The following is a 56,776-nucleotide window of genomic DNA, read 5'->3' on the forward strand; positions in this document are numbered from 1 at the left end:
ACGGCCCCAGCAGGCCCCGCACACAGGCAGCCGCCCGCCGCCGCAAATCAGCCCGAGGGAAGATCGACCCCACCTCTACCAGGAGGTCCTCCAGCTGATCTGCCCACTCGTCCGCGCGTTCCCGGTCAGTAACGACCGGCGAGATGTCCAACACCGGGACCTGCATGCACGGCGGCTACCCACCGCGGACACCACTGAACTGCCACGGAAAAGAGGATCTACGACTGAAGGGCTAGGTGCAGGCGGCGAATGGATCGACCAGAATGGAGACACCAAGCGCCAGCGGGTATGGAAGAAGTGCACCGCATGCAACGGAACCGGACGTAAATGACCGACCCCATCACATGCCCCGAGTGCCAAGGCCGCCGAGGAACCCGCTTCAGCGGCGGCCTCTTCCTACGATGCCGCTTCTGCCAAGGACGCGGATGGGTCGGCGGAGAACACGAACCAGCCGAACGCGGCGACCATCCCCCACCAACACCCCCGCCAGCCTGGAAACACCCCTCACTGCACGGCACAGGACTCTGTGGCTACTGCCTAGGCACCGGAGAAGTCATCCAACTCGGCGGCGGCGACGAACGCGCCACATCCATCGGAACAGCACCCTGCCCACTCGGCTGCAAGAAGCCAGACCAAGCCCTTTAAAGACCTTTTGGGAACCCCCACGGGCTGGCCCCCACACTGCGTGCCGTTGGCCCGCTGGACTCGCCGTAGACCGCCATGGGACAACCGCCGCAGAACACGGCGGGGGCTACCGAATCGTTTCGGAGCCAACTTCATGGGGACCCCTCCAAGATCACAAAAGGGGGGCGGGGAGGAGAGTACGGGGGCAGGGGCGCGGCCCCTCCCCAATTGGCGGACGATTGTAATGCCCCCTTTTGTGATCTTGCCCCATGAAGTCAGCACCACCGCAACGATTCCTCCACCCCCACACCTCCGCGCCCCAGATCACGTAATCTCGCAGGTGAGAACCTCCTAGCAGGTCCACGCATCGTTACCAAACCGAGAGCGCCCCAGACCGCTAATGGGCTTGCCGGTACCGTTGGGGCCGAGAAGGCCGAAGATCTCGCCTTCTTCGACGGAGAACGAGATGCCGTTCAGTACGGTGTGGTCCGCGTACCTCTTGGTGAGGTCGGTGACGTCGATGACTGCCATGGATCAATCATGATTTTCCAGCTCACGGCGGGGATCGCCCCGTTGGCCGTGATTCGCGGTGGATGTGGTTGATCTGGAAATCCACCGAATGGTGGATGGCGCAGGGGGTCATGCCTGCGACGCGTCCCATCAGGACGCAGGCATGAGCGGTCGGCAGGGGTCAGCGTGCCGGCCCGATGGATACCACAACTTTCAATATCATACTCATTTTTGAAAGAAGTATTGATATGATAGACGCCATGGCCGTACATGATGAGCAGGCTCGGCTCGTAGTCGAGGATCTCGCCGACCTCATGTCCCTCGCACAGCGACGGACTACCGATCGAGCTCTTCACTTGGCGATCTGCCGCATGGCTCGACGGCACGACCGTGGGCCGAGGCCGAGTGCTGTGCGCTTGTCCACAGCGGCCTCTGTCCTCGGTGTGACAGTTCCCACCGTTCGCTCATGGATGAGCCACGGAGTGGTCGAAGCGGTTCCCGGCGAAGGCATAACTCGCGTGTCGGCGACCTCACTGGCGCGGGTCCTGGTGGTCCTCCGCGAGATCGGCGAAGATGATCCCGGACGGAGGCTCACCAAGGTGATCGCCGCGCTCCGAGACCGGGATCTGCTGCAGCAGGCACAGGACACGCTGTCTGAGACCACCGACTTCGTAGAGTACGGCGAGGACGATCTGGAGGGTTTGCTCCGCTGATGAGCCGACGCGCGCGCCGTTCTGGCGAATCCCCCCGCGCACCCCGTTTTCACGTCATCGTAGCCAAGCAGGTCGATGCCATCGTGCGCGATTCCGGCACACCACGAAGGGTGAAGGAGGATCGACACCGTCGCCTTCTTGATCCTCGAGAGGCATGACAACCGCACCGACCCCCACACCTTCCTTGAAAGGGCCTTCAACCTGCCCGATCGGTCTGGCCACGGCGCAGGCCGTGGCCAACCCAAACCTGCCTGTTGCGGCGACGAGAACAGCCCGCCTCTTGCCGACGATGCTGAACTCATGAGTGCGATCCACGAGATTGTGCGAAGCCGCCGGTAAACCTCCACCAGAGGCCTGGCCGGAGTGGAGGCAGCGTTCCCGGGCAGGCCGCCGCGTCAGGGAGGCCCTGAGAAATACCCAGCCCCCCGCCGGCGAACGTTGAAAGTTTCACGTGTCCTCGCAGCTAGCCAGATCGCGCCGGGCACGCAGATTGAGATCCGACCCTTCGCATGCATGACCTGGCGCTGGACCTCGCGAGCCAGGCGCTGACCCGCAGCCGCGGCATGGAAGACAGACTCGCCGGGTCATTCGCGCTCAATGCCCTGGGAAGAGTCCATGAAGGCACCGGCCATCCCGAGCAGGCCATCGAATACTTCCATCAGGCGGTGAAGGCGGTCGGCGACGCCCATCCCTACACCAAGGCCGCCTGCCTGATCAGGCTGGCGAACGCGGCGTGCGCCCTCGCCCTCGGCGAGGCCGAGGCCGGGTCATGGAGCTGTTCCACGAGATCGGCGCAGGACCGCCAGCACCACCCCAACGCCTCGATCACGTCGGTCCGGTCACCTCGGGGGATACCGCTTGCGCAGGGTGAGCACGGTGGCTGGATCGATGACGAGCAGAACGGCCACGTTGGCCGCCCGATCAGCGCGCGTCTTATCGATCAGATCGGCGGCTCCGGCGTACCCGTGCTGCCGAGCCCGCCGATCAAGACGCTCGCGCTTGCTACGCACGTTGGCCTCGGCTGCGTTGGGCGCCATCAGAGGCCCATCGTTGGCCAGCCCGTGACGCGCCCGATAATCGGCGCTGGTTAACGAGTGCTTGACGGTCAGATGCCGGGCCAGCCCCTTCAACCAGTGGCCGCACTCGCGGCACAGCACCCAGTCCGGCTCTGTCGGCTGCTCACCGGGGACCAGAGCGGCAAGCTCCTCTGGAGTGAGCGGCTCGGGCGGTTTCGGATGGTGCTCCAGGTTGAAGTCGGCAGCATGGTACCGACGCAGCCACTTGGCCGCGGACACCGAGATGCCCAGCAGTTCGGCCAGCACCACCCCGGGCTGCTCCTGGGTCTGCTCGATGAAGTCGTCGATCCCCGCGTACCCAGCCGCCTTGGCCAATTCTTCGTATTTCTGCCGGGTCCGCTCGCGTTGCAGGGCGCTGCGCTGCTCGATGAACTCCCGCTTGCGCAGCTGCGTCCCTGCGCGCCGCGCGGACTCCCGCTGGGCCTCCAGGGCGCGCTCACGTTCTTCGGGGGTGCCGCGGAGCTGGGTCTCAATTGCCTTGGGATACTTCCCGGCACGCGCCTTGGACCGCCGACCCGCGCCTTCCCGGGCGTCCGCGGCCCATAGGCCGCGGGTGCGGGGCAGTTCGAACTGCTGTCGGTACTCATCGGCGCTGTAGCCGTGGCGGACGACGTGGCCGCCCAGTCCGCGATACCACCGGCCACACTCCAGACACACCAGCAGGCCATCCTCCTCCGGTTGTTCCCCCTTGGGAACCTGGGCCAGTTCCGCTTCCGACAACGGTTTCCGCAGATGCCCGGCCTTGCCCACAATCTCTCCTTCGGCGCGATCTGTCACGCAGGGTACTCAAGGAGGGTGATGATCCGGTTCAGGAAGGGGAAACCGGTGGCCGACGCGCTCCCCGACCTGTCGCGGCTGCCCCGCGCCCGGTGCTCGCCTCGACGCCGATAAGGACCCCGGCAACCGCCCAGCTCGGGCGAGTTACTGATGCGTCTGCTCGGTGGCGAGGACCGGCAGCGGGTACGACTGGCGGTGCCCAGCCGGGTCGACGCCATACCGGGAAGCGGGGCTACGGCCCCATGCCGGCTACAGCTGGGGCCTGACCAGACATGTCCTGTGCGCTGTGCGTCCTGGCCTCGCTCGAAGACCTGATGCTGGCAGCCGCGCTGCGGCCGACGCTGGCGGCCGACTACCGGTGGGCCGAACTCGAACTCGGGCAGCCTTTCACCGAACGCCTGTCCATGGCGATGATCCTCACCGGGCTCGACGCCGCCCGCGCAGAGGCCGTAGGCGACACCGCGGCAGCGGGCGACGCTGCGGTGGACCTGTACGAGATGGTCCGCGACTACCTCGCCTCCACGCCGGCCGCCCGGGGCGAAGGAGAGACCAAGTCGGGCAGGCCACGGAAGCCGTGGACCCCGAAGCAACTCGCCGACCGGGCCAGCGCCCGCACCGTCGAGATCCTGGCCGCCGGGCGGCGCGCGGTCGCCCTGGCGGCCGAGGCGGACACGAGCACGCTGCTGTTGGAGCCGCTGGACGAGCAGGCGGCGGCGGTCCTCGCGGGAGCGGCACGCTGACAGTGGGTCGCGAGCCTTCCGCGTGCTACGGCTTCCTCACGTTGCGAGGATCGGGCGTCCATGATCATTAAGGACGTTCACAGGGATTCTCAGCCCGGTTCGCTCGCGCCCGGTAATCATTTCCGGTCACAGCACCGGGTGTATCGCTGAGGGCCAGGCGCGGCCCACCAGTTCGGCCGGCCGCGTCTGGCCCGTGTTCAGTTGCCGCCGTCGAGGAAGTTGGTGCAGTCGCCCTGCGTCACCCACTTGTGGGAGGAGATCGCGTCGTTGGCGCTGAAGGTCTTGCCCGTGTGCGCACCGGCGGTGCGCTTGGTGAACCTGTCGTCCTCCAGGCTGTCGGCATAGAACTGGCCCGGCTTCAAGCAGGTGTAGCCGTAGCGCCAGTCGTAGCCGGTGTAGTCGTAGAAGGCTACGACGTCGTACCCGCCGATATTTCCGTTATTCATCACCGAGGAGACGGTGTTGGTGGCAGATTTGATCTCGCCCGTGCCGTCGCCCCAGTCCCAGTCGTCGCCTGACGCGTAGCCGAGCATGTTGGTGCAGTGGATATCCCGCCAGATACGGACCCGGCCGTCGCGATGATCGCCGGGCACTGCGTCCCACTCCTGGTCACAGCGGGTGCTGGCCTGCACGGCTGAGGGGACGGTCAGGCCCACGGTGATGAGCGCCGCGCTCAGGCCGAGCGCGGTCAGGGTTTTGCGCATGTTGTTCTCCTCAGTGTCGGGTTTCGTTGATCTGCTTGGCTTGTTCGAAAGCGGCGCGTCCCAGCCGCCGGTAGGTGTCCAGTTCGCGGGAGTAGGGCCTTGCGGCGCGCTCGCGGTAGTCGTCTTCCAGCGAACGCGCGATCTCGGGGTAGGAGGCCGACCGGGCGCAGGTGGCCTCGGCCACCGCCAGTTCGACCTCGACCGCGTGGGCCGCGGCCGGATCCAGGCCCTTGGTGAGTCTTGGCAGGCTGGAGCGGATCGCCACGGGGTTGGGGTATGGATGACCGCGCCCGGCCATGCACTGCGACCAGTTCCGCAGCACGGCCACGAACCGCCGGTCGTCGACGAGATCCGGCATGTAGAGCGGCTGGAGGTTGGTCGCGATCGTGCTGACCCTGAGCCAGGTGGACCGGTCGCCATAGAGTCGCTCGTACGCTTCGGCTGTGCAGCCTCCCGTCCGGCTGGTGACGCTGCCCCCAGCGGGGAGCCGTACGGTCATCGTGGACGCGGCATCGCCGCCGTCAAGGGCCCGGTTGTATCGGGCCAGTTCGCCGGCGGGGAGCCCGGTGGCATAGACATGGTTCTGGTTCCCTGCCTTGGCGGCCATGACCCGGTTGCGCAGTTGCCCGCCGTATCCGTTCCTCCGTGCCCAGTTGACGTCGGTCAGCATGAACTTCGAGCCTTTGCGTTCCTCCGCGCTCAGCTGGGCCGGCGGCCAGTAGCGGAACCCGTGGCGGGTCATGCACTCTTGGATCAGCGCCTGCTCGGCCCGCTCAACCTGGAGGAGTTCGGCCTCCGTCAGCGGCTGGACGGGCTGGGCGGCGCACCCCACGGTCACACCCGCCAGTACGACCGCTCCCAGCGTTCGCCTCGCGACATCCCTGATTTGGCACACGCCATAAATCCGGGCGAGCGCACCCGTCCGCAGGATCCTTGGCTTCCCTGCCAACACGGCGGCTGCCGGCGTCAGAGCGGCGTGCAGTGGTCTGCGCATGAATCTCCTGAGTCGCAAATGTCCGGGAGCGGAAAAACGACCAGTCGTGATCCGCCAGCGCGCGGGGCCTGCCCTGGAGCGGGGGCGCACGCAGGAACGCCCACCGGCCGCCGAAAAAGGGGGACGGCCAGGGCGTTCCCACACCCACCAGACCCGTCTGCTACCCGGTGCCCTTGGGCCAGAACTCGTCGCCCATTGGCGCGACCCCGCTGCCCTTGGGCCAGAACTCGTCGCCGGCGGCGGCGGGGCCTGCGGCCAGGGCGAGCCCGGCCAGCGCCGCGGCGGCGGTGACGGCTGCGGCGGCGGCGATCCGCCTCACGTGTTCGATCATCGAAAGGATGCCTCTTCCCTTGCTGTCGGCGACCGGTCCCAGACAGTTCACACTGCGCCGCCCCCGCCCGTCACCCTGTTCCAGCCTGAGCCGGAACACCCAGGTCACCGCTCTGCGCCCGTCCGCCGTCGACACAGCGTTGATCGCTTTGCGATCCGCGCGAGCCAGCATCAGGGGCATGGCCGGGGGAATCTTGAGGATCGTTTTCACCGGGGAGGACCTGGCCCGGCTGCGCATCGCCTCGGGCATCGATGAGCTGTGGGAATTGGCGATGAGCCTGCACGTGTTGCAAAAACCCGGCGGCGGTGCGGACATGACCGCCTGGCGACGGCAGGCCCGCGCCGACCTCGCCGAGACCGGCCTGCTGCAGCCGGTACGGCGGACCCTGCTGCCGCTGATGCCGATCAAGGCCTACTTTCCCGACTTCCTGACCCCACACCAAGCCCAGACCGGGCCGCAGAACGGCATCGACGCGCTGGCAGACACCCCGCCCTCCCGCGTCCGCCGCGAACTCGACCAGCTACGCCGGCACACCGCCCTGCCCGCCACCCTCGACGACCTGGCCCGCGGCAACCAGCGCGCCATCACCGGCCTGGCCGACCTGACCGCCCGCTACTGCCAGACCGCCTTCGCCCCACACCGCACCACCATGGAGCACGCGCTGGGCCGCGAACGCGCCCGCCTCACCCGCCTGCTCACCGACCACGGCGTGGAAGCCATGCTCGCCGCCCTGGGACCCGCCATGCGCTGGCGACCCCCCATCCTGGAGACCGACTACGCCACCGGCCGCTACCAGATCGCGCTGCGCGGCCGCGGCCTGACCCTCATCCCCTCCTACTTCTGCCGCTACACCCCGGTCGCACTGGCCGACCCCAGCCTGCCACCCGTCCTGATCTACCCCGCCCCTCGCCGCACCCCAACCCACGGCCCCGGTGACGCGCTGCCCGACCTGCTCGGCGCCACCAGAGCCCGCATCCTGCGCTGCGTCGCCGCCACCGCCGGCTGCACCACCAGCGAACTCGCCCGCCGGACCGGCACCTCACTGTCCTCGGCCAGCGCCCACGCCCAAGTACTCCACCGCACCGGGCTGATCACCAGCACCCGCCACGCCAACATGGTCATCCACCAGCTCACCCGCCTCGGTACCGACCTGATCCGCCACCAGACCCCGTCCTGACCCCGGACGCGGAGGGACGTCTCACGCGAGCGCCGCCCGTCCGGTAGAGATTCCCGGCCTGAACGTCGTCGTCGACCTGGTGACCGAGCTTGCCTTACGTGGCTAAACGACCTTAGCAAGCGGCTGACCACTGGCTGGGGCGCTCCTGGTGGAGCAGCATGCCACCACCGCCGGCGATCACGCAGACCGCGGCGGCGGCCACCGCCAGGCGGGTCGCGCGACGCCTGCGCGGACGCCGCACCGCACGAGCCGCCAGATCGCCGGCAGGTGCCTGCTCGGCCAGTGCGTGGAGATCCTCGCGTACCGTGTTCACCGGTACACCTCCTGAGGGGTGAGCGCGCGCAGCTTCGACAGCGCGTAGTTCGTCTGGCTCTTGACGGTGCCGAGAGACGCCCATGAGCTGCGCGGTCTCGTGCTCCGTGCGGTGCTCGTAGAAGCGCAGCACGATCATCGCCCGCTGCTTCGGCGTGAGCTGCGCCAGCGCGTGCCGCAGGGCGAGGCGGCGCACGGTCGCGTCGTCGTGCCCAGGCCCGGGCTCGGCGGGTTCCGGCAACTCGGCCCCGGGCAGCTCGAGCCGCTTGCGCCTGCGAGATGGTCTGGTTCACCAGGGCTTTGCGCGTACGCCTCGGGGTTGCCGTTTCAGCGTAGTGGGATGCCTTCTTCGCAACCGTATGATCACCTTTGGTTTCCCGGGCATGACCGCCGGCTGGAGGACAGGCGAGCATGTGCGTTGTGAACGAGCGCAGATTGAGGTGGCCGCTCCTGGTGGCCGGAGTGGCGGTAGTCGCGCTGATCATCGCGGTTAGCCTGGTGGTCCGCGCGGTGAACCTCGGCGAACAGGTCAACATCGCCGATCTCTTCGCTGTCGCCCTGGCCGCTGTCGCGCTCGCGGTCTCGGTGACCGTGTGGGCCCGACGGCGTTCCGCCGAAATTCCCGCCGTGGTCGGCGACGAGGTCGTCCTCGCGGCCAAGAAGATCCTGATCACCCTGGTCACGGAGCAGTGGCGGACCGAGACGACAATACGGGCCCTGGGCGATCCTGAACCGATCGGCGTCGCCTGGCACATGACCGACGATGCCGGTCTCATGGACCACCCGCACCTGATCGGAGACGCCGCGGAGCACTTTGCCGGCTCCAGCGATCGGACGCCGGAGTTCGCCGCGCAATTCCGGGCGTTGCGGCGTCGGAGGCTGGTCATCGCCGGCGGGCCAGGCAGCGGGAAGACCACCCTGGCCGTGCAGCTCCTGCTGGAACTCGCCGGCCCCGGCCGCCAGGACGAGGACCCCGCACCGGTGCTGCTGCCGATCGCCGACTGGGACATCGACGCTCACCCGCGGCTTCAAGAGTGGCTGGCCGTCCGGCTCGCCCAGAACTACCCCGCACTGACCGCTCCGGCCTTCGGAGCAGGTGCTGCCAAGGCGCTCGTCGACCGCGGTCACATCCTGCCCATCTTGGACGGCCTCGACGAACTCCCCGACCAGGCGCGTGCCCGCGTCGTCAGCGCATTGAACGGCTCTCTGGCCGACCGCGACCAACTCATCCTCACCAGCCGCGCCGAAGAACTGTCGGCAGCTGTGGAAGAGGCCGGAGACGTGCTCAACGCGGCCGCCGTCATCGTCCCGCGCCCGCTGACCCGGCAGACGGCAGCCGCCTACCTCCGCACCTGCCTGCCACCCCGCCCCCGCCACGACTGGGGTTCTGTCCTGGCCGCACTCGAAAGCGGCACCTCGTCGGGCCTCGCCGACGTCGCCTCCAGCCCGCTGGGGTTATGGCTGATCCGTACCGTCTACATTTCCACCGCCGCCGATCCGGCACCTCTCATCGAGCCTTCGGCCGATCGGCTGGAATCGCTTCAGGATCACCTCCTGGACCAGCTCATCCCCGCCGTAATCTCCGCCAGGCCGCCCACCCGCGACCCCGCCGAACACTTCCGCCCTCGCAACGCCTGGAACCCCGACCAGGCTCGCCACTACCTCACCTACCTCGCCGGTCTCCTGACCGCTCACAACACCCGCGATCTCATCTGGTGGCACCTCGTCCGCCAGGCCACCACCCCATCCCAGCGACGACGCATGTGGAACGTGGCCGGCCTCGTGATCGGGATCACGACGGGGCTTCTGGTCTGGCCGGTGATCGGGTTCACGGGACCGGTGAAGCCAGGGCTTGTGCTGGGGGCCGGATTCGTGGCCTGGTTCGTGACCACACTCGCACCCCGGGAGTGGATCCATGAGACGCCCGGCTTTGCCGATCTCCGCTTCCGCAGGACAATACCCTTCCCGCGGCCCTCCGTCCGCTTCATGCTCGGGATCACGAGCGCGCTCGTGGTGGGATTCGGGCTGGCGTGCTTCTCGGTCGCGTTCATGGGCCTCAGGCCCGTGAGCTGGCTTCAGGTCGGGCTGGCCGGCGGGCTCGGCTTGGGGCTCATGCCCGTGCTCGCCGCCATCTTGGAGCGGGTCGAACAGCCCACAACCGCGACAGCCCCGATCACGCCTCTGTCCAGTTGGAGAGCCGACAGGAGGCTCACCCTTCTCCGCGCCTGCATGTTCGGGCTCTTGGGCGCGGTCGTGGGCGGGCTCGTGTTCAGGCCGGTGGGCGGACTCGCCTGCGGACTCGTGAGCGGGCTTCTGGTTGGGCTGTGGGTCGGGGATCATCATGCCTGGCTGCTCGGCAAAATCAGCATGTGGCGGCTGGCCTGGCGTGGAGACGCGCCCTCACGGCTTATAACGTTCCTCGACGACGCCCACCGCCTCGGGCTGCTGCGATCGGTCGGCCCCGTCTATCAGTTCCGCCACGCGCAACTACAGGACCATCTCACAGGCCGTCAGAATGTGTAACGTAAGCGATCACAAGATCGGAGATCACCTCGAACGGTCTCGCGGAACGTCTCTTGTCCTCGACGACATCACCGGCGTGCTGTGGTCACCCGCCGATGCCGCCGGTAACCGCCCCTCGTGCTGCTGGGGCCATGGCGGCGGCCAGCACAAGAAGGCCCTGGCCTGGTGGCCCGCGCCCACCGCTACGTGACCGCACCACAGCACCATGTCCATGGCGGGTAACGTGTGCCGTCGGCAGGGAGGGTAGCGGACGGATCAATGATCAGCGCCGGGCTGCCTGCGGCACCCGCTCGTCGATGAGGCCGGTCGCGGCCAGGTCGGTCCACAGGCGTTCAGGCACCTGCCTGATGAACGCGGCCAGGTTGCGCCGTACCTCCTCGGCGGAGCGCATGCCGACCACGATGCCGGCGACCGCCGGGTGTCGGAGGGGGAAGGCCATGGCGGCGTCGGGCAGTGTCACGCCGTGGGCCTCGCAGACATCGGCGATGCGGTGCGCGCGCTGTATCACCTCCTCGGAGGCGGGCCGGTGGTCGAATCGCGCATCTGGCCCGGGGCGCGATGGGACAACATGACGGTGTCGACGTCAGCCTCCCGGACGAGCCGGGTGAGCATGCCGGTGTCGTGCATGCCCGCCCCGATGGCGCCGGCCATGCCCTCTGCCCGTAGCTCGGCCAGCGCGGGGTAACCGTCGCGCAGAGCGGCCTCGAAGCGCTCTTCGGCGTCGTGCAGAAAGAGCAGGTCGATGCGGTCGACACCCATGCGGGTGAGGGAATCCTCGACGCTGAGCTCGTAGCTGATCAGTAAGCTATACGCTACATCTCTTGGCGGCACGACTTTCCCTACTGGGCAGCCTCGGACTCGCCGGCGAACGTTGAAAGTTTCACGTGTCCTCGCAGCTAGCCAGATCGCGCCGGGCACGCAGATTGAGATCCGGCCCTTCGCATGCCTACGGTGCTGACATCCGCCCACGGCGATCCGGTCAAGGAGTCCGTCATGCGCGCCCGTGTCGTTCCGGTCATGGTCTTGGCGCTGCTCGCGCTGTTCATCAACGTTCCCGAGGCACGCGCCCAGGTGGTGGGCGGTTTCGACTTCTCCCGGGCGGAGGTGTCCGTCACGGGCCTGCAGGTTCCTTGGGCGCTGGCGTTCCTGCCGGACGGCAGCGCGCTGGTCTCCGAGCGCAACACCGGGCGCATCCTCCAGGTACGCCCCGGCCAGACGCCCACCACGGTGGCCACGATCAGCGGGGTGAGCGCCTCGGGTGAGAGCGGCCTGCTCGGCATCGCCGTGTCGCCTTCCTACGCCCAGGACGGCTGGGTGTACGCGTACTTCACCAGCACCAGCGGCGACAACCGCCTGGTCAGGCTCCAGCTGAGCGCCCCGCAGACGCAGACGGTGATCTTCTCCGGAGTCCCGAGGGCCGCCATCCACGACGGCGGCCGCATCGCCTTCGGCCCGGACGGCATGCTGTACGTGGCGACCGGCGACGCGAGCAACACCGCCAACGCCCAAAACCTCAACAGCCCGGCAGGAAAGATCCTGCGCATGACGCCCACGGGCGGCATACCGTCGGGCAACCCGTTCTCCGGCTCCCGCGTCTGGAGCTACGGCCACCGCAACGTACAGGGCCTGGCCTGGGACTCCCAAGGCAGGATGTACGCCACCGAGTTCGGCCAGAACACCTGGGACGAGATCAACCAGATCGTCGCGGGCGGCAACTACGGCTGGCCCACGTGCGAGGGCGCCTGCGGCAACACGTCCTTCCGCAACCCGATCCTCACGTGGACGACCGCGGAGGCGTCGCCGAGCGGGCTGGCGTACGCCAACAACACGCTCTTCGCGGCGGCGCTTCAGGGCCGGCGGTTATGGACGGTGCCGCTGACCAGCAGCGGCGGCGCGGGCACACCGCTGGCAGAGCTCCAGTCCACCTACGGTCGGCTGCGCGCGGTCGCGGTCGGCGGGGACGGCTGGCTCTGGGTGGCGACCAGCAACCGCGACGGCCGCGGCACCCCGGTGGCCCAGGACGACCGCATCATCCGCATCCCACCGGCCACGAGCGGAACCGACACCACCGCGCCGACCGCGCCGGGCAACCTGGCCGCGTCAGGGACGACCAGCACCGGCACCGCCCTGTCGTGGACCGCCTCGACCGACAACGTCGGCGTGACCGGCTACGACATCCTGCGCGCGCCAGGTTCGTCCGGCGGCGCCTTCTCCCAGGCAGGCACCTCGGCGACCACGTCGTTCACCGACACCGGGCTGACCGCCAACACCACCTACCGCTACCAGGTCCGCGCCCGCGACGCGGCCGGCAACCTCTCCCCCGTGTCCAACACGGTCACGGTCACCACCTCGGGGGGCACCACCACCGGCGGATGCACGGCGACGCCGGCCACCCAATCCCAGTGGGGCACCGGCTACGTGATCCAGCCCGTCACGGTCGCCAACACCGGCACGTCCACGATCAACAGCTGGACGGTGACGTTCACGCTGCCTGCCGGCCACACCATCACGGGATCGTGGAACGCCGCGCTCACCGTCAACGGGCAGACCGTCACGGCCAGGAACGCCGGGCACAACGGCACGCTCGCGGCGAGCCAGAGCACCACGTTCGGCTTCCAGGCCACTCGTCCCAACGGGAACACACAACTGCCCACCGGCTACCAGTGCGCGAGCCCGTGACAGCGGCCCGCCCGCGTGCCGGTGGCGTCACGCCGCGCCGAAGATCAGCTTCTGGCGGCGCCGGTGCCCGCGGTTCAGCAGCGCGAGCAGGAGCGCCAGCACCGGCCCCGCCACCCTTCGGAGCTCGGCCAGCTCGTCGGGGCGCGCGTACTGGCCGATCCGCGGCAGCTCGAAGCCGAGGTCGCCGTCCTTGCTCACGGCGTTCTCGACCGTGTTCCAGTCCGGCTCGGACACGTATTTGGCGATGATCGGGAAGAGCAGGCGTTCCTCCTGCTCGATGTGCTCGTCCAGCAGGTCGGCGAGGGTGCCGAGGGCCGCGGCCATCCGCTTGGCGGCCACCGGGTCCTTGCCGAGCCGGGTGGCGAACCAGCTGATCTCCTCCAGCAGCCGCTCCAGCTGGGCGTGATCGTCGCTCAGGTCGCTCAGGTCCACCGCGGCGCCGGCCGAACGTACGATGACCGGCCACAACACGGCGTCCTCGGCCTGGTGGTGATGGTGGATGCCGTCGCACAGCTTGGTGGCGAACGTGGCGATCGCGGTGAGCCTGGCCGGGTCGGCCGGCTCGTCGCCGGTCGCGAGCCGGTCCATCAACCTGGCCAGACGGCGGACGTCGCCGCGCATGGCGCGGTGGGCGAGACGGATTCCGAGCAGGTTGGGCGCCATCGTGATGCTCCTCCTCTTGGGTAGGGCACCAGCGTGCGCCGCCGCTCTGACTCTTCTCTTGGTACCGGCTTGGTATGCGCTGGGACTCCTAGTGAGCCACCCTTTCGGCGCCGATCCGCCGCATGCGTTCGGAGCCCCATTCTCCCAAGGGGGCAAGGGCGGCGTTGAGCGAGACGCCCTGCTCTGTCAGGGAATATTCCACCTTCGGCGGCACCTCGCGATAGACCTCACGATGGACGAGCCCGTCTTCTTCCATCTCCCGCAGATGCTGAATCAGCATCTTCTCGCTGACGCCCGGCAGGCCGCGCCGGAGCTCGGCGAAGCGACGGGTCCCGTAGTTGTGCAGCTCCCAGAGGATCAGCGACTTCCACTTGCCGGCGACCACGTCCATCGCCGCGTCGATGCCGCAGAAGTAGGGACCACTCCGTGCTGATGCCGCCATCCGCCCTCCACGATGCACTTACCAGAAGGTGAGTACCTGACTAAATAGTCCGTACTGGCCAACCCTACCGGCAGCGGCGAGGATCTAGCCGAACGACGAATCACTAGGGGGATCCGTACATGACGACCAACGACAGCGTCCAGGTGAGTGTTCTCGGGCTGGGCGCGATGGGCGGCGCTCTCGCAGGCGCCTTGGTGAAGGCCGGATACGCGACAACGGTCTGGAACCGCTCGGCGGGGAAGGCGGATGATCTCGTCGCGCAGGGCGCGAAGGCCGCCGCCACGGCCGGCGACGCGGTCCGGGCCAGTCGGCTGGTGATCGCATGCCTGCTGGACCACGCGTCGGTCCACGAGGTGCTTGATCCGCTCTCCGATGACCTGGCCGGACGAACCTTGATCAACGTCACCACGACGTCGCCGGCTCAGTCACGGGAATTGGCCGCCTGGGCCGCCGCTGCCGGCGTCGCGTATCTGGACGGCGGCATCATGGCCGTACCGCACATGATCGGCCAGCCTGGGTCATCGATCCTCTACAGCGGATCGGCCGAAGTCTTCCAGCAATACAAGCCGCTGCTCGACCTGTGGGGATCCAGCACCTATTTCGGGGAGGACGCCGGGCTGGCGTCCCTGTACGACCTCGCGCTCCTTGCGGGCATGTACGTCATGTTCGCCGGATTCATGCACGGCGCCGCCATGGTGGCGCCGGCCGGGGTGACGGCGGGCGAGTTCGCCGGCATGGCCGCACCTTGGCTGACCGCCATGACCGGCGCGTTCCAAGGGTTCGCCGCGGTCATCGACGGCGGGGACTACACCGTTGAAGGGCAGCAGAGCCTCGAGTTCTCCGATCTCGACCACCTCCTGGCCGCCAGCTCCGACCAGGGCATCAGCACCGAGGTGGTCGCCACGGTCCAGCGGCTCATCCAACGCCAGATCGACGCGGGCCACGGCGGGGAGGGCTTCGCCCGGATCATCGAGAGCATCAAGCAACCGGTCTGAGCGCTCGCGACGGGCCTGGCGTCACGCTCTAGCCAGCGCCTTCTGGTAGCAGCGGGTCAGGGGCGCGTCCACGTACTTGCCGTAGGGCTCGGTGAGCGTGTACGCGCACCGCTCGTAGAGCGCGATGGCCTCGGGTTGCCGCACGCCGGTGGCCAGGCGCAGCCGCCGGTAACCCAGGTCGCGGGCCAGGTCCTCCAGCGCCGACAGCAGTGACGTGGCGATGCCCTGGCCGCGATGGCCGGGAACCACGTACATCCGCTTGAGCTCCCCAGTGACGGCGTCCACGGGCTGGACGGCGCCGCAGGCGACGGCCTGGCCGGCCACGGACGCCACGAGATATCTGGCCCCTTCCTTGACCTGCGAACGCCCGTCGAGCCCGTACCGGGCGACCAGCTCCGCGAACGCCGCATCCAGCAGCCCCGCCAGCTCGCCGTCGTCGGCGGTGCGCTCCTCGATCACCAGCATGGCGACATGTTAGAGGCCGAGGATCTCGGCGGGGTCGGCGAGGACCCGCTGGATGACCAGCCCGGCCGCGCCCAGCACCGCCGCGTCCGCGCCGATCCCCGAGACGACGAGGGGCGGCGGCGTGCCGCGCATGTGACCGAGCCGGGTCCCGAGCCCGTCCGCCACCGGACCTTCCAGCCAGGGGAACAGCGGGGCGAAGATCCCGCCGAGCACGATCCTGCCGGGGTCGAGCAGGTGCACCGCGGAGGTGAGCGCCACACCGAGGGCGTGCCCGGCGCGCTCGCACGACTCCAGCGCGCGCCGCTCACCCGACTCCAGGCGGGCCACCAGCGCGGCCACCGAGTCCAGGGGGCCGAGCAGAGCGTCCTGTCCCGCGTACACCTCCAGGCAGCCGCGCCCGCCGCACCGGCACGCGGGCCCGTCGGGCACGACGACGACGTGGCCCAGCTCGCCGGCCTGCCCGAACGTGCCGCGGAACACCGTGCCGCCGACGACGAGCCCCGCTCCGATGCCGATCTCGCCGGAGACGTACAGGAAGTCCGTGGCCCGCGAGCCGAACCACAGCTCGCCCAGCGCCGCCAGGTTGGCCTCGTTGTCGATGGTGAGGTCGTCCACCCGCACATCGCGCCAGCCCAGGTGTGGGGCGTGACGCAACACCCCGCCCTCCACCGTCCCCGGCACGGCCAGGGCGGCGCCGATGACCCGCAACCCGGCCGACTCGGCCTCGACGGTGGTCTCCTTCACCAGGTCGCGCAGCCGCTCCAGGATCTCCGCCGGGTTCGAGTTGCGGTTGTCGGCCGGCTGGGTGCGGCGCAGCCGTACGGTGCGGGTGAGGTCGACGACGCAGGCGGCCAGGTAGTCGATGTTGATCTCCAGTCCGAGCGTGGCCACCCGGTGGCCGCTCAAGCTCACCGCCACGCCGGGGCGACCGCGCTCGCCGCCGCGCACCGCGCCGCTCTCGGTCACCACCCCCGCCTCCAGCAGGTCCGCGACCAGGCTCGACACGGTGGTCTTGGTCAATCCGGTCATCTCAGCGAGCGCGGCCCGGGTGTGAGGTCCTGTTCCGTGGATGGCGCCGAGTACTACGGCCAAGTTACGGGCACGCATGGAATCATGCCGGACACCTCTTGACGACACCCCATCCACCTCCTCAGGATTATGTACAGATTATGGACTAATATCAGGGAGCGCACGCAAATGACCGCATTCACCCCGACCCCGGACGACCGCTTCTCCTTTGGCCTGTGGACCGTGGGCTGGCAGGCGCGCGACCCGTTCGGCGACGCCTCCCGCCCCGCGCTCGACCCGGTGGAGACCGTGCACCGCCTGGCCGAGCTGGGCGCCTACGGCGTCAGCTTCCACGACGACGACCTGCTCGCCGTCGAGCCCGACCGGGACAAGGCCATCGCCGCCTTCAGGAAGGCCCTGGACGAGACCGGCATGAAGGTCCCCGCGGCCACCACGAACCTGTTCACCCACCCGGTGTTCAAGGACGGCGCCTTCACCAGCAACGACCGCGACGTGCGCCGCTACGCCCTGCGCAAGGTCATGCGCAACCTCGACCTGGCCGCCTCGCTCGGCGCGAAGACGTACGTGTGCTGGGGCGGGCGCGAGGGCGCCGAGTCCGACGCCGCCAAGGACGTCAAGGCCGCCATGGACCGCTACAAGGAGGGCCTGGACCTCATCTGCCAGTACGTCATCGACAAGGGCTACGACATCCGCTTCGCCATCGAGCCCAAGCCCAACGAGCCCCGCGGCGACATCCTCCTGCCCACGATCGGCCACGCGCTGGCCCTGATCAACGAGTTGGAGCACCCCGAGATGGTGGGCGTCAACCCCGAGGTCGGCCACGAGCAGATGGCCGGGCTCAACTTCGTGCACGGCATCGCCCAGGCCCTGTGGCGCGGCAAGCTCTTCCACATCGACCTCAACGGCCAGCACGGCCCGAAGTACGACCAGGACCTGATCTTCGGGCACGGCGATCTGAAGAGCGCGTTCTTCCTGGTGGACCTGCTGGAGTCGCACGGTTACGACGGCCCGCTCGTCTTCGACTACAAGCCGCTGCGTACCGATGACCCCGAGGACGTGTGGGTCTCGGCCGCGGCCAACATGCGCACGTACCTGATCCTCAAGGACAAGGCCGCCAAGTTCCGCCAGGACCCCGAGGTCCAGGAGGCCATCCGCGCCTCGCGCGTGGACGAGCTGGCCCAGCCCACGCTGGCGGCGGGTGAGACCTGGCAGGACCTGGCCAAGGACGACTTCGACGTCGAGGCGGCGGCCCTGCGCGGCTTCCACTTCACCCGGCTCAACCAGCTCGCGCTCGAGCACCTCATGGGGGTACGCGGATGAGCAAACCCATCAGCGTCCAGCTCTACACGGTCAGGGAGGCGATGGCCGCCGACCGCGACGCCGTCTTACGGCGCATCGCGGAGCTCGGCTACCAGGCGGTGGAGCCCTACGACCCGACGGCCGACCCCAAGGGCTTCCGCCAGGTCGCCGACGACCTGGGGCTGAGCGTGTCGAGCACGCACGCGTACGCGCTGCTCAGCCAGGAGCCCGCGAAGGTCTTCGACGCCATCGCCACGGTCGGCACCGACCTGGTGATCCTCCCCGGCGGCATCGCCGAGGAGGAGTTCACCACCCGCGACGGCCTCCGGCGCACCGCCGACCTGCTGAACGGCCTGGCCGAGCAGGCGGCGGGGCACGGCATGCGGATCGGCTACCACAACCACTGGTGGGAGATCGAGCCGCAGGTCGAGGGCCGGCACGCGATCGAGGTACTGGCCGACCTGCTCGCCCCCGAGGTCTTCCTGGAGATCGACACGTACTGGGCGGCCGTGGGCGGCGCCGACGTGCCCGCCCTGCTCGGCCGCCTGGCCGAGCGCACGCTGGCGCTGCACGTCAAGGACGGGCCGGTGGTCAAGGGCGAGCCGCACGTCGCGGTGGGCCAGGGCGTCATGCCCGTGCCCGGCATCCTGGCCGCCGCGCCCGCCGCCTGGCGCATCGTCGAGCTCGACGAGTGCGCGACCGACATCTTCGCCGCTCTCGCGGACAGTCACGCCTATCTCACCTCCTTGGAGGGCTCTTGAGTCATGGCCCCGTCGGCGTCGCCCTGGTCGGCGCCGGAAACATCAGTGGCCAGTACCTCCGCAACCTCACCGCCTTCCCCGACGTGCGCGTGCTCGGCGTCGGGGACCTCGACGCCGAGCGCGCCGCCGAGGTCGCGCGGGAGTACGACGTCCCCGTGTCGGGCCACCTCGGGACGGTGCTCGCCGTGCCCGAGGTCGAGATCGTCGTCAACCTCACCATCCCGTCGGCGCACGCGGCCGTCGCGCTGGAGTCGCTGCGCGCGGGCAAGCACGTGTACAGCGAGAAGCCCCTCGCCATGAACACCGACGACGGAGCGAAGATCATGGCCGAGGCCGCCAACCTCGGCCTGCGGGTCGGCGGCGCCCCCGACACCTTCCTCGGCGCCGGGCTCCAGTCCACGGTGCACGCCCTGCGCTCGGGCGTCATCGGCGAGCCGGTCGCCGTCACGGCGGCCACGCAGAGCCTCGGCCCGGAGTCCTGGCATCCCAACCCCGAGTTCTTCTACCAGCCCGGCGGCGGGCCGCTGTTCGACCTCGGCCCCTACTACCTGACCGCCCTGGTGCCCCTGCTCGGCCCCGTCGCCCGGGTGGCGGCGGACAGCCGCAGGGCCCGTGACCAGCGGGTCGTCGGCTCGGGGCCGAAGGCGGGGAAGATCTTCCCGGTGGACGTGCCGACCCACGTCAATGCCCTGCTCGACTTCCCGGGCACGGCCACGGCGGCGGCCACGTTCAGCTTCGACTCGGCCGTCAACCGCAGGATGATCGAGATCATCGGCACCGAGGGCGCGCTGTCGCTCCCCGACCCGAACACCTTCGAGGGGCCGCTGCTGGCCCGCGGCCTGCACGACACCGACTGGCGGGAGCTGCCGCTGTCCGGCACCACGGCCGGGCGCGGCATCGGCGTCCTGGACATGGCCAGGTCGATCCGCGCGGGCACGGCGCATCGGGCGTCCGGTGAGCTGGCGTACCACGTGCTGGAGCTCATGGTCGCCATCGCCGATTCCGGCGAACGATCGGAGTTCCGCCCGATCGCCTCGAGCCTGACCACGCCGGAGCCGCTTCCCGCCGAGTGGGACCCGTACGCGCGCACGCTGCCGTGAGCTTTGCGAATACGTTGGCCTGAGCCGCCGGGAACCGCGAGAATGGCCCGATGGCTACGAGTGGCGAGACCGACTGGGTGTCCAGGTTCGCGGACCAGGTGATCTCCGAGGCGGAGAAGCGCGCGCCTGGCACCCCCATCGTCTGCGCCTCCGGCCTGAGCCCGTCCGGCCCGGTCCACCTGGGCAACCTGCGCGAGATCATGACGCCCCACCTCGTCGCCGACGAGATCAGGCGGCGTGGGGTCGCGTGCACGCACCTGCTGTCCTGGGATGACTACGACCGGTTCCGCAGGGTGCCCGCGGGCATCGACCCGTCGTGGGCCGAGCACATCGGCAAGCCGCTGACGTCGGTGCCCGCCCCGCCGGGCAGCGCACACGCCAACTGGGCCGAGCACTTCAAGGCCCCCATGATCGAGGCCATGGCCGAGCTGGGCGTGCAGTGCCGGACGATCAGCCAGACCGAGCAATACACCTCGGGCGCCTACCGGGAGCAGATCCTGCTGGCGGTGCGCGAGCGGGCCGCGATCGACGCCGTGTTGTCGCGGCACCGGTCGAAGCAGGTGGAGGACTACTTCCCCTACAAGCCCTACTGCGACCTGTGCGGGCGCGACCTCACGACCGTCACGGCCTACGACGATGCGACCACCGAGCTGGCCTACACCTGCGAGTGCGGCTTCGGCGAGACCGTGCGGCTGGCCGAGCACGACCGCGGCAAGCTGGTGTGGAAGGTCGACTGGCCGATGCGGTGGGCGTACGAGGGCGTGATCTTCGAGCCGTCCGGCGTCGACCACCACTCTCCGGGCTCGGCGTGGACCGTCGGCGGCCGGATCGTGTCCGACGTGTTCGGCGGGCAGCAGCCGATCGGCCCCATGTACGCGTTCGTCGGCATCACCGGCATGGCCAAGATGAGCAGTTCCAAGGGAGACGTGCCGACCGCGGCCGACGCCCTGGAGATCATGGAGGCGCCGGTGCTGCGCTGGCTGTACGCCCGCCGTAAGCCCGCCCAGTCCTTCAAGATCGCCTTCGACCAGGAGATCCACCGGCTCTACGACGAGTGGGACGCCCTCGGCCGCAAGGTGGCCGCGGGCCAGGCCCAACCCGCCGAGCTGGCCGCCTACGACCGCGCGGTGCACACGGCCGAGGGCCCGCTGCCCGTCACCCCGCGCCCCGTCCCCTACCGGACGTTGGCCTCCATCGTGGACATCACGACCGGCCACGCCGAGCAGACCCTGCGCATCCTGCGCGACCTCGACGGGATCGGCGACCTCGACGCCGCCCGCCCCCGCCTGGACCGGGCACAGCGCTGGGTCGACGCCCACCTGCCCGCCGACCAGCGCACCCGGGTGCGGGAGTCGCCGGACGAAGAACTGCTCGACTCGCTCGGCGCGAGCGAGCGGGAGTCGCTGCGGCTGCTGGCCGACGGCCTCGACGACTGGTCACTCGACGGGCTGACCACGCTCGTGTACGGGGTGCCGAAGGCCCAAGCGGGCTTGCCCGCCGACGCCGACCCCACCCCTGAGCTGAAGGCTGCCCAACGGGCCTTCTTCGCCCTGCTCTACAAGCTGCTCGTCGGCCGCGACACCGGCCCACGGCTTCCCACACTCCTGCTCGCCGTGGGCGCCGACCGGGTCAGGAAACTCGTGGGCGCGTGAACGGCGCGGTCCTCATCACCGGCGTCTCGGCTGCCGGCAAGTCCACCGTGGCGCAGGCCCTGGCCGAGCGCCTGCCTCGCGCGGCCCACGTCCGCGGCGACACCTTCCGCCGCATGGTGGTCTCCGGCCGCGCCGAGATGACCCCCGAGCCGATCGACGAGGCGGTCCGCCAACTCCACCTCCGTTACCGGATCGCGGCGACCACGGCCGACCTGTACGCCGAGGCCGGGTTCACGCCGATCGTCCAGGACGTCATCCTCGGAGCGGACCTGGAGCGCTTCACGAAGCTCATCCGCACCCGCCCGTTGCACGTGGTCGTGCTCGCTCCGGACCCGGCCGCGGTGGAGGCTCGGGAGCGGGCCCGGGCCAAGGACGGCTACGGCGGCGGCTGGACGGTGACCCTGCTCGACCAGGTGCTCCACCGCGAGACCCCGCGCATCGGCCTGTGGCTGGACACCTCGCGACAGAGCCCGGAGGAGACGGTGGAGGAGATCCTTTCAAGGGTCCGCGAAGCGAGAGTCGACGACGATCTTCCTTAGAAAGGACCAATGCAAGGCAGAGTCAAGTCGCCTGCATGTGTGCAGGAGGACCTTGTTTCCATGAACAAGCAGCTTTCCGCCGCCAGCGTCAGTGTCATCGTTCCCGCGATGAACGAGGCCGAGAACCTTCCCCATGTCTTCGCCACGCTGCCCGACTGGATCGACGAGGTGATCCTGGTCGACGGCAACTCGACCGACGACACCATCGCCGTGGCGCGGAGGCTGCGCCCGGACCTGCGGGTCGTCGTGCAGACCCGGCGCGGCAAGGGCAACGCGCTCATCGAGGGCTTCCAGGCCGCCAGGGGCGACATCATCGTGATGATCGACGCTGACGGCTCCACGGACGGCCGTGAGATCCGCTCCTTCGTCGACACGTTGCTCGCCGGCGCCGACTTCGCCAAGGGCTCCAGATACGCGCCCGGCGGCGGCTCCGACGACCTCAGCCCGTGGCGCTCGCTCGGCAACAAGGTCCTCACCGGGCTGACCAACCTGCTCTACGGCACCCGATACACCGACCTCTGCTACGGCTACAACGCCTTCTGGGCGCGCCACCTGGAGGCCCTTGACCTCGATTGCGACGGTTTCGAAATCGAGACGCTGATGAACGTCCGCGCCGCCCAGGCCGGGCTCGTCATCCGCGAGGTCCCCAGCCACGAGCGCTCCCGCATCCACGGCACCAGCAACCTCAACGCCGTCCGCGACGGCTGGCGCGTCCTCAAGACGATCATGCGGGAACGCACGCGCGGCACCGCCGTGACGACGCAGACCCAGGTAGCGCTTGCCAAATGAGGAATGACATCCTCGGACAATGCGCTACATAGTGATCGGAGCAGGAGCCGTTGGTGGAACCATTGGTGCCCGCCTGTACCAAGGCGGGCACGACGTTCTGCTGATCGCGAGAGGCGCCCACTACGAAGCGCTAAAGCGGGACGGCCTGCGCCTGATCACCCCTGAGACCACTGAGACCCTCGACATCCCCGCCGCCGACGGCCCCGTGCCGGCCCGCGACGACGACGTGCTGATCCTGGCCACCAAGTCCCAGGACACGATCGCCGCGCTGGCCGACTGGCCGACGGACCTGCCCGTGGTGTGCGCCCAGAACGGCGTCGCCAACGAGCGCATGGTCCTGCGGCGGTTTTCGCGCGTTTACGGCATGTGCGTCTGGCTGCCCGCCCAGCACCTGGAGCCCGGCGTGGTGGCCGCCCACGGCTACCCGTACTCGGGCATGCTGCACGTCGGGCGCTATCCACAAGGTGTGGACGACCTCGCCGCGCGCATCGTCACCGACCTCGGCAAGCGGGGCCTCGTGGCCCGCGCGGTCCCCGACGTGATGCGCTGGAAGCACGGCAAACTGCTCGGCAACCTCGCCAACGCCGTGGAGGCCCTTGTCGGCCATGCCGACGGTATGGCGGCGGTCGTGGACCGGGCCCGGGCCGAGGCCATGGACGTGCTGGACAAGGCCGGCATCGCGTACTCCACCCCCGAGGACGAACGCCAGATGCGTGGCCACCAGGTGGACATGCGCCCCATCGAGGGCGTCGACCGCGGCGGCGGCTCATCGTGGCAGAGCCTGGCCAGGTCCAGCGGCTCCATCGAGGCCGACTACCTCAACGGCGAGATCGTCCTGCTGGGCCGCCTGCACGGCGTGCCCACTCCGGTCAACGAGGTGCTGCGGCGCGAGGCGAACCGGCACGCCCGCGAGAAGCTCCCGCCCGCCTCGATGCCGCTGGAGACGCTGGTCGCGCTCATCGACGAGCGTTGCGCAGCCGAATCCCGCTGAACTCCAGCGTGCTCTCGATCACCTCGTGCCAGAACGCCCACAGGTTGGGCAGCACCCGCAACTGAATCCCCGCCTCTTCGTGCAGCTCGAACAGGTCACCCACGCGCTCGGGCGGGCCGAGCGGCTCGACCGGCACCTTCGCGACCACCGCGCTCGGCGGGTCGCCGATGGGCGCGAAGTCGTCGGCCGGCAGGCGGTAGGCGTACAGCTTGACGTCCCTGAGGGCGTCGAGCCAGCCGTATTCGATGGCGTGCACACGCTCACCGCAGCCAGGGCCGATGATGCGAACCTTGTCCGCCTCTGTGGTGCGCGGCCCCACCCACGCCATCGCCCGCGGGCAGGCACGGGGGAACCAGTAGTCGGGGCAGCGGTCGTGGTCGACCGCCCACACGTACGCCTCGCTCAGCGCGCTCGTGGGCGCCACGTGCGGGACGAACCGCTCGATCGTCGGGTCCTCGGAGAAGTGGAGCACCTGTCCGGGCTCGGGTCTCATGAACGTCATCATCGCGCATACCCCGACGCCATCGGGGAAGGAGAACCGCGCTCTGACGACAAGGGGTGAGTTGGATGATTCTTTTGGGTCTTCTCCTGGTCCTGCTCGCCGGCGGCGCCGTGGCCCTGGTCCTCACCGAGGAGAGCTCGAGGTACATCCTGTTCGGATACACCTTTGAGCTCAACCACCTGGAGATGTTCCTGGCGGGCGCGGTCACCATGGCCGTCCTGGCGCTGGGTCTCTGGATGCTGGGCTCGGGTTCGCGCCGGACGGCCAGGCACCGCCGCAGGCTGCGCAGTGCCAGGGCCGAGGCCTCCGACCAAGTGGCCCGGCTGGAGGACGAGAAACGCGATCTGGAGCGGCGGCTGGAACGCGAGCACAGGGCCGGCGACCGCCTCGTGGCCGGCGGCTCCGACAATCCGTGATCAGGCCGCCTGGCGCGAGGGCATCAGCTTGCCCTCGCGCCAGAGCGCGAATCCCGTGACCGCCGCCCCCAGCCCCTCCCACAACCCGACGCCGAAGAACCCGGACGGCGCCGTCCCGGTTACCACCAGCGCGGTGAAGACGGTGAACGTCACGAGCCTGAACGGCACGGTCCAACGGAAGAACGGCGTGTAATCCGCCGACGCCGCGAACATGTAGTAGACGCCCATGTTCACCGCCGCCATCGACGATGCCGCCATGAAAACCGCCGTATAGTCGCCGGCCGGCCGTTCGTCGAGCACCTCGAAACCCAGCATGGACAGCTGCGTGCCGGGCGAGACCAGCCCGAGCAGCCCCAGGGCGAAGGCCAGGAATCCGAAGACCGCGATGGTCCAGCCGGAGAAAGAACGCGGAAGACGCACAGAAATCCTTCCAAAGGGGGGTGTAATCTGCGAGGCGATCTCATCATGCACCCGGAGGTCGCATGCCCCCCAAGCGTGGCCGTCCCATTGCTGTGAAGCTCCTCATCCTGCTGCTCGTCCCGCTGCTGTCCCTCGTCGGGCTGTGGGCGTTCGCGGCGGGCCTGACCGGCGCGGACGGTGTCCGCCTGCTCGCGATCAACGATTTGGTCACGAACCTGGCCACGCCGTCGGAGCAGGTCAACATCGCGCTGCAGGAGGAGCGGCTGGCCTCTGTGGAGGTCCTGGTCAGCGGGCGGGGCGCGGACGCCCTCGCCAAGCGGCGCGGCCAGACCGACCGGGCCGTGGCGGCGTTCCGCCGCCTGGTCAGGAACGTCCGCGACCTGTCGCCCGAGATGATCGCGCAGCTCAACACCCTGAACGGCAAGCTCGACCAGCTCGCTCAGGTCCGCAAGGACGTGGACGGCGCGAGCGTCGCGCCGCTCGACGTCATCGACGGCTACAGCCAGATCGTGGATGCGTCCTTCCGCATGTACGACGCCATGGTGCTGGTGCCCGAGATGACGCTCTACCGGCAGGCCAAGGCCATCACCATGCTGGGCGAGGCCAAGGACCTGCTGTCCAGGGAACGGGCGATGATCGCCGTGGTGCTGGCCAAGGGCCAGGTGGAGCCCCGGGATCGGGAGGCGTTCACGGGGATGGCCGCGACCAGGCGGCTGCTGTTCGCGCAGGCGCTCTCGCACCTGGACGCCGACCTGCGGGGGCCGTACGAGACGTTGTCCACCTCGCCCGTCTACCAGGAGTTCCTGAAGGCCGAGGACGCCATCAGGGGGCAGGCGGCCACGAACGGCCTGCCCGCGACGGCCGCCACCTGGCCCGTGGACGGCGAGAACCTGTGGCGGGCCGTCGAGCGCAACCAGGCCGCGGCCGTGACCGGCATCACGCAGCGGGTCACCCCGACGGCCATCGGCATGCTGGTCAAGATCGGCGTGGCCGGCGGCGTGGGCCTCGTCGCCGTCATCGCCTCGATCATGCTCTCGCTGCGCTTCCGCAAGCGCCTGGTGCGCGAGCTGGCCGGGCTCCGCGACGCCGCCACAGAGCTGGCCGAAGTACGGCTGCCCGGGCTGGTCAGGCGGCTGCGGACGAACACGGCCACGCCCACGCCGGCCGAGATCGCGCCGCTGGAGGTCAGGACGCACAGCGCCGAGGTGGACGACATCGTCGAGGCTTTCAACCAGGTGCAGTCCACGGCCGTCGAGGCGGCGGTGGACCAGGCCAGGCTGCGGCACGGCGTCAGCCAGGTCTTCGTCAACCTGGCCAGGCGCAACCAGTCGCTGCTGCACCGGCAGCTGCTCCAGCTCGACAGCATGGAACGGGCGACCGAGCAGCCGGAGCTCCTGGCGGACCTGTTCAAGCTGGACCACCTCACGACCCGCATGCGCCGGCACGCCGAGAGCCTGATCATCCTGTCCGGCCAGACCCCGGGTCGCGGCTGGCGCAATCCGGTGCCGATCCATGACGTGCTGCGCGCGGCGGTGGCGGAGGTGGAGGAGTACGAGCGGGTCGAGGTGCTCCAGACGCCGCCGGTCGCGCTGCTGGGCTCGGCGGTCACGGACGTGGCCCATCTGATGGCCGAGCTGGTCGAGAACGCCACGCTGTTCTCGCCGCCCCAGACCAGGGTGGACGTGCGGAGCACGGCGACCCCGAACGGCCTGGTGGTCGAGGTCGAGGACCGAGGGCTCGGCCTGCCCCGCGTCGAGCTCGACGAGCTCAACGACCGGCTGACCACGACGCCGGAGTTCGACCTGGCGCAGAGCGACCGGCTCGGCTTGTTCGTGGTCAGCAGACTGGCGGCCCGGCACGACATCAAGGTCACCCTGTCGCCCTCGCCGTACGGCGGCCTGACCGCGATGGTGGCCCTGCCCGCCTCGCTACTTGCCGATCAGCCCGTCCTGAGCAGGCGATAGGTAGCTCATCCCGCCGGACTCCCGGGCGGCCGCCGCGGCCAGCAGCCGCTGGTAGACGTGGCTCGGCAGCAGCCGCTCGGCCTCCTCGACCGTGAAGAACCCGTAGTCGTCCAGTTCCTCGACCTGCAGGGTGATGGGTGTGTCAGAGGCGATCTCGCCGCAGTCGAACAGGAAGTTGACCAGCGGATAGGGGATGTACGACAGCTCACCCCAGTGCACGGTCAGCAGCCTGCCGACCTCCACCTCCAGCCCGACCTCCTCGGCCACTTCCCTGGCGCACGCCTGCGCGGGATGCTCCCCGGCGTCGACGATGCCGCCGGGGAAGTTCCAGTGCTCGCGGTAGTTCGGGTCGACCAGCAGGACCCGCCCCTTCTCGTCAGTGATGTACGCCGCCGCCCCTGCGATCACCCGGTTGACCGTCGCCCAGAAATCGTTCACACCAGCACTATGGCAGACCCGGACGTGCTCAAAGACGCAGGAAAGGCTCACTGAAGTGGGCGGTGGCGAGAATCGCCCGCTCGGCCCTGAGCGCGTCGAGCACCTCGGCGCGGGTGCGTGCGGCCGCCTCCTGGTCGTCGTCGTAGAGGTAACGCACGCCAGGGTCGTCGAGCTGCACGGGATGGACAACGAGGTCGCCGGTCATGGCCACGTCACCGACCCGGACGATCTGATGGCCGGGCGTGTGCCCCGCCGCGAGGTGCACGTGAACACCGGGGGCGACCTCGGCCCGGCCCTCCACCACGTGAAGTTGGCCCTTGATCGGGGCGAGCAGCCGGTCGAGCACGGGCCCCGCCGCGGCGTCCAGCTCGGCCTGCTGGAGCACATGGCGCGCGTTCTCGAACGCCGGCCTGCCGTCGTCGGTCACCACGCCGCTGGCGTGGTCGCTGTGCAGGTGGGTGAGGACGACGGTGTCGATGTCAGCGGGCGCGACGCCGGCCGCGGCCAGCTCGCCGGCCAGCGTTCCCGGAACCGGCGCCCAACTGGACGCCGGCGACTCGGCGCCGCCTATGCCGGTGTCGACCAGAGTGAGGCGGCCTGCCGCCGAACGCAGCAGATAGCAGTGGAAGTGCAGGACCCACGGCTCGTCCCGGAGCCCCGAATCGGGGAACATCTCGGCGAGCGGGCGGCGGATCGCCGACCCCATCGGGCCCACGGCGTCGCAGAGTGGTGTCACCTCGACGCCGGACACGGTTATCGGTTGATGCGGCACGCGCCAAGACTAGGCGGCGACAGGCTCGGCGTGGAGATGCGGAACGTACTCGTTCTCGAGGTCGGCGGCGTAGACGGCGCGGCGGCAGTTCGCGCACCGGTACATGATCGGGCCCTCGTCGAGCTCGTGGTGGCACCGCGGGCAGTGGTTGACGGTCATCATGGTGCTCCCCCAAGGAGGTTCTGTTGGTCCTATGGAACCCTCACCGAGTTGCAGGGGTCCTGCATGTCACTTGACACGATGACGCTGCGCTGATGGGGGCTCTGTGTCCTTCGATACACCGGCCGCGGTAATTTTCCCCGGAGTACGGTGTCGAGAAGAAGATTGTCACGCGGCGTGTCCCGTGCGTGTGCGCGAAGACCCGAGAATCGCCCGGGAATAGCCCAAGAGGGCTAGGCGTTTGGTAGGTCAGATCGTGTGGTATGTTCCAACCAGCGTTGAGCCACAGCTCCGCTGATCTTCGATCTCAGCCTCGCCCCGCGTTACGGGGCCCGGCTTCCTTTCATCACTCGCCGGCCTTCACGGGTCCGGCGCATTCCCCCAAAGGGGTTTCACCATGTCTGTGCACACCATTCCTGAACAGCGTGCGGACGTGCCCGTGCGGCAGGTGAGCGGCCTCCTGGACATACGCGAAAAATCCGCGTTCATCCGGGCCGAGCACCTGCCGGGACCGGGTGACGTGCGCGTGCTTCCCGAGAAAATCAAACAGTTCGACCTGCGGCCGGGCGACCACGTCGTCGCCTCCTTCGCAGGCAACAAGCTCGCCCGCGTCGAGTCCGTCAACGGCGACACGCAGTGGCGCGGGCGGCCCACGTTCGCTGACCTGACGCCCGTACACCCGACCGAACGGCTCACCATCGAGACCGAGTCGCTCAGCACGCGCGTCATCGACTTGTTCGCCCCCATCGGCAAGGGACAGCGCGGCCTCATCGTCGCGCCGCCCAAGGCCGGCAAGACCATGGTCCTGCAGGCGCTGGCCGCCGGGATCACCCGCAACCACCCCGAGGTGCACCTCATGGTCGTGCTCGTGGGCGAGCGGCCCGAGGAGGTCACCGAGATGCGGGCCACCATCGCGGGCGAGGTCTACTCCTCGACCTTCGACCACCCCGACCACGACCACACCACCGTCGCCGAGCTGGCCATCGAGCGGGCCAAGCGGCTCGTCGAGTCCGGACGGGACGTGGTGGTGCTGCTCGACTCGCTCACCCGGCTGGGGCGGGCGTACAACAACCTGGCCCCCGGCGGCGGGCGCGTGCTCACCGGCGGCATCGACGCCCGCGCGCTCTACCCGCCCAAGCGCTTCTTCGGCGCCGCACGCAACGTCGAGGGCGGCGGCTCCCTCACCATCCTCGCCACCGCGCTCGTCGACACGGGGTCGCGGATGGACAACAACCTGTACGAGGAGTTCAAGGGGACGGGCAACATGGAGCTGCACCTCACCCGCGAGCTGGCCGAGCGGCGGCTGTTCCCGGCCGTGGACCTGGAGAGCTCGGGGACGCGGCGGGAGGAGATCCTGCTGCACGCGGAGGAGCGGAAGGTGGTCTGGCGCTTGCGGCGGATGCTCACCGGGCTCGAGAAGCAGCAAGGACTCCAGGTCCTCGTCGACAAGCTCCGCGCCACGTCGTCCAACGCCGCCTTCCTCCTCGAGGCCGCAACCGCCGCCTGACCCGCCTCCCATCCCCACGGGCGCCACCGCGCCATACCTCTAGGGGAGCGGAGCCTGACGTGAAGTCTTCCCGCGGTGTACGGCTATCGCCGCCCCTAGGGCGAGGGCCGCGTACCCGAAGGTCACGGTCAAACCCGCCCATGGCGGGAGCGGATGATAGCCCCCGAGCAGTGACTGGTCCACGTCCACATGCGCGAACGTGGGGATGCTCTGCGTGATCGCGAACCCGGCGGCAGGGGTGATCATCAGCAGCCATGGCGCCAGCCCCGCGCTCGCCAGCAGGTGAGGCACGACGACCAGCGCGATGGCCAGCCCGATGGCGACGATCCCCCGCTTGACCAGCGCGGCGAGGCCCAGAGCCAGCACGGCGGCGACCGCGGTCAGCGCCGCGTAGCCGACGATCACCCGGAGCTCGGTACCCAAGGTGATCGGCTGAATCGGGTTCTGATTGGCGCGCAACATCGCCAGGCCGATGGGGACCACGACTCCCGAGGTCACCAGCCCCGCCACGAACGCGACCGCGCCGACCACCAGCGCCTTGGCCGCCAGCAGCCGCGCTGGATGCGACTCGGCCGGCAGACCGGTCCCGATCAGACCCCGCCGGTGTTCCGCGGTGAAGAACAAGACCGCCGCCACGAGCACCGGGATCAGCCCCACGGCCCCGCCGATCAGCATGAGGTCAGCGCGCAGGCCGCCCTCCACCGTGGCGGGCCCGATGTCACCTCCCCCGGTCACGATGAGCTTGTCACCGGACTCGACGACCCCGCCCGGGTGATGCGGGGTCTTGCCGTCGGACTCCATGGAGACGCCGACGTCGTCGCGGCGCCACGAACCGTTCGCGCCCTGCAGCGTGATCTGGTCGAAGGTGGCGGTGGCCTGGGCGAAGGCTTTCGCCATGTCCCACAAGGCGCCTGGTGAGGTGGCGAACAGCCCGATCTCGACCGTCTCCGGCAGCCCGGTCAACGTGACCGTGGCGACCTCGGTCCACGTCTTGCCGTCGTCCGACTCGTAGCCGGTGACGGTGTCGCCCGACCTGGTCAGCCGCAGCCACTGCGGGCCATTGTGAGGACCGCCGGGCACGTCGTGGGTGTAGTTGTACTGCATCCGCACGCCGTGATCTCCCGTGAGCATGACGGCGGCGTACGGTGAGCCCTGCTTGAGGCTCTGCCTGAGGAGGAGCCCGGCCTTCGCCCACGGCACCACTCCCTCCTTGACATTGCGCACTCCGGGCACGACGTCCGGCAGCCGGATCTGCCCGGTCATGTCCGACACGCGGGCGGTGATGCTGCCGTTCCCCTTGAGCGGCTGGTGCACGAAGTAGTACTTGTCCCTCACCGCCGTACCATCGGGACCCACCAAAGGCGCGGGGCAGGGGCCTTCCCCCTTCCCGGTCACGCAGGCGCTGCGGGCACCCCCGGCGATCAGCAGTCCGAGCGACACGGTGACCAGCACAGAGGCCACCATGGCGAGCACCCAGCCCAGCCCGGAGCGGAACTTGGTCCACTCCGCGCGCAGCAACTGAGGGAAACGGTCCTGCCCGGCCCGCTGATTGGATCGGTGAGGCGTGAATGAACTCATGCCGACGGTTGTACGCGGCACCCGGTTCCAGCCCGGTCGCAGCCGCTGCGACCCGGCTGGAACCTGGGATCTGGCATCGTCGAAGCATGGCACCTCGACCCGGCGGCAGATTCGGCCACACGATGACTGGCGGTAAGGGGCGGTGAGGGTCCTCGTCGTCGAGGACTTCGAGGTCCTCGCCCGCTCCATCGGAACCGGGCTGCGCCGCGAGGGCATGGCCGTCGACATCGTCCTGGATGGAACCGCCGCCCTCGACCGCCTGGCCGCCACCCGCTACGACGTGGTGATCCTCGATCGCGACCTGCCCGGCGTCCACGGAGACGAGATCTGCCGGCGACTCGCCCACGGCCGCTGTGAGACCCGCGTACTGATGCTCACCGCCTCCGGCACGATCGAGGACCGCGTCGACGGGCTCAGCCTCGGCGCCGACGACTACCTGCCCAAGCCGTTCGCGTTCGCCGAACTGGTCGCGCGCGTTCGTGCCCTGGCCCGCCGCGCCACCCCGCCGCTACCGCCCACCCTGGCCTGCGGGGACATCACCCTCGATCCGGCCCGCCGTATCGCGTTCCGGGCCGGCCGGCGCCTGGAGCTGAGCCCCAGGGAGTTCGGCCTGCTCGAATGCCTGCTCGCCGTACCCGGCCTGGTCATCTCCGCCGAGGACCTGCTCGAACGCGTCTGGGACGAGGCCGCCGACCCCTTCAGCAGCGCCGTCAAGCACACCATGCACCGGCTACGGGCCAAGCTCGGCGACCCGCCCGTGATCGAGACCATCCGCGAAGGCGGCTACCGCATCGGACCGTCATGACCTCCCAGACGCTCACCAGAAGGTCCCTGCAGACGCGGCTCGCGCTCGCCTACGCGGCGGGCATCTACGCCGCCGGGACCTTCGTGCTCATATTCGTCAACGTCCCGCTGGCCAGCATCCACATGGCCACGCCCAAAGGCCCCTCCTCATCCGGCACGATCATCGAAGCAGGGCCCGGGATCAGCCTGCCCCAACTCCTCACCGGATCCGCCGTCGCCCTGGTCATACTGATTCCCGTCGCCCTGGCTCTCGGCTGGTACGTCGCCGGCCGGTTCCTGCACCCGCTGCGCGCCATCACCACCACCGCCAAAATCATCTCCGCCGGAAACCTCCACCGGCGCCTCGACCTCGGCGAGCCTGCGGACGAGCTGACCGAACTCGGCCACACCCTCGACGACCTGTTCGCCCGCCTTCAAGCCTCCTTCGACGCCCAACGCCACTTCGTCGCCAACGCCTCCCACGAGCTGCGCACCCCGCTCGCCGGCCTGCGTACCCTCCTCGAAGTCGCCCTCGCCGACCCCGACGCCGACGCCGAGGACCTGCGCTCGATCTGCCGGGAGGCCCTCGCTCTGGGCGAACACCAGGAGCGACTCCTGCAAGCGCTGCTCGCTCTGGCCACCAGCGAGCGCGGCATCACCCGGTGGGACACCCTCGACCTCACCCAGATCGTCGCAGGAGTGCTCGCCTCCCGCCGCGACCAAGCCACGGAGACAGGCATTGACCTGGCCGAACACCTCACGCCCGCAGTGACGGCCGGGGACCCCAGACTGATCGAAAGCCTCGTCGCCAACCTCATCGACAACGCCATCCGCCACAACCGCCCGGACGGGCACGTAAAGATCACCACTCAGACCTCCGGCACGGAGGTGGCCCTGACGGTCACCAACAGCGGGCCGGTCATCCCCGACAACCAGATCCAGCGGCTCTTCCAACCCTTTCAGAAACTGGCGCCCAATCGTCGCGGCCACCGCGACGGCTACGGCCTCGGCCTCGCCATCGTCAACGCCGTCACCCAAGCCCACCACGCCACCCTCACCGCCAGCGCGCGTCCCGAAGGCGGCCTGTCCATCACCGTGCGGTTCGCCCACGGAGCTCATCCGCACCATCCCTGACGTCTGGGGACGGCTGCTCCCCTTCGGCACCCCTCTCCAGCCCCGATAGGTAACTCCGTGGCGGTGGACCAGAATGGGGCACATGCTGGCTGACATCGTCGAATACCTCGTCTGCCCCGTATGCCGCGCCGGGGTGCGGCTGGAGGAGCAGGCGCTGCGGTGTGCCGACGGGCACGCGTTCGACGTGGCCAAGCAGGGATACGTCAGCCTCCTCGTCGGCTCCAGACCGCCGGGCACCGCCGACAGCGCGGCGATGGTGGCAGCCAGGGCCGAGTTCCTCGACGCGGGGCACTACGCCCCCCTCGCCGCCGCCGTGGCCGAAAGCGTGCTGGAGCACACATCAGGGCAGAACGGTCCACTAGAACGCGAGTCGTCCACCGAAACGAATGACGGCAGCGTGCTGAAGGCGTACCGTGGGGCGGGAATGGAGGCCGGTTACGGCGTGGGACCAGCAGGAGGTCCTGTGTCAGACCGGGACAACGTCGAGGGTCGCCGCGCGGAGGGCAGGACCGCACCGGTGATCGTCGACGCCGGCACGGGAACCGGACACTATCTGGCGACCGTGCTCAATGCCGTGAGCGATGGCATCGGGATGGCGTTCGATGTGTCGAAGCACGCTGTACGCCGGGCGGCGCGGGTGCATCCGAGGGCGGGAGCCTTTGTGGCCGACGTGTGGCGGCCCCTCCCCATCCGGGATGGGGTGGCCGATGTGGTGATCGACGTTTTCGCGCCCAGGAACGGGCCCGAGTTCAGGAGGATCCTGCGGCCGGATGGCGTCGTGGTGGTCGTCACGCCCGCGCGGACACATCTGAGCCCGCTGGTCGAGGAGTTGGGACTGCTTTCCGTGGACGAGGAGAAGGAGCGCAGGGTCGCGCGCAGCATGGAGGGCTTCGCGGAGACCGGGCGGCGCTCGATCGAGTTCGACATGGAGCTGAGCCCCGAGGACATCGCCCAGGTGGTCGGGATGGGCCCGAGTGCCTGGCACGCCGACGTGGCCGACCTTGAGCAGCGCATCGCGGGATATGTCTCCCGAAATGCCGCGAAGGACACGAAAGTCACGGAAGCCGCAGAAGTCGCGAAAAGTCGGCAGAAAGTAGTGACGCACGCGGCATTTCACCTATCTACCTTCGAGCCCGTACCCCGATCAAGTCCTGTTCCTTGACGGACGTGTGCGACTGGTGTTACTGATGGGGTATTTAGACCGAAATTCCCCCACATTCCTGACGTATTTCCCCGGCGTAGGCGCAATACTGGACGGCATCCCGAGCCGGGACACGCGGGACAGCAATGGGAGGGGGCGCGCCGGATGAAGGCGGAGGAACGCTGGCAGGCCAGGTTCCGGGCCTCGCGCATGACGCTGCCCTCCTGGGCGCGTCAGGCTCCGAACCGCTCCATCTACCGCTCCAACGCCACGGGAACGTGGGAGGTCTACGCCTGGGATCGCGTGACGGGCGCCATCCGGCAGGTGACCGACCGGCCCAAGGGCACCGCGTACGCCGCCATCGACCCCACCGGCCAGTGGATCTACTGGTTCGCCGACACCGACGGCGACGAGTTCGGCGGATGGTGGCGCCAGCCGTTCACCGGCGGCCCCGACGAGCCGGTGGCCCCGAGCCTGCCGCCCGGCCAGCCCTGCGGCATCGCGCTGTCCACGACCGGCGTCGCGGCGATCAGCCTGGCCAGCGACAGCACCTTCCGCATCCACCTGGTACGCGAGGGCGAGCCGGACCGGTTGCTCTACGAGCACACCGAGGCCGCCTGGGTGTGCGACATGTCCCTCGACGGCTCGCTCATAGCGATAAATCACGGTGAGTACGGCGATTTCCGTCACCCCGCGCTCCGCGTCGTCCGCGCCAACGGCGAGACCGTCAGCGAGCTGTACGACGGCCCCGGCAAGGGCGTGCTCGGGCTCCACTTCGCCCCTGTCGTGGGCGACCGCCGCCTGCTCGCCCTGCACGAGCGCCGCCAGCGCCACGAGCCCCTGGTCTGGGACCCGGTGACCGGCGAACAGCGCGAGATCTGGCTGAAGGACTCCGGCGACCTGGACGCCGAGTGGTACGACGACGGCCGCGGCCTGCTGATCCTGCGCGAGGACCGGGCCCGCAGCTACCTGCACCGCTACGACCTGGCCGGCGGCGGCCTGACCCTCATCGACACGCCGCACGGCGTGATCGACGAGGCGGCTCCCCGGCCCGGCGGCCACGTCGAATACTCCTGGTCCAGCGCCTCCCGCCCGCCGGTCATCCGCTCCAGCACCGGACAGGTCGTGATCAACCCCGGTGGGCCGCCGGCGCCGCCCAGTGTGCCCGTCGAGGACATCGACGTCGAGGGCGAGGGCGGCCGCATCCACGCGCTGATCTCCAAACCGGAGACCGGCACCGCGCCCCACCCCACGGTCTTCCTGCTGCACCATGGGCCGGCGGCACACGACCGCGACGCGTTCTCACCCACCGTCGCGGCCTGGGTGGACGCGGGCTTCGCCGTCGTGCGGGTCAACTACCGCGGCTCGACCGGCTACGGCTCGGCCTGGCGCGACGCGCTGCACGGCGACGTGGGGCACATCGAGCTGGCCGATGTGGCCGCCGTACGCCACTGCGTGATCGAGCGCGGCATCGCCGACCCGGACCGTCTGGTGCTGGCCGGCTCGGCGTGGGGCGGCTATCTCACGTTGCTCGGCCTCGGCACCCAACCCGAGTTGTGGGCGGCCGGCATCGCGGCGGTCCCGATCGCCTGCCACCAGACCTCGTACGAGGACGAGGCCGAGAGCCTGCGCGCCTACCACCGCGCGCTGCTCGGCGGCTCACCCGACGAGCAGCCCGAGCGGTATGCCACCAGCTCCCCGATCACGTACGCCGACCAGGTGAAGGCCCCTCTGCTGATCCTCGCCGGCGAGAACGACACGCGCTGCCCGCTCCGCCAGATCGAGAAGTACGTGGCCACGCTCGCCGAGCACGGCCGCGAGCATGAGGTCTACACCTACGACGCCATTCGCGGCTCGCTCGTGGTGTCGGAGCGGATCGCGCAGATCGCGGTGCAGCTCGAATTCGCGCGAAAGCACGTGAATGCACACTGAGGTTGACAGGTTGTAAGGACTTGCAGGCCCGACGGTCTTGACCGTCGGGCCTGACCGCTGTCACGATCGCGCGCACCGCCGTACATCGGGAGGTCCTCATCGAGCACCACGCCGCCCACGCGTCAGCGTGCGCGCAGCACCACGATGGCGAGGTCGTCGGCGCTCGGCTCGGAGGCGAACTCGGCCGCGCCCCTGCGGATGCGCTCGGCCACCGCCCTGGCCGACAGTCCGGCGCACTCGGCGAGCAGCTTGGCCAAGCCGCCGTCGTCGTCGAGCAGGCGCCCGCCGGAGCGCCGCTCGGTCACCCCGTCCGTGACGGCCAGCAGCACGTCGCCGTGGTCGAGATGGAGGGTGTCGGCCTCGAACACGACCTCGTGGAAGACCCCGAGCAACGACTGCGGCGTGGTGACGGTCTCGACCTTGCCGTTCGGCTTGAGCCGCAGCGCCTCGGGATGCCCCGCCGACACCAGGCGGACCTCCAGACCGGTCTCCACGGGGGTGATGTCGCCGTGCAGCAGCGTGAGGAACCTGGCCCGCTCCCCCTCCTCCAGGATCGCCTGGTTGAGCCGGCCGAGCACGGCGGCCACCCCATATCCCTCCCGCGCCAGCAGCCGCAGCGTGTGCCGGGCGAGGCCGGTCACGGCGGCGGCCTCCGGGCCGGTGCCGCAGACGTCACCGATCGCGAACCGCCACGAGTCGTCGCCCGCCTTGAACAGGTCGTAGAAGTCGCCGCCGACCTCGTTGACCTCGCCGGCGGGCTCGTAAATGACGCCGTAGTCGAGCCCCGGCACGTCCGGTTCGTTGGGCGGGAGCAGGCTGCGCTGCAGCGCCCGGTTGGCGGCGGCCTGCTGGGCGTAGAGCCTGGCGTTGTCCATGGCCAGCGCGGCGCGCCTGCCGATGTCGTCGGCGAACTGGATGACCTCGTCACGGAACCGGTCGGGCCGGCCCAGGCACATCATGCCGAGACTGCGCCCGCGCGCCGTCAGCGGCACCGCCAGCACCTGCGAGTCGGCCAGGTGAAGGGTGGAGGTGACGCTGGTGCCGGCGGCGCCGACGTCCATGTCCGCCAACTGCTCGCGCAGCCCGTCGATCCTGGCCTCGTCGGCATGCCACAGATAGACCAGCCGCAGCGGTCCGGCGGCGCCGTCGGAGGTGTAGACGGCGCACCAACTCGCCAACCTCGGCACCACAATCTGGGCGATGATCGCCGGCACCATGTCGGGGTCGAGAGTGCCTGCCAGCAAGTCGCTCGCGTCAGCCAGGAACCCCAGCCAATGAGGTCCGGTGGACCTCTCCTCCAGCCATTCGGCTGCGACCCTGTCCACGGAGCCAGGTAGCGTGAGCCTAGCCCAATGGACACGGGAATCGCCCGCGAAGGTGACTCCCCACTCTTCCACGTTCGAGGAAGGAGCTTTTGGATCACTCTGGGAGACGCTTCGTTGCCGGAATTCGATCTGTACAGCGTTCCCGAAATGCTTCCAAATGACCTCAAATGGCTCGTCAGCGACCTGCTCGGCCAAGTCCCCTGCGACTTGCTCGGCAGTATGGAGCACGCCACCAGTGGCCCACGCGGTCATCACCTCACGCGTGAACCTCATCGCAGCCGTCACAGCGGTCTCGCCGGGCGCGAACGTCGCGGCCAGCACCGCATGGGGAGAAGCAGTCATCCAACCGTGCCTACCACACTTCCCACTGACTTGGGGTAAATCCAAGGACAGGACTACGAGCTACTCATCGTGACAGACTTGAATCACTCGCCGAGGCAGGCAGCGAGTGAAGGAGGCCCCATGACCACGGCCAAGGCCGCGCTAAGCCCCGAGGAGAGGACGTACACCGAATCGGATCTCGTGCCCGTCCTGGAGACTCTTTTCTCTTGGCGTGACGGTGACTTCCGGCGTCGGGTGCCTCATGCGCCTCCCGGCATTCTCAGCGAGATACGGCTGCTGCTCAACGAGGTGGCCGATCGTCGCGAGCATCTGTCCAACGAGCTCGTACGCGTCCGTAAGGAAGTGGTCAAGGAGGGCCGGTTCAGCGAGCGGCTGACGCCCGGCCCCGGCGTGGGCGCGTGGGCGGAGAGCGTCGAGTCGGTCAACCAGCTGATCGAGGCCCTGGTGAGCCCGGTGAGCGGCGCGGCCGATGTGATCGACGCGGTCGCCAAGGGCGATCTCTCGCGCCGCATCGACCTCGACCGGTCGGCCCGTGGCGAGGTGCGCCGCCTGGGCAAGGCCATCAACGGCATGGTGGATCAGCTGGCGCTGTTCAACTCCGAGGTGACCAGGGTGGCCCGCGAGGCCGGCACCGAGGGCCGCCTCGGCGGCAGTGCCAACCTGCGCGGCATGTCGGGCAGCTGGCGCGACCTCACCGAGGCCGTCAACACGATGTCTTCGCGCGTGGCCGCGCAGGTGCGCGACATCGCGGTCGTGACCACGGCGGTGGCCAAGGGCGACCTGAGCCGCAAGGTGACGGTCGACGCCGTGGGCGAGATGTTCGAGCTGAAGAACACCGTCAACACGATGGTGGACCAGCTGTCCGGCTTCGCCGAGGAGGTCACCCGAGTCGCCCGCGAGGTCGGCACCGAAGGCCAGCTCGGCGGCCAGGCGCAGGTCACCGGCGTGTCCGGGGTCTGGAAAGACCTGACGGACAACGTCAACTTCATGGCCAACAACCTGACCTCTCAGGTGCGCAGCATCGCGACCGTGGCGACGGCGGTGGCCCAGGGCAACTTGTCGAAGAAGATCACGGTCGACGCGCAGGGCGAGATCCTCCAGCTGAAGGACACCCTCAACACGATGGTGGACCAGCTGTCCTCCTTCGCCGACGAGGTCACCCGCGTGGCCCGCGAGGTCGGCACCGAAGGAAAGCTCGGCGGCCGCGCCGAGGTGAAGGGCGTGTCGGGCGTCTGGAAGGACCTCACCGACAACGTCAACTCCATGGCCAACAACCTCACCTACCAGGTGCGCAACATCGCCCAGGTGACCACGGCCGTGGCCAACGGCGACCTCACCCGCAAGATCGACGTGGACGCCCAGGGCGAGATCCTGGAGCTCAAGTCGACCATGAACACGATGGTCGAGCAGCTGTCGTCGTTCGCCTCCGAGGTGACCCGAGTCGCCCGCGAGGTGGGCACCGAGGGCCAGCTGGGCGGCCAGGCGCAGGTCCGCGGCGTGTCCGGGGTCTGGAAGGACCTGACGGACAACGTCAACTCGATGGCCAACAACCTGACCTCTCAGGTGCGCCAGATCGCGGCCGTCTCGTCCGCGGTGGCGCAGGGCAACCTGTCGAAGAAGATCACGGTCGACGCCCAGGGCGAGATGTTGCAGCTCAAGGACACCCTCAACACGATGGTGGACCAGCTGTCGTCCTTCGCCTCCGAGGTGACCCGAGTCGCCCGCGAGGTGGGCACCGAGGGCCAGCTGGGCGGCCAGGCGCGGGTGCAGGGCGTGTCCGGGGTCTGGAAGGACCTCACCGACAACGTCAACTTCATGGCCAACAACCTGACCTACCAGGTGCGCAACATCGCCGAGGTCACCACCGCGGTCGCCAACGGCGATCTCATGCGCAAGATCGACGTGGACGCCCAGGGCGAGATCCTGGCACTGAAGACCACCATCAACCGCATGGTGGACCAGCTGTCGTCCTTCGCCTCCGAGGTCACCCGAGTCGCCCGCGAGGTGGGCTCGGAGGGCCAGCTGGGCGGCCAGGCCCGGGTCGAGGGCGTCGAGGGCACGTGGAAGCGGCTCACCGAGAGCGTCAACGAGCTGGCCGGCAACCTCACCACGCAGGTGCGTGCGATCGCGACCGTGACCAGCGCCGTGGCGCGCGGCGACCTGACCCGCTCGATCGCCGTCGAGGCGCAGGGCGAGCTGGCGGAGCTGAAGGACAACATCAACTCGATGGTGGCCAACCTCCGCGAGACCACCCAGGCCAACCAGGAGCAGGACTGGCTCAAGTCCAACCTGGCCCGCATCTCCCGGCTCATGCAGGGCCACCGGGACCTCTACGAGGTGGCCAAGCTGACGATGAGCGAGCTGACGCCGCTGGTGTCGGCCCGCTACGGCGCCTTCTACGGCATCGATCCCGAGGGCGACCACGAGCTGGTGCTGATCGGCGGCTACGGCGTGCGTCCCGACCGGGCGCCGCGTCAGCGCTTCGCGATCGGCGAGGGCATCGTCGGCCAGGCCGCGGCCGAAGGCCGGCCCATCGTGCTCGACGACGTGCCGCCGCAGTTCATCACCATCGACAGCGGGCTGAGCCAGTCCACGCCCGCGCAGATCGTGGTGCTGCCGATCCTGTTCGAGAGCCGCGTGCTCGGCGCGCTGGAGCTGGCCTCGTTCACCCCGTTCGGCGAGGTGCACCTGGACTTCCTGCGGCAGCTCGTCGAGACCATCGGTGTCACGATGAACACGATCATCGCCAACTCCCGCACCGAGGACCTGCTGACCGAGTCGCAGCGGCTCACCCGCGAGCTGCAGGAGCGCTCGGACGAGCTGCAGCGCCAGCAGGAGGAGCTGCGCAGGTCCAACGCCGAGCTGGAGGACAAGGCGGCGCTGCTGGCCAAGCAGAACCGCGCGATCGAGATCCAGAACTTCCAGATCGAGCAGGCCCGCCGCACGCTGGAGGAGCGCGCGGAGCAGCTCGCGGTGTCCTCGCGCTACAAGTCCGAGTTCCTCGCGAACATGTCGCACGAGCTGCGCACGCCGCTCAACAGCCTGCTGGTGCTGGCCAAGCTGCTGACCGAGAACGCCGAGGGCAACCTGACCTCGCAGCAGGTCGAGTTCGCCCGTACGATCCACAGCGCAGGATCCGCGCTGCTCCAGCTGATCAACGACATGCTCGACCTGTCGAAGGTCGAGGCGGGCCGGATGGACATCCACCCCATCCAAGTGTCGCTGCCCAAGATGGTCGATCTGCTCGAGGCGGCGTTCGCGCCGCTCGCCCAGGACAAGGGCCTGTCGTTCAGCGTGGACGTCGAGTCCGATGTTCCGAGCGAGTTGCGCGCCGACGAGCAGCGGCTGCAGCAGGTGCTGCGTAATCTGCTGTCCAACGCGGTGAAGTTCACACCGCGCGGCGAGGTGAAGCTGCGGGTCGCGGTGGCGCCGCCCGGGGTGGACTTCGACGACGACACGCTGCACGACGCCAGGGACCTGCTGGCGTTCCAGGTGATCGACACCGGCATCGGCATCGCGCCCGACAAGCGGGACGTGATCTTCGAGGCGTTCCGGCAGGCCGACGGCACGACGAGCAGGAAATACGGCGGCACGGGCCTGGGCCTGGCCATCTGCCGGGACATCGCCAGGCTGCTCGGCGGCGAGATCCACGTGGACAGCGAGCTCGGCAAGGGCAGCACGTTCACGCTCTACCTGCCGGCCTCGTACACCGGGCCGCTGGCCGCCACGGACGGGAGCGCGGGACGCCGGCAGCTCATGGCCTCGCCCGCGGACGAGCCTGCCACCGTCACCGTGCCCGAGCCGCCGATGCCGCTCGATCTGCCGATGCCCGAGCTGGTCGAGCCGCCGATCGAGACGCCTGTCCAGTGGCAGGGTGACGACCCGCTCAGCGGCGCGAAGATCCTCATCGTGGACGACGACATCCGCAACGTGTTCGCCCTGACCAGCGTGCTGGAGCGACACGGCTCTACAGTCGTCTACGCTGAGAACGGCCGGGAGGGGATCGAGCAGCTCGAACGAAACGAGGACGTCGCGCTCGTGCTGATGGACATCATGATGCCGGAGATGGACGGCTGGGCCACGACCTCGGCGATTCGGCGCATGCCGCAGTTCGCCGACCTGCCGATCATCGCGTTGACGGCCAAGGTCATGCGGGGCGACCGGGAGAAGAGCATCGCGTCGGGCGCGTCCGACTACGTGCCCAAGCCGGTCGACGTCGACCGCCTGCTCGAACGCCTGCGCGGCTGGCTGAGCCGCGGCCGAGGGGCCACTTCTGACTCGTCAGCCGAAGGGTCGTGATCGATGGCGGAGCGAGCGAAGATCCTCCTGGTAGACGACCGCGAGGAAAACCTCATCGCGCTGGAAGCCATCCTCAGCTCGCTCGACCTGGTGCCGGTACGCGCCCGGTCGGGCGAGGAGGCGCTGAAAGCACTGCTCAACACCGAGTTCGCGCTCATCCTGCTCGACGTGCGGATGCCGGGCATGGATGGGTTCGAGACGGCTGCGCACATCAAGCGGCGCGAGCGGACCAGGAACATTCCGATCATCTTCCTGACCGTGGTGGACAGCGCGCCCGACTACGCCTTCCGCGGCTACGCGGCAGGTGCGGTGGACTATCTGACCAAGCCGTTCGACCCGTGGGTGTTGCGGGCGAAAGTGTCGGTGTTCACCGAGCTCTACAACATGAACAAGCGGCTGGCCGAGCAGGCGTCCCTGCTCCGCGACCGGCTCACCGGCGAACTGCCGGCCGGGGCCGGTGATCAGGCGTCGGTGCTGCCGGAGCTGTCGCGGCGGCTGACGGCCGTGGAGGATGAGCTGGCCCGGATTCGGGAGCTGGCCCGCAAGTCCCAGGACCCGGCGCTGGCCGCGCCGCTCTCGGACCTCACCGACCGCCTGACGCATTTGCGCGCCGGCTTCGACGCCCTGTCCTAATCCGGCACACTCGCGGACGCCCCCGCAAGGGGCCCGCGGCGCCGCGCGGGCCCGCGGCGCCACGCGAGCCAGCAGCGCCACGCGAGCCAGCAGCGCCACGCGAGCCAGCAGCGCCACGCGAGCCAGCAGCGCCACGCGGGCCAGGGGCGCACTGCGGCGCGTAAGTGACACGGACGCGCCCTCGTGGCGCCGGGGCGGCGGGATGGGGTACGGCGGCGCTCGGCGCAGGAGCACGGCGCCCAGCGCGGGATGGCGCGGCGCACGGCACGCAACGGCGCGGCGCGCAGCACGGCACGGCACGGCACGGCGCGCAGCACGGCACGGCGCGCAGCACAAACAGCACGGCGCAGCGCACGGCACGGCACGGCGCACGGCACGGCACGGCGCGCAGCACAAACAGCACGGCGCAGCGCGGCGCGGCGCACGGCACGGCGCACGGCACGGCACGGCGCACGGCACGGGGCGGCGCACGGCACGGGGCGGCACGGCGCGGCACAGCGCGGCACGGCGCGGCACGGCACGGCACGGCACGGGACGGCACCGCACGGCACGGGACGGCACGGGATGGCGGCACGGCACGGGATGGCGGCACGGCACGGGATGGCGGCACGGCACGGGATGGCGGCACGGCACGGGATGGCGGCACGGCACGGGATGGCGGCACGGCACGGGATGGCGGCACGGCACCGCGCGGGATGGCGCGGCACGGCGCGACGCGGAATGGCGCGGCGTGAGATGGCGCCGGACGCGGCGAAGGCGAGGGGGTGGCCGGAAGGCGGCGGAGGGAGCGCGGCCGGAGGAAGAGGTGCCGGCGGGACAGAAGGGGGATGGGTTAGTGGCGGGCGCGTTCGAGGGCGTCCCAGAAGCCGCGCCGCAACGCGTGCCGTACCTCATCATGCAGCAGGAAATCGATCGGCAACGACGACCCCTGAAGCAGCCGCGCCTCCAGGTCGGACGGCATGCGCGGCTTGCGGGCCAGCACCGCCTCCAGCCACAGCGCCGGGGCGTCCCTGGCCACGGACTCGCCGAAGTCGTGCCCTTCCCGGTGGGCGGCCTTGACCGCGTCGGACAGCGTGGTGGCGCCCGCGGTCGCGGCGGGTGGCGGCGTGACGGGTGCGGGCTGCGGCCCGGTGTACGGCCCCAGCTGCGACGGCTGGTAGGTGCCCCCACTCGACGGCGAGGCGAACTGCCCGGTGCTGGGCGACTGGGCTGACTGCTGGGCCTGCATGGGCCCGGTCGCCGGGGCCGACGGCTGCTCCGCCTGCTGGTAGCTGGCATAGGTGGGCAGCGAGGGCGGCGTGGACGACGCATGCCCGCGCCCCGACGACACCGGCCCGTTAGAGGACGGCTGGCTGCTCGACGTGGAAGAGGACGACGAGCCGGCGGCATGGCTCCCGGTGGACGGCGTGGCCGGGGGCAGCGACGACGGCAACGAGGACGGAGGCAGGGACGACGAGGATGGCGAGGGCGGCAGCGAGTGCGTGGCCTGACCGTTGCTGAGCGGCTGGTGGTGCCCGTTGGAGGCCGCCTCGCTGACACCGGTCACCAGGGAGACGTAAGGGCGCAGGTGGGCGGAGCCCAGCTCGACCAAGTCGTCGCACTCCTGCCGGAGCGAGCGGGAGACGGCCCAGCCGCCGTCGGCCGCGACGTGGATGACGCTCACCCTGATGCCGAGATCCTGCGCGTCGCACACGACCTGCGCCAGGTCCTCGTCCCCGCTCACGACCACCGCGTCGCAGATGGCGTTGTTGCGGGCGAGCGTCATCAGATCGCGGTGGACCTGGGCGTCGACGCCCTCGCGACGGCCCGGCCTGATCCGTGACAGCCTGAGCTTGAGGCCGGGGATGTCGGCCAACGCGTCGTGCTCCGGCGTGCGGCGGCCTTCGACCGTCGCCTCGTACCAGTAGCACCGAAGCAGCGGCAGGCCGGTGCGCTCGCGCGACAGGCTGGTCATCAGCTGGAGCAAGCCCGGGTAATCCCAGGCGACCGCTTCGCGATGACGCGTGCCGTGCACGGCCATCGCGCCATCAGCCAGCAGATAGCCGGCGTCTACGAACAGCGCACAGCGATCCACTGACACCGCCCCTTTCCTGGTGGTCCGACCTTGCTGGCTCTGCACCGTCAGAGACCGGACTCGGCGGCCCTCTCTCAGGGTAATGAAAGCTGGTGATCGTGCGAGGGTTAATGCCGACGATTCGACGCCTGCCCGCCGATGCACCAGACCGTCTAGGCAGACCGTACCAGTTTGTCCCGTTCGCGGTCACGAGCGCGCACGCACGCTCAACGCGGCGACCCCGAACAGGACGACGTCCTTGTCCGTGGCGATCGTCAGTCCCGGATCCACTCCGAGCTCGGCGCCGACCGTGTCGACGTCGACCCCGAACGTCGTATCCGCAGCACCGCTCGACGAGCCGTCGAAGACGTTGGCGGGATCGCGGTCGCCGCCCGCGGGGGTGAGGGCGCCGGAGCCGAGCGAGACCTTGTCGCCCGCGAGGTCGGCGTCGCCCTCCCAGGTGACCAGTTCGAGCCTGGCCGGAGCGGCCGCGGGGGTCAGGCCCTCGAGCGGTACGCGTACGCGCCCGGCCCGGCCGCCGATCACGGTGGCCGTGTCGAGCACAACGGCCTGGCTGTACGGCTCCGACGGGTCGGTGACGATCAGCACCAGGCTCCAGCCGGCATACCGGGCCACCCCCTCCTCCATCGGCGCGTCGGCCGCCCACCATGTGCCGCTCCTGCGTGCGCCGGCGACCAACCGGCTCACGTCGGCGAACGCCTGGTAGACGGGGCCGGCGGGGAGCTCGCGGGCGGCCACATGGGCCGGCCGGACCGGCACGTAATCCGGCCGCCCGGGCGGGCGGACCTTGATGGGCCCGGCCCGCTCGCCGCTCGCCGACCAGTAGAGCCCGGCCCACACGACCCGGCTGCCCTTCGGCAGCGACAGCTCGGCCGCGCTGGAGGAGGTGGTGTCCGCCGCGCCGTCCCCGTCGAGCGCGGTCATCGGCCACAGGTCGTTGTCGCGCTGGTCGCCCTCGCGCCGCCGGGCGGGCACGCAGCCCGCCAGCTCCTCGGGACAGGTCAGCAGCGAGTTGCCGATCGCCCTGACGGTCACCTTGCCCTCGGTGGCGAACCTGGCCGGCGCCCCGGACGCGCGTACGCCTTCCTCGGCCCGCGCCGTGACCCGCAGCGCGCCGGCTTCGACGCGCACAGCGGGCCCCGCACCCTCCGGCGCCTCTTCGGCGACGAGGACCCGCAGGAACACCGCCGTGCCCTGGCCTGCCGCGAGCGACTCCCTGGTGCACCGCGCGCCGCCGCCGGCCGGGCGGCAGGCCCAGCCGTCCACCGTGCCCACGGGCCCGGCGAGGGAGGCGGCCTGGTGACGGCGTGCCGCCGGGATGAGCCGCACGCCCCGCGGCAGGTCCACGAGCGCCGCCAAGGCCTGGCTGGGCCCATCGCCGTCGTTGCGCAGGCGGATGCCGATGATGCCGGGCTGAGCGCGTACGAGTGCGCCGAGCGGGTCGATCGTGGCCCGCAGCCTCGCCTTGCCCGGCTGCCGCTCGGTCCTGCCCGGCGGCGGGACCCGCGCGGGCTCCTCTCTGGGCTCGGGCCGCGCCTGCAGCGCCGATGGCGGCGGCTGGGCGATCGGCGCGGGCGTGGGCGTGTCGATCGGCCGTGCCTCGGATATCAGCAGAAGCGCGATGGCCGCGGCGAGCATGACGGCCATGCCACCGGCCAGCGCGGCCTGCTGGTGCTTTGGCGCCCGCCAAAGCCACGCCGAGGCCCGCAGCAACCCGCCCACGCGGCCGCCGACCGCCGGCTTGGCGAGGGCGGCAGCGTAGCCGCCGAAGAGCGGCCCGGCGATCAGCGGTCCGACGATGACCCGCAGCCCGCGGTTGACATCGCCCAACTCCAGCAGGACCCCGTGGCACTCCTCGCAGCCGCTCACATGCTCGTCGACCGCCTTGGCGTCGCGCCTGGTCAGCCCGCCCCTGACGTAGGAGCCCAGCTTGCCGAGAACGGGACGGCACTCGGGCCGCGGCTGCGTGCCCAGATGCAGCTGCAGGTAAGCCTGCCGAAGCCCCTCCCTGGCCCGGTACGTCAGCGCGGCCACGCCGTTGGCCGACAACCCCAGCAGCGGCGCCACCTCGGCCTGCTTGCTCCGCTCCACCGCGATGTGCCAGAGCACCGCCCGCCATCGCTCGGGCAACGACAGGTATGCCCTGGCGATCGGCGACGTCTCCAGCCCCACGAGCGCGGGATCCACGAACGGCATCCCGGGGTCGTAGTCCTCGATCTCCTCCGTGCTCAGTGGGCGGCCCTCGATCCTGGACCGGTCGCGGACCGTGCGCCGCACCACGGTCAGCAGGTAGGTGCGGAAGCCGGCCTCGGGACCCGCGCCCCTGCCGACCAGGTCAAGGATCTTGGTAAACGCCTCGGCGATCACGTCCTCGGCCTCGGTGCTCTTGACGAGCTGCCGGGCCAGCGCACGGGCCGCGGCGACGTGGCGCTCGTAGAGCTGCCCGTAAGCGGATGCGTTGCCCTCCCTGACGGCCTGCAGGAGCTCTGCGTCGCTTTGTGGCGATTCGACACCCATAGTGACCTCACGATTACGCGGGGTTGCCCGGCGCAATCATTCCGCATAACCCGTCACGACTAAACCGCGACGCGGTCTTTACCGCCCGGCGAGCGTCCCCCACGGCAAGCTCGCACCCTGGTCAGGACCCTAAGCTTGGACGCATGACAGATCGCGACAACCTGCTGGCCGAGATCAAGAAGAAGGCCGTCGTCCACGGCAAGGTCACGCTCTCCTCCGGCATAGAGGCCGACTACTATCTCGACCTGCGGCGGATCACGCTCGACGGCGTGGCCGCGCCCCTCGTCGGCAAGGTGATGCTCGACCTGACCGAGGATCTTGACTACGACGCGGTGGGCGGGCTCACGCTGGGCGCCGATCCCATCGCCGCCGCGATGCTGCATGCCGCGGCGGCCCGGGGACGCGTGCTGGATGCGTTCGTGGTGCGCAAGGCGATGAAGGAGCACGGCCTGCAGCGCAGGATCGAGGGGCCCGAGGTGAAGGGGCGGCGGGTGCTCGCGCTCGAGGACACCTCCACGACCGGCGCGTCGGTGCTGACCGCCGTGGAGGCGCTGCGGGAGGCCGGGGCCGAGGTGGTGGCCGTGGCCACGATCGTGGACCGCGGAGCGCACGAGCGCATCGTCGGCGCGGGACTCGACTACCGCACCGCCTTCACCCCGCAGGAGCTGGGCCTCTAGCCGGGCGCGCGGGCGGTGAACGCCTGCCTGGCGCCCTGCTCCCCCTGCTCGCGCCGCTCGCCGTTCTCGGTGACGCGGACCGTGCCCGCGTCGCTGAGCACCACGTCCAGCTCGGGCTCGAAGTAGCTGACCTCCTCGCCCTTGCTCATCTCACGGTGCTGGAGCACGTCGCCGCCCGGCACCCGTACGGTGACGGTGGGGCAGGTTTGGGCCAGGCACTCGATGTGCACCGTCGGCACCTGGACGGTGTCCTCCTGGCCGGCAGTGCCGGCAGTGCCGGCGGTGGCGAGGGCGGTCGCGGTGGCGCGCTCGCGCTCGGCCTGGGTCGGCGCGTCGAGCGAGGCGAGCAGCGCGCGACCGCCTATGACCAGGAGTGTCACCACGGCCACGACCGCCAGGACGGCGAGCGCCAGGCGGGCGAGGCCCATCGGATCTGACCTGTGGCGTCCCACAGTGGGCAGCGTACCGTGACGTATGCCACTCCTACCGGTAGTCGCCTACGCCGTCAGGACGGATCGCCCACGCGGTGGTGTTTGCCGTTGGGCACGGGGAGCCGCTTGGCCTCGCGGCGCTTCTTGACGACCTCGACGAAGATCGGGATCAGCGAGATGAGCACGATGAGGAAGACGCCCGGCAGGATGTACTTGTCGATCTGCTCGGGCTTGACCTGCCCGCCGAGGAAGTGGCCGACCAGGAGCAGGCTCTCGACCCAGACCACTCCGCCGACGACGTTCCACACGAAGAAACGTTTGGACGGCATCTCCAGCACGCCGGCGACGGGATTCATGAACGTGCGGACGATCGGCACGAACCTGGCCAGAATCACCGCCTTGGCCGGGCCGAACTTCTCGAAGAACTCCTCGGCCCTGAGCACGTGCTCCCGCTTGAACAACCGCGAATTCGGCTTGTCAAAGAGTTTGCGGCCGAATCGCGCGCCCAGGAAATGCCCGAGCTGGGCGCCGGCGATCGCGCACAGCGGGGTGCCGATCAACAGGACGGGCAGCGAGAGCGGCTCGATCCCTATGCCCGCGGCCACTGACGCCGAGCTGAAAATCCCCGCGGCCACCAGCAGCGAGTCGCCGGGCAAGAAGAACCCGAGCAGCAGACCCGTTTCGGCGAAGATGATGGCCAGGACGCCGATCGTGGCGAAAGCGCCGAGAATCGTGAGCCACCACGTCGGGTTGAGGAGATTCAAAAGCCAGTCCACGCCGAGAGCCTACCCGGAGCGGGCATGTCCGGCGTGACCATCGAGCGCGCGCCTTCAACAACGCGTTGTATCTACCACACGGGGTAGTGAGCCGGGATACTGGGCCCTGGCGCGAAGCCGTAACTTCTCAGGGAGATGAATCATGCCTATTGCGACTCCAGAGGTCTACGCTGAGATGCTCGACCGGGCCAAGGCCGGCGGATTCGCCTACCCGGCGATCAACGTGACCTCGTCTCAGACGCTGAATGCCGCTCTGCGCGGCTTCGCCGAGGCCGAGAGCGACGGCATCGTTCAGGTCTCCACCGGCGGCGCCGAGTTCCTGTCCGGCGCCACTGTCAAGGACATGGTCGCCGGGGCGACGGCGCTGGCCGAGTACGCCCGGATCGTGGCCGCGAAATACCCCGTCACGGTGGCGTTGCACACCGACCACTGCCCCAAGGACAAGCTCGACGGCTTCATGCGGCCGCTGATCGACATCTCCCTGGAGCGGGTCTCCAAGGGCCTGGACCCGCTCTTCCAGTCGCACATGTGGGACGGCTCGGCCGTGCTGCTGGAGGAGAACCTGGAGATCGCCAAGGAGCTCCTGGACAAGTGCGCGCGGGCCCGGATCATCATGGAGATGGAGATCGGTGTCGTCGGCGGCGAGGAAGACGGCGTCGTCGGCGAGATCAACGAGAAGCTCTACACCACTGCCGAGGACGCGCTGGCGACCGCCGAGGCCGTCGGCATCGGGGAGCAGGGCCGCTACATGCTGGCCGCCACGTTCGGCAATGTGCACGGCGTCTACAAGCCGGGCCACGTCAAGCTGCGGCCGAGCGTGCTGAAGGAGATCCAGGACGCGGTCGGCGCCAAATACGGCAAGGACAAGCCGTTCGACCTGGTCTTCCACGGCGGCTCCGGCTCGCTGCTCTCGGAGATCCACGAGGCGATCTCCTACGGCGTCGTCAAGATGAACGTCGACACCGACACCCAATACGCCTTCACCAGGCCGATCGCGGACCACATGTTCCGCAACTACGACGGCGTACTCAAGGTGGACGGCGACGTGGGCAACAAAAAGTCCTACGACCCGCGCGCGTACGGCAAGGCCGCGGAGGCCGGGATGGCCGCGCGTGTCGTGGAGGCGTGCGAGAGCCTGAAGAGCGCTGGGACGAAGATCTCCTAGCCATCACGGCGGCCCGGCGGGTATGACTTGTCCTATGGATAACCTTCTCGCCGGGCCGCCCCCGACTCACCTGCCGGATCAGCCCGAGGCCAGAGAGGCGCTGGAGTCCGGTGCCAAGCCCGCCGACGTGGCGGCCCGCTTCCCCGCCCACCCGGCGGCGTGGGCCGCGCTCGCGGAGGAATACTTCGCTCAGGGGCACGCCGTGACCTCCTACGCCTTCGCGCGCACGGGCTACCATCGCGGGCTCGACCACCTGCGCCGCAGCGGCTGGAAGGGCCACGGGCCCATTCCGTGGGAGCACGAGCCCAACCGCGGCTTCCTGCGGTGCCTGTACGCGCTGTCGCGAGCCGCCCAGGCGATCGGCGAGAAAGACGAGGCCGAGCGGTGCCTGCAGTTCCTTAAGGACAGCACGGAATCTGGTTACGACGCGCTGACCAAGGGTTAGCCCTTGGGGTGTTTAGGCGTGTTCGGGTAGTCTCACTACGCAAGAGCCCCTGTCGCGCTTGCGCCAGGGGTTTCGTTTTGTGCTCAGGAGACTGAACCATGCCGGCTGCCGTTCTCGTTGGTGCCCAGTGGGGCGATGAGGGCAAGGGCAAGGCCACCGACCTGCTCGGTGGCGACGTCGATTACGTCGTCCGCTATCAGGGTGGCAACAACGCGGGGCACACGGTCGTCATCGGCGACCAGAAATACGCCCTCCACCTGCTTCCCACCGGAATCCTCTCGCCAGAAGTCGTGCCGGTGATCGGCAACGGTGTAGTGATCGACCCGGGTGTCCTGCTGAGTGAGATCGACGGGCTGGCCGCGCGGGGCATCTCCGCCGAGCGGCTGCTGATCTCCTCGAACGCGCACTTGATCATGCCCCACCACAAGGCGCTCGACAAGGTCACCGAGCGCTACCTGGGCAAGGCCAGGATCGGCACGACCGGGCGCGGGATCGGGCCCGCGTACGGCGACAAGATCGCACGCATGGGCGTGCGCGTGCAGGACCTGCTCGACCCGGGCATCCTGGCGAAGAAGATCGAAGTCGCGCTGACCGAGAAGAACCAGGTGTTGACCAAGGTCTACAACCGGCGCGGCATCGACCACGAAGCCGTGCTGGAGGAATACCTCGCCTACGCCGAGCGGCTCAAGCCACACATCGCCGACACCACGCTGGTGCTCTCGAAGGCGCTGGACGAGGGCAAGTTCGTGCTGCTGGAGGGCGGCCAGGGGACGCTGCTCGACATCGACCACGGCACGTACCCGTTCGTCACGTCGTCGTCTCCCACGTCGGGCGGCGCGTGTGCGGGAGCCGGGATCCCGCCGAACCGGCTCACCAAGATCATCGGCATCCTGAAGGCGTACACGACCCGGGTCGGCTCCGGGCCCTTCCCGACCGAGCTGACGGACGAGATGGGCGAGTGGCTGCGCCAGACCGGCGGCGAGTACGGCGTCACCACCGGCCGCAACCGCCGCTGCGGCTGGTTCGACGCGGTGATCGCCCGCTACGCGACCCGCATCAACGGGATCACCGACTACTTCCTCACCAAGCTGGACGTGCTGTCGGGGCTGGAGCGGATCCCGGTGTGCGTGGCCTACGACGTGGACGGGGTGCGGCACGACGAGATCCCGATGACGCAGACCGAGTTCCACCACGCGACGCCGATCTACGAGGAGTTCCCGGGGTGGCAGGAGGACATCACCAGCGCCAAGTCCTTCGATGACCTGCCGCCGACGGCGCAGTCCTATGTGCGGGCGCTGGAGGAGATGGCCGGGGCGCCGGTCTCCGCCATCGGCGTCGGCCCGGGCCGCGACCAGACCGTGGTGGTGCGCTCGCTCGTCTGACCGGCTCTGACGTGGCCGGCGGGTCGCCGGCCACGTCGCCTGATGGCTTCATGTGTGACGGCCTCCCCTGGGCCGCTCCCATTTCCGGGCGTATGTGGCGATCATTGAGCTGATCCCACGTTCGAGGAGCGCAATGCCCGCACTGGAAGCCGCGGCCGCCGCGGCGGCGAAGGTCGTCGCCCAGCGCGCCGCACAGGAATGGTTGTCGGCCCGCTCTGCCCAGGCCGAGCGGAACTCGGACCTGGCCACGCTCATCAGGAGCGAGCTTCCCGACCGTCTGGTCAGGCGCAGCTTCCAGCGCCAGGTGGAAGCGATCGCCGACGGAGTGGACCGGCGCCTGATGACGCTTGTCGAGCGGGAATACGGCGGCCTGTCGGAGAATGACAGAGCCGCCGCGCTGCTGGAGGCCGTGGACACCGTTAAGCGGGCGGACTTTTCCGATCGGGCCGTCTTCGACGCTGCGGCCGACCCGATCCTGCTGACCAGGCGGATCCGGCAGGGGCTGGCCGACCCCCGTCCTCAACTCGGCGAGGCCGGCGGGCAGCTCTACGACGTGTTGCTCGAAGAATGCGTCGAGTGCGTGGTGCGCATCCTGCAGCAGCTCCCGCAGTACCTGCCCAGAGTTGCCACCGAACTGCTCGGCAGAACGGTCCGGCTCGGCGAGCAGCTCGACGAGTTGGGCACGCAGGTCTCGACGGTGCTGGCGAAGCTGCCCGCGCGCACCCTGGACGCCCCGTCAGGAGTCCAGGACGACGCTGAGTTCGAGCGCCGCTATCTCGAGCACATCAGCCGGACGCTGGACGAGGTCGAACTGTTCGGCGTCCGGGTGGACAACTACCGACCGCGGGCCACGCTGAGCATCGCCTACATCAGCCTGAGCGTCTCCGCCGAGGGCCGAAGGCCCGACCACGAACGCATACGGTTCGGTGACCTGACCGACGCGCCCGCCCAGCACGGCATGACGACAGTGCGCGCCGAAAGCGCCCTCGGGCGTGCCCCCAGGACCCTGCTCAGAGGGGATGCCGGATCGGGCAAGAGCACGCTGCTGCGCTGGTTGTCGGTCACCGCGGCACGCGGTGACTTCGTGGACGAGCTGGCCGGGTGGAACGGCTGCGTCCCGTTCGTCATCAAGCTTCGCAGTCACCACACGGGAGTCCTGCCAGGGCCGGAGAATTTCCTAGCCGACGTCGCGGGCCCACTGGCCGGGCGCATGCCCACGGGGTGGGCCCACCGGATCCTGGAGTCCGGACGGGCCCTGCTGCTGGTCGACGGTGTTGACGAGCTGGCCGTGCGGCACCGCCCGGCCGTCAGGCAATGGCTCGGCGGCCTGCTGTCCGCCTACCCCGACATCACCACCGTCGTGACCTCTCGCCCTGCCGCCGCCGACGCGCGATGGCTGGAGGAAGAGGGCTTCGAGTCGGTGATGCTGGAGCCGATGACCCCGCATGACCTGCATGAGCTGGTACGACACTGGCACGTGGCGATGAAGGGCTCCAAGAGCCTGCCGTGCACCCCAGCGAAGCTGGAGGAGTATCAGGGCGCGCTGCTGGCCAGGCTGGAGAGCGGCCGACATTTGCAGACGCTTGCCTCCACCCCTCTGCTGGCCGCGATGCTCTGCGCGCTCAACCTGGACCGCGGCACGCAGCTGCCACGCAACCGGATGGGGTTGTACGCGGCGGCGCTCGAACTGCTGCTGGTGCGCCGCGACGTCGAGCGCGGCATCGCCGCCGAGGTCGCGCTCGAACCCGAACAGACGATCCGCATCCTGCAAGACCTGGCCTGGCAGCTGTCGGTCTGGGGTCGCTCCGAACTGTCCAAGGCGACCGCGCTCCGCCGGATCTCCGACAAAGTCGCGTCGATGCCCCGCATCGACGCGACGGCCGAGGCCGTCCTGGACCACCTGCTCCAGCGCAGCGGCGTGATCAGAGAGCCGGTCACGGGACGGATCGATTTCGTCCACCGCACCGTGCAGGAGTACCTCGCCGCCAAGCAGGCGGCCGACGACGCCGACATGGAGCCGCTGACCGAGCGGGCGCATCTGGACCAGTGGCGCGAGACAGTGGTGATGGCCGCCGGCCACGCGAACGCCCCGGTACGCCGCGAACTCCTCCGCGGACTGCTGGACCGGGTGGAGAGAGACAGTCGGTACGCCCGGCGGCTGCGGCTGCTGGTGGCGGGATGCCTGGAGACTGTCCAGGAGCTTCCCGCCGACCTGCGGGAGCGCATCGATGCCTGCCTGGCCGAGGTGATACCGCCAAGGAACGACGCCGAAGCCAGGTCGCTGGCCCTGGCCGGCGAGGAGGCGCTCCACCGCCTGCCCGCAGACCTACGCGGACTGTCAACGGCCAAGGCAATCGCGACCGCGCGTACCTGCTGGCTGATCAACGGCCCCGAGGCGCTGGCGAAGCTGTCCGGATACGCCGGTGACACCAGGAGCGACGTCAAGAGAGAGCTGATCACGGGCTGGAGCTACTTCGATCCCTACGCCTACGCGACCAAGGTCCTCGCCGGAATCACGCCGCCGACCGGGCGCCTGGACATCGACAACCCCCGGTTACTCGGCGGCCTTGGCCGGCTCAGGAAGGTCGATGCCGTCGACGTCGACTGCCCCGTCGACCACCTGGATTTCCTCCGGACGGCTCCGCCGCTGTCCTGGTTGGCGCTGCGGGAAGTGGGCGGCGCCTCCCTGGAAGATCTCGCCTGCCACCCCGAACTGGACTGGCTCTGGATCCACTTCAGCCCTGCACGGCAGGTCGACCTGGAGGTGCTCTCCAGGCTGCCCAAACTGAGGGAGCTGAAGCTACGCGGAGTCGACTTCACCGACCTGGGATTCTTGGACACGGTCACGTCCTTGGACTCGCTGCTGCTTGAGGACCTGAACCGCGTACAAGACTTCTCCCCCATCACCCGCCACCATAGGCTTCAAAACCTCGGCCTCTACCGGGCACACCGGCTGCGAGATCCGGCGTTCTTCGCCGGCTTCCCTGAACTGACACATGTCACGCCGCTGGATACCGCGATCGACGGCGGTCTGCCGGCCCTCATCCGGTCCGTCCCCCGGCTCGAGGAGCTCAGGTTCTTCCACTGCGACTGGCTGAACGACCTGAGTTCGGTGCGCGAACGCCGCCTGCATCTGCTGAGTTCATTCGGGTGCCGGAATCTGCGGGACCTGAGTCCGCTGGCCGGTCAGGAGAGCCTGGATTCCCTGTTACTCCAGCACACAAGCGTTACCGATCTCGGCCCGCTCGCCGGGCTTCCCCGCCTTCGCTATCTCAACCTGTACGGCTGTAGCGGGATCAGCGACCTCACCCCGCTCGCTTCGCTGCCGGCCCTGGACAGCATCACCCTCGATGGCACGGCGCAGACACTTGATCTGTCGCCGCTCGCGGACATGCGGAACCTCACCGTGTTTGTGAGCAAGACGCAGGAGCTCCGCAACGCCCGTGCCCTTCACCGGAGCATCAACGTCATCCGATCTTGATCGCGTGTCGTGGGTGGGTAGGACCCGCCCAGGCCGGGTGATGCCTCATCATGCGACGTCTTTTAAGGTAAGGACATGCCTCGTTTCCGCCGGATCCTGGACACCATGGCCCCCTACAAGCCGGGTAAGGCCGTCGCGGCTCCCGACGGGAGGTCGTACAAGCTGTCGTCCAACGAGTCCCCGTACGACCCGCTGCCATCCGTGGTGGAGGCGATCGCCGAGGGGGCCCGTCACATCAACCGCTACCCGGACCCCGGCGCGATCATGCTGACCGAGGCCATCGCGGAGCGATACGGGGTGCCGTCCGACCACGTCGCGCTCGGCCCGGGCTCGGTCACGGTGCAGCAGCAGTTGCTGGAGGCGGTGGGCGACCCCGGGGCGGAAGTCGTGTACGCGTGGCGGTCGTTCGAGGCGTATCCGCTGCTCTGCGATCTGGCCGGCGTCACGTCCGTCAGGGTGCCGTTGGCGGGCGAGGATCATGACCTGGACGCCATGGCGGAGGCGATCAACGACCGCACTCGCCTGGTCTTCGTGTGCAACCCGAACAACCCGACGAGCACCGCGATCCGGCGCGCCGAGCTGGAGGCGTTCCTCGATC

At 69.4% G+C, this 56,776-nt stretch carries 51 protein-coding genes and 1 pseudogene (1 of these 52 cut by a window edge); 28 read left to right on the forward strand and 24 right to left on the reverse strand.

Going from position 1 to position 56,776, the window contains the following annotated elements:
* Both ACTWQA_RS32320 and ACTWQA_RS32325 read right to left on the reverse strand, forming a co-directional pair.
* Nucleotides 1-154 (reverse strand): annotated as a pseudogene (locus ACTWQA_RS32320) (IS701 family transposase); the annotation flags it as partial.
* 821 nt (nucleotides 155-975) lie between these two features.
* On the reverse strand, nucleotides 976-1,155 hold the full coding sequence (locus ACTWQA_RS32325) for a hypothetical protein (RefSeq protein ID WP_443162793.1): 180 nt from the start codon (nucleotides 1,153-1,155) through the stop codon (nucleotides 976-978).
* 449 nt (nucleotides 1,156-1,604) lie between these two features.
* Here ACTWQA_RS32325 and ACTWQA_RS32330 point away from each other — a divergent pair, with 449 nt between their 5' ends.
* Nucleotides 1,605-1,847 carry a hypothetical protein gene (locus tag ACTWQA_RS32330; protein WP_443162794.1) on the forward strand — a complete coding sequence of 81 codons (243 nt, stop codon included), beginning with the start codon at nucleotides 1,605-1,607 and terminating at the stop codon, nucleotides 1,845-1,847.
* A gap of 839 nt (nucleotides 1,848-2,686) precedes the next feature.
* On the opposite strand, the gene ACTWQA_RS32335 is transcribed toward ACTWQA_RS32330, so the two are convergent.
* Entirely contained in the window at nucleotides 2,687-3,673 is a 987-nt protein-coding gene (locus ACTWQA_RS32335; RefSeq protein WP_443162795.1) for a MucR family transcriptional regulator, read from the reverse strand.
* A 299-nt stretch (nucleotides 3,674-3,972) separates the two neighbouring features.
* On the opposite strand from ACTWQA_RS32335, the gene ACTWQA_RS32340 reads away from it, so the two are divergent.
* Nucleotides 3,973-4,440, forward strand: coding sequence for a hypothetical protein (locus ACTWQA_RS32340; protein ID WP_443162796.1), 468 nt, complete (start codon nucleotides 3,973-3,975; stop codon nucleotides 4,438-4,440).
* A 197-nt stretch (nucleotides 4,441-4,637) separates the two neighbouring features.
* Here ACTWQA_RS32340 and ACTWQA_RS32345 read toward each other — a convergent pair whose 3' ends face one another.
* The 3 genes from ACTWQA_RS32345 to ACTWQA_RS32355 all read right to left on the reverse strand — a co-directional run bounded on the left by ACTWQA_RS32345 (nucleotide 4,638) and on the right by ACTWQA_RS32355 (nucleotide 6,469).
* Nucleotides 4,638-5,144, reverse strand: a complete 507-nt coding sequence (locus ACTWQA_RS32345; protein ID WP_443162797.1) for a hypothetical protein — start codon at nucleotides 5,142-5,144, stop codon at nucleotides 4,638-4,640.
* Nucleotides 5,145-5,154: 10 nt separating this feature from the next.
* Entirely contained in the window at nucleotides 5,155-5,982 is an 828-nt protein-coding gene (locus ACTWQA_RS32350) for a hypothetical protein (protein ID WP_443162798.1), read from the reverse strand.
* A 316-nt stretch (nucleotides 5,983-6,298) separates the two neighbouring features.
* Entirely contained in the window at nucleotides 6,299-6,469 is a 171-nt protein-coding gene (locus ACTWQA_RS32355) for a hypothetical protein (RefSeq protein ID WP_443162799.1), read from the reverse strand.
* 178 nt (nucleotides 6,470-6,647) lie between these two features.
* Here ACTWQA_RS32355 and ACTWQA_RS32360 point away from each other — a divergent pair, with 178 nt between their 5' ends.
* Complete coding sequence (locus ACTWQA_RS32360; RefSeq protein ID WP_443162800.1) at nucleotides 6,648-7,646, forward strand: MarR family transcriptional regulator; 999 nt, start codon at nucleotides 6,648-6,650, stop codon at nucleotides 7,644-7,646.
* Between the two features lie 112 nt (nucleotides 7,647-7,758).
* Here ACTWQA_RS32360 and ACTWQA_RS32365 read toward each other — a convergent pair whose 3' ends face one another.
* Nucleotides 7,759-8,199 carry a sigma factor-like helix-turn-helix DNA-binding protein gene (locus ACTWQA_RS32365; protein ID WP_443162801.1) on the reverse strand — a complete coding sequence of 147 codons (441 nt, stop codon included), beginning with the start codon at nucleotides 8,197-8,199 and terminating at the stop codon, nucleotides 7,759-7,761.
* Nucleotides 8,200-8,378: 179 nt separating this feature from the next.
* Here ACTWQA_RS32365 and ACTWQA_RS32370 point away from each other — a divergent pair, with 179 nt between their 5' ends.
* Nucleotides 8,379-10,481, forward strand: a complete 2,103-nt coding sequence (locus tag ACTWQA_RS32370; RefSeq protein ID WP_443162802.1) for an NACHT domain-containing protein — start codon at nucleotides 8,379-8,381, stop codon at nucleotides 10,479-10,481.
* Nucleotides 10,482-10,743: 262 nt separating this feature from the next.
* Here the strand turns inward: ACTWQA_RS32370 and ACTWQA_RS32375 are convergent, their stop codons facing one another.
* Together ACTWQA_RS32375 and ACTWQA_RS32380 are read right to left on the reverse strand one after the other, a co-directional pair.
* Nucleotides 10,744-10,989, reverse strand: a complete 246-nt coding sequence (locus ACTWQA_RS32375; protein WP_443162803.1) for an aldo/keto reductase — start codon at nucleotides 10,987-10,989, stop codon at nucleotides 10,744-10,746.
* Nucleotides 10,986-11,450: an aldo/keto reductase gene (locus ACTWQA_RS32380; RefSeq protein ID WP_443162804.1), complete on the reverse strand. Its 465-nt coding sequence runs from the start codon at nucleotides 11,448-11,450 to the stop codon at nucleotides 10,986-10,988. Before ACTWQA_RS32380 ends, ACTWQA_RS32375 begins: the two co-directional genes overlap by 4 nt.
* 24 nt (nucleotides 11,451-11,474) lie before the next feature.
* On the opposite strand from ACTWQA_RS32380, the gene ACTWQA_RS32385 reads away from it, so the two are divergent.
* A complete protein-coding gene (locus ACTWQA_RS32385) occupies nucleotides 11,475-13,160 on the forward strand; it encodes a PQQ-dependent sugar dehydrogenase (RefSeq protein WP_443162805.1) in 1,686 nt (561 codons plus the stop codon).
* 27 nt (nucleotides 13,161-13,187) lie between these two features.
* Here the strand turns inward: ACTWQA_RS32385 and ACTWQA_RS32390 are convergent, their stop codons facing one another.
* Both ACTWQA_RS32390 and ACTWQA_RS32395 read right to left on the reverse strand, forming a co-directional pair.
* Nucleotides 13,188-13,823, reverse strand: coding sequence for a hemerythrin domain-containing protein (locus tag ACTWQA_RS32390; RefSeq protein ID WP_443162806.1), 636 nt, complete (start codon nucleotides 13,821-13,823; stop codon nucleotides 13,188-13,190).
* A gap of 88 nt (nucleotides 13,824-13,911) precedes the next feature.
* Nucleotides 13,912-14,265 (reverse strand): winged helix-turn-helix transcriptional regulator, encoded by a 354-nt coding sequence (locus ACTWQA_RS32395; protein ID WP_443162807.1) that lies wholly within the window; start codon nucleotides 14,263-14,265, stop codon nucleotides 13,912-13,914.
* A gap of 119 nt (nucleotides 14,266-14,384) precedes the next feature.
* Between ACTWQA_RS32395 and ACTWQA_RS32400 the strand changes: the two genes are divergently transcribed.
* A complete protein-coding gene (locus tag ACTWQA_RS32400; RefSeq protein WP_443162808.1) occupies nucleotides 14,385-15,260 on the forward strand; it encodes an NAD(P)-dependent oxidoreductase in 876 nt (291 codons plus the stop codon).
* Nucleotides 15,261-15,281: 21 nt separating this feature from the next.
* On the opposite strand, the gene ACTWQA_RS32405 is transcribed toward ACTWQA_RS32400, so the two are convergent.
* Complete coding sequence (locus ACTWQA_RS32405; RefSeq protein WP_443162809.1) at nucleotides 15,282-15,725, reverse strand: GNAT family N-acetyltransferase; 444 nt, start codon at nucleotides 15,723-15,725, stop codon at nucleotides 15,282-15,284.
* 9 nt (nucleotides 15,726-15,734) lie between these two features.
* On the reverse strand, nucleotides 15,735-16,832 hold the full coding sequence (locus ACTWQA_RS32410) for an ROK family protein (protein WP_443162810.1): 1,098 nt from the start codon (nucleotides 16,830-16,832) through the stop codon (nucleotides 15,735-15,737).
* Nucleotides 16,833-16,922: 90 nt separating this feature from the next.
* Between ACTWQA_RS32410 and xylA the strand changes: the two genes are divergently transcribed.
* Genes xylA through ACTWQA_RS32445 form a run of 7 tightly spaced genes read left to right on the forward strand, consistent with a single transcriptional unit; the run spans nucleotide 16,923 to nucleotide 23,885 of the window.
* Nucleotides 16,923-18,074: a xylose isomerase gene (gene xylA, locus ACTWQA_RS32415; protein ID WP_327586473.1), complete on the forward strand. Its 1,152-nt coding sequence runs from the start codon at nucleotides 16,923-16,925 to the stop codon at nucleotides 18,072-18,074.
* Complete coding sequence (locus tag ACTWQA_RS32420) at nucleotides 18,071-18,814, forward strand: sugar phosphate isomerase/epimerase family protein (protein ID WP_443162811.1); 744 nt, start codon at nucleotides 18,071-18,073, stop codon at nucleotides 18,812-18,814. The genes xylA and ACTWQA_RS32420 overlap by 4 nt, the downstream gene beginning before the upstream one ends.
* A complete protein-coding gene (locus ACTWQA_RS32425) occupies nucleotides 18,811-19,914 on the forward strand; it encodes a Gfo/Idh/MocA family protein (protein ID WP_443162812.1) in 1,104 nt (367 codons plus the stop codon). The genes ACTWQA_RS32420 and ACTWQA_RS32425 overlap by 4 nt, the downstream gene beginning before the upstream one ends.
* 50 nt (nucleotides 19,915-19,964) lie before the next feature.
* A complete protein-coding gene (lysS, locus tag ACTWQA_RS32430) occupies nucleotides 19,965-21,566 on the forward strand; it encodes a lysine--tRNA ligase (protein ID WP_443162813.1) in 1,602 nt (533 codons plus the stop codon).
* Nucleotides 21,563-22,105 (forward strand): AAA family ATPase, encoded by a 543-nt coding sequence (locus ACTWQA_RS32435; protein WP_443162814.1) that lies wholly within the window; start codon nucleotides 21,563-21,565, stop codon nucleotides 22,103-22,105. Before lysS ends, ACTWQA_RS32435 begins: the two co-directional genes overlap by 4 nt.
* A 60-nt stretch (nucleotides 22,106-22,165) precedes the next feature.
* Nucleotides 22,166-22,894 carry a glycosyltransferase family 2 protein gene (locus ACTWQA_RS32440; protein WP_443162815.1) on the forward strand — a complete coding sequence of 243 codons (729 nt, stop codon included), beginning with the start codon at nucleotides 22,166-22,168 and terminating at the stop codon, nucleotides 22,892-22,894.
* A gap of 19 nt (nucleotides 22,895-22,913) precedes the next feature.
* The gene (locus ACTWQA_RS32445) at nucleotides 22,914-23,885 is read left to right on the forward strand and encodes a ketopantoate reductase family protein (RefSeq protein WP_443162816.1); all 972 of its coding nucleotides are present in this window, start codon (nucleotides 22,914-22,916) and stop codon (nucleotides 23,883-23,885) included.
* Here the strand turns inward: ACTWQA_RS32445 and ACTWQA_RS32450 are convergent.
* On the reverse strand, nucleotides 23,851-24,378 hold the full coding sequence (locus ACTWQA_RS32450; protein ID WP_443162817.1) for a DUF6886 family protein: 528 nt from the start codon (nucleotides 24,376-24,378) through the stop codon (nucleotides 23,851-23,853). The two genes, ACTWQA_RS32445 and ACTWQA_RS32450, sit on opposite strands and share 35 nt — an antisense overlap.
* Nucleotides 24,379-24,452: 74 nt before the next feature.
* Here ACTWQA_RS32450 and ACTWQA_RS32455 point away from each other — a divergent pair, with 74 nt between their 5' ends.
* Nucleotides 24,453-24,803: a hypothetical protein gene (locus tag ACTWQA_RS32455; protein WP_305914228.1), complete on the forward strand. Its 351-nt coding sequence runs from the start codon at nucleotides 24,453-24,455 to the stop codon at nucleotides 24,801-24,803.
* On the opposite strand, the gene ACTWQA_RS32460 is transcribed toward ACTWQA_RS32455, so the two are convergent.
* Nucleotides 24,804-25,223, reverse strand: a complete 420-nt coding sequence (locus tag ACTWQA_RS32460; RefSeq protein WP_305914227.1) for a hypothetical protein — start codon at nucleotides 25,221-25,223, stop codon at nucleotides 24,804-24,806.
* A gap of 62 nt (nucleotides 25,224-25,285) precedes the next feature.
* On the opposite strand from ACTWQA_RS32460, the gene ACTWQA_RS32465 reads away from it, so the two are divergent.
* Nucleotides 25,286-27,187 carry a sensor histidine kinase gene (locus tag ACTWQA_RS32465; RefSeq protein ID WP_443162818.1) on the forward strand — a complete coding sequence of 634 codons (1,902 nt, stop codon included), beginning with the start codon at nucleotides 25,286-25,288 and terminating at the stop codon, nucleotides 27,185-27,187.
* Here ACTWQA_RS32465 and ACTWQA_RS32470 read toward each other — a convergent pair.
* Genes ACTWQA_RS32470 through ACTWQA_RS32480 form a run of 3 tightly spaced genes read right to left on the reverse strand, consistent with a single transcriptional unit; the run spans nucleotide 27,152 to nucleotide 28,559 of the window.
* Complete coding sequence (locus ACTWQA_RS32470; RefSeq protein WP_443162819.1) at nucleotides 27,152-27,625, reverse strand: NUDIX domain-containing protein; 474 nt, start codon at nucleotides 27,623-27,625, stop codon at nucleotides 27,152-27,154. The genes ACTWQA_RS32465 and ACTWQA_RS32470 overlap by 36 nt on opposite strands.
* A 28-nt stretch (nucleotides 27,626-27,653) precedes the next feature.
* Nucleotides 27,654-28,397 carry an MBL fold metallo-hydrolase gene (locus ACTWQA_RS32475; protein ID WP_305914224.1) on the reverse strand — a complete coding sequence of 248 codons (744 nt, stop codon included), beginning with the start codon at nucleotides 28,395-28,397 and terminating at the stop codon, nucleotides 27,654-27,656.
* 9 nt (nucleotides 28,398-28,406) lie between these two features.
* Nucleotides 28,407-28,559 (reverse strand): hypothetical protein, encoded by a 153-nt coding sequence (locus ACTWQA_RS32480; RefSeq protein WP_327586486.1) that lies wholly within the window; start codon nucleotides 28,557-28,559, stop codon nucleotides 28,407-28,409.
* Between the two features lie 394 nt (nucleotides 28,560-28,953).
* On the opposite strand from ACTWQA_RS32480, the gene rho reads away from it, so the two are divergent.
* Nucleotides 28,954-30,063: a transcription termination factor Rho gene (gene rho, locus ACTWQA_RS32485; RefSeq protein ID WP_371825709.1), complete on the forward strand. Its 1,110-nt coding sequence runs from the start codon at nucleotides 28,954-28,956 to the stop codon at nucleotides 30,061-30,063.
* 39 nt (nucleotides 30,064-30,102) lie between these two features.
* Here rho and ACTWQA_RS32490 read toward each other — a convergent pair whose 3' ends face one another.
* Entirely contained in the window at nucleotides 30,103-31,641 is a 1,539-nt protein-coding gene (locus tag ACTWQA_RS32490; protein WP_443162820.1) for a hypothetical protein, read from the reverse strand.
* A gap of 142 nt (nucleotides 31,642-31,783) precedes the next feature.
* Here ACTWQA_RS32490 and ACTWQA_RS32495 point away from each other — a divergent pair, with 142 nt between their 5' ends.
* The 4 genes from ACTWQA_RS32495 to ACTWQA_RS32510 all read left to right on the forward strand — a co-directional run bounded on the left by ACTWQA_RS32495 (nucleotide 31,784) and on the right by ACTWQA_RS32510 (nucleotide 36,631).
* A complete protein-coding gene (locus tag ACTWQA_RS32495) occupies nucleotides 31,784-32,446 on the forward strand; it encodes a response regulator transcription factor (protein WP_443162821.1) in 663 nt (220 codons plus the stop codon).
* On the forward strand, nucleotides 32,443-33,558 hold the full coding sequence (locus ACTWQA_RS32500) for a sensor histidine kinase (RefSeq protein ID WP_443162822.1): 1,116 nt from the start codon (nucleotides 32,443-32,445) through the stop codon (nucleotides 33,556-33,558). The genes ACTWQA_RS32495 and ACTWQA_RS32500 overlap by 4 nt, the downstream gene beginning before the upstream one ends.
* Before the next feature lie 82 nt (nucleotides 33,559-33,640).
* Nucleotides 33,641-34,720, forward strand: a complete 1,080-nt coding sequence (locus tag ACTWQA_RS32505) for a putative RNA methyltransferase (RefSeq protein ID WP_443162823.1) — start codon at nucleotides 33,641-33,643, stop codon at nucleotides 34,718-34,720.
* Nucleotides 34,721-34,864: 144 nt separating this feature from the next.
* Nucleotides 34,865-36,631, forward strand: coding sequence for a prolyl oligopeptidase family serine peptidase (locus ACTWQA_RS32510; protein ID WP_443162824.1), 1,767 nt, complete (start codon nucleotides 34,865-34,867; stop codon nucleotides 36,629-36,631).
* A 122-nt stretch (nucleotides 36,632-36,753) separates the two neighbouring features.
* On the opposite strand, the gene ACTWQA_RS32515 is transcribed toward ACTWQA_RS32510, so the two are convergent.
* On the reverse strand, nucleotides 36,754-37,956 hold the full coding sequence (locus ACTWQA_RS32515; protein WP_443162825.1) for a PP2C family protein-serine/threonine phosphatase: 1,203 nt from the start codon (nucleotides 37,954-37,956) through the stop codon (nucleotides 36,754-36,756).
* A gap of 462 nt (nucleotides 37,957-38,418) precedes the next feature.
* On the opposite strand from ACTWQA_RS32515, the gene ACTWQA_RS32520 reads away from it, so the two are divergent.
* The gene (locus ACTWQA_RS32520; protein WP_443162826.1) at nucleotides 38,419-42,597 is read left to right on the forward strand and encodes a HAMP domain-containing protein; all 4,179 of its coding nucleotides are present in this window, start codon (nucleotides 38,419-38,421) and stop codon (nucleotides 42,595-42,597) included.
* 3 nt (nucleotides 42,598-42,600) lie between these two features.
* A complete protein-coding gene (locus tag ACTWQA_RS32525; protein WP_327586495.1) occupies nucleotides 42,601-43,230 on the forward strand; it encodes a response regulator in 630 nt (209 codons plus the stop codon).
* Nucleotides 43,231-44,062: 832 nt separating this feature from the next.
* Here the strand turns inward: ACTWQA_RS32525 and ACTWQA_RS32530 are convergent.
* Nucleotides 44,063-45,304 (reverse strand): NYN domain-containing protein, encoded by a 1,242-nt coding sequence (locus ACTWQA_RS32530; protein ID WP_443162889.1) that lies wholly within the window; start codon nucleotides 45,302-45,304, stop codon nucleotides 44,063-44,065.
* A 186-nt stretch (nucleotides 45,305-45,490) separates the two neighbouring features.
* Nucleotides 45,491-47,821 (reverse strand): sigma-70 family RNA polymerase sigma factor, encoded by a 2,331-nt coding sequence (locus tag ACTWQA_RS32535; RefSeq protein ID WP_443162827.1) that lies wholly within the window; start codon nucleotides 47,819-47,821, stop codon nucleotides 45,491-45,493.
* A gap of 143 nt (nucleotides 47,822-47,964) precedes the next feature.
* On the opposite strand from ACTWQA_RS32535, the gene pyrE reads away from it, so the two are divergent.
* Nucleotides 47,965-48,498 (forward strand): orotate phosphoribosyltransferase, encoded by a 534-nt coding sequence (gene pyrE / locus ACTWQA_RS32540; protein WP_305914194.1) that lies wholly within the window; start codon nucleotides 47,965-47,967, stop codon nucleotides 48,496-48,498.
* On the opposite strand, the gene ACTWQA_RS32545 is transcribed toward pyrE, so the two are convergent.
* Both ACTWQA_RS32545 and ACTWQA_RS32550 read right to left on the reverse strand, forming a co-directional pair.
* Nucleotides 48,495-48,950 carry a hypothetical protein gene (locus tag ACTWQA_RS32545; protein WP_443162828.1) on the reverse strand — a complete coding sequence of 152 codons (456 nt, stop codon included), beginning with the start codon at nucleotides 48,948-48,950 and terminating at the stop codon, nucleotides 48,495-48,497. The genes pyrE and ACTWQA_RS32545 overlap by 4 nt on opposite strands.
* 53 nt (nucleotides 48,951-49,003) lie before the next feature.
* Complete coding sequence (locus ACTWQA_RS32550) at nucleotides 49,004-49,705, reverse strand: DedA family protein (protein ID WP_443162829.1); 702 nt, start codon at nucleotides 49,703-49,705, stop codon at nucleotides 49,004-49,006.
* Nucleotides 49,706-49,847: 142 nt separating this feature from the next.
* Between ACTWQA_RS32550 and fbaA the strand changes: the two genes are divergently transcribed.
* From fbaA to hisC, 5 genes are all read left to right on the forward strand, one after another.
* Nucleotides 49,848-50,870: a class II fructose-bisphosphate aldolase gene (fbaA, locus tag ACTWQA_RS32555; protein WP_305914191.1), complete on the forward strand. Its 1,023-nt coding sequence runs from the start codon at nucleotides 49,848-49,850 to the stop codon at nucleotides 50,868-50,870.
* 34 nt (nucleotides 50,871-50,904) lie between these two features.
* A complete protein-coding gene (locus ACTWQA_RS32560) occupies nucleotides 50,905-51,315 on the forward strand; it encodes a DUF3151 domain-containing protein (protein ID WP_305914190.1) in 411 nt (136 codons plus the stop codon).
* 98 nt (nucleotides 51,316-51,413) lie between these two features.
* Nucleotides 51,414-52,697: an adenylosuccinate synthase gene (locus ACTWQA_RS32565; protein ID WP_305914189.1), complete on the forward strand. Its 1,284-nt coding sequence runs from the start codon at nucleotides 51,414-51,416 to the stop codon at nucleotides 52,695-52,697.
* A gap of 133 nt (nucleotides 52,698-52,830) precedes the next feature.
* Nucleotides 52,831-56,178, forward strand: coding sequence for an NACHT N-terminal Helical domain 1-containing protein (locus ACTWQA_RS32570; protein ID WP_443162830.1), 3,348 nt, complete (start codon nucleotides 52,831-52,833; stop codon nucleotides 56,176-56,178).
* A 75-nt stretch (nucleotides 56,179-56,253) separates the two neighbouring features.
* Nucleotides 56,254-56,776, forward strand: the 5' portion of a protein-coding gene (hisC, locus tag ACTWQA_RS32575) for a histidinol-phosphate transaminase (RefSeq protein WP_443162831.1). The gene runs 536 nt beyond the window's last position; 523 of the gene's 1,059 nt are visible here — the first part of the coding sequence; its start codon is at nucleotides 56,254-56,256; its stop codon lies off the right edge, out of view.

The organism is Nonomuraea sp. 10N515B (genome assembly GCF_052245915.1).
Taxonomy (GTDB): Bacteria; Actinomycetota; Actinomycetes; order Streptosporangiales; family Streptosporangiaceae; genus Nonomuraea.

Bases quoted from the DNA above. Each gene is read 5' to 3' on its own strand.
- xylA (WP_327586473.1), top strand. From the start codon at position 16,923: ATGACCGCATTCACCCCGACCCCGGACGACCGCTTCTCCTTTGGCCTG.
- ACTWQA_RS32505 (WP_443162823.1), top strand. From the start codon at position 33,641: ATGCTGGCTGACATCGTCGAATACCTCGTCTGCCCCGTATGCCGCGCC.
- ACTWQA_RS32420 (WP_443162811.1), top strand. From the start codon at position 18,071: ATGAGCAAACCCATCAGCGTCCAGCTCTACACGGTCAGGGAGGCGATG.
- ACTWQA_RS32360 (WP_443162800.1), top strand. From the start codon at position 6,648: ATGGCCGGGGGAATCTTGAGGATCGTTTTCACCGGGGAGGACCTGGCC.
- ACTWQA_RS32330 (WP_443162794.1), top strand. From the start codon at position 1,605: ATGAGCCACGGAGTGGTCGAAGCGGTTCCCGGCGAAGGCATAACTCGC.
- lysS (WP_443162813.1), top strand. From the start codon at position 19,965: ATGGCTACGAGTGGCGAGACCGACTGGGTGTCCAGGTTCGCGGACCAG.
- ACTWQA_RS32395 (WP_443162807.1), bottom strand. From the start codon at position 14,265: ATGGCGGCATCAGCACGGAGTGGTCCCTACTTCTGCGGCATCGACGCG.
- ACTWQA_RS32390 (WP_443162806.1), bottom strand. From the start codon at position 13,823: ATGGCGCCCAACCTGCTCGGAATCCGTCTCGCCCACCGCGCCATGCGC.
- ACTWQA_RS32570 (WP_443162830.1), top strand. From the start codon at position 52,831: ATGCCCGCACTGGAAGCCGCGGCCGCCGCGGCGGCGAAGGTCGTCGCC.
- ACTWQA_RS32410 (WP_443162810.1), bottom strand. From the start codon at position 16,832: ATGCGTGCCCGTAACTTGGCCGTAGTACTCGGCGCCATCCACGGAACA.
- ACTWQA_RS32510 (WP_443162824.1), top strand. From the start codon at position 34,865: ATGAAGGCGGAGGAACGCTGGCAGGCCAGGTTCCGGGCCTCGCGCATG.
- ACTWQA_RS32455 (WP_305914228.1), top strand. From the start codon at position 24,453: ATGATTCTTTTGGGTCTTCTCCTGGTCCTGCTCGCCGGCGGCGCCGTG.
- fbaA (WP_305914191.1), top strand. From the start codon at position 49,848: ATGCCTATTGCGACTCCAGAGGTCTACGCTGAGATGCTCGACCGGGCC.
- ACTWQA_RS32520 (WP_443162826.1), top strand. From the start codon at position 38,419: ATGACCACGGCCAAGGCCGCGCTAAGCCCCGAGGAGAGGACGTACACC.
- ACTWQA_RS32465 (WP_443162818.1), top strand. From the start codon at position 25,286: ATGCCCCCCAAGCGTGGCCGTCCCATTGCTGTGAAGCTCCTCATCCTG.
- ACTWQA_RS32450 (WP_443162817.1), bottom strand. From the start codon at position 24,378: ATGAGACCCGAGCCCGGACAGGTGCTCCACTTCTCCGAGGACCCGACG.
- ACTWQA_RS32445 (WP_443162816.1), top strand. From the start codon at position 22,914: ATGCGCTACATAGTGATCGGAGCAGGAGCCGTTGGTGGAACCATTGGT.
- ACTWQA_RS32440 (WP_443162815.1), top strand. From the start codon at position 22,166: ATGAACAAGCAGCTTTCCGCCGCCAGCGTCAGTGTCATCGTTCCCGCG.
- ACTWQA_RS32325 (WP_443162793.1), bottom strand. From the start codon at position 1,155: ATGGCAGTCATCGACGTCACCGACCTCACCAAGAGGTACGCGGACCAC.
- ACTWQA_RS32480 (WP_327586486.1), bottom strand. From the start codon at position 28,559: ATGATGACCGTCAACCACTGCCCGCGGTGCCACCACGAGCTCGACGAG.
- ACTWQA_RS32565 (WP_305914189.1), top strand. From the start codon at position 51,414: ATGCCGGCTGCCGTTCTCGTTGGTGCCCAGTGGGGCGATGAGGGCAAG.
- ACTWQA_RS32490 (WP_443162820.1), bottom strand. From the start codon at position 31,641: ATGAGTTCATTCACGCCTCACCGATCCAATCAGCGGGCCGGGCAGGAC.
- ACTWQA_RS32345 (WP_443162797.1), bottom strand. From the start codon at position 5,144: ATGCGCAAAACCCTGACCGCGCTCGGCCTGAGCGCGGCGCTCATCACC.
- ACTWQA_RS32500 (WP_443162822.1), top strand. From the start codon at position 32,443: ATGACCTCCCAGACGCTCACCAGAAGGTCCCTGCAGACGCGGCTCGCG.
- ACTWQA_RS32560 (WP_305914190.1), top strand. From the start codon at position 50,905: ATGGATAACCTTCTCGCCGGGCCGCCCCCGACTCACCTGCCGGATCAG.
- ACTWQA_RS32400 (WP_443162808.1), top strand. From the start codon at position 14,385: ATGACGACCAACGACAGCGTCCAGGTGAGTGTTCTCGGGCTGGGCGCG.
- rho (WP_371825709.1), top strand. From the start codon at position 28,954: ATGTCTGTGCACACCATTCCTGAACAGCGTGCGGACGTGCCCGTGCGG.
- ACTWQA_RS32405 (WP_443162809.1), bottom strand. From the start codon at position 15,725: ATGCTGGTGATCGAGGAGCGCACCGCCGACGACGGCGAGCTGGCGGGG.
- ACTWQA_RS32340 (WP_443162796.1), top strand. From the start codon at position 3,973: ATGTCCTGTGCGCTGTGCGTCCTGGCCTCGCTCGAAGACCTGATGCTG.
- ACTWQA_RS32535 (WP_443162827.1), bottom strand. From the start codon at position 47,821: ATGGGTGTCGAATCGCCACAAAGCGACGCAGAGCTCCTGCAGGCCGTC.
- pyrE (WP_305914194.1), top strand. From the start codon at position 47,965: ATGACAGATCGCGACAACCTGCTGGCCGAGATCAAGAAGAAGGCCGTC.
- ACTWQA_RS32525 (WP_327586495.1), top strand. From the start codon at position 42,601: ATGGCGGAGCGAGCGAAGATCCTCCTGGTAGACGACCGCGAGGAAAAC.
- ACTWQA_RS32385 (WP_443162805.1), top strand. From the start codon at position 11,475: ATGCGCGCCCGTGTCGTTCCGGTCATGGTCTTGGCGCTGCTCGCGCTG.
- ACTWQA_RS32355 (WP_443162799.1), bottom strand. From the start codon at position 6,469: ATGATCGAACACGTGAGGCGGATCGCCGCCGCCGCAGCCGTCACCGCC.